General features: G+C 68.4%; 53 protein-coding genes and 1 riboswitch (1 of these 54 cut by a window edge). Of the genes, 23 read left to right on the top strand and 30 right to left on the bottom strand.

Annotation, left to right across the window (positions count from 1 at the left end; translation table 11 throughout):
- The 6 genes from ACIHA7_RS06850 to ACIHA7_RS06825 all read left to right on the top strand — a co-directional run.
- A protein-coding gene (locus ACIHA7_RS06850; protein ID WP_397286290.1) for an acetyl/propionyl/methylcrotonyl-CoA carboxylase subunit alpha crosses the window boundary here: on the top strand, positions 1-1967 show its 3' portion. 73 nt of this gene lie to the left of the window's left edge; the window shows 1967 of its 2040 coding nt (coding positions 74-2040); its start codon lies off the left edge, out of view; it ends in the stop codon at positions 1965-1967.
- The gene (locus ACIHA7_RS06845) at positions 1964-3124 is read left to right on the top strand and encodes an acyl-CoA dehydrogenase family protein (protein ID WP_387713316.1); all 1161 of its coding nucleotides are present in this window, start codon (positions 1964-1966) and stop codon (positions 3122-3124) included. The genes ACIHA7_RS06850 and ACIHA7_RS06845 overlap by 4 nt, the downstream gene beginning before the upstream one ends.
- A 14-nt stretch (positions 3125-3138) precedes the next feature.
- Positions 3139-3921, top strand: coding sequence for an enoyl-CoA hydratase family protein (locus ACIHA7_RS06840; protein WP_397286287.1), 783 nt, complete (start codon positions 3139-3141; stop codon positions 3919-3921).
- A 5-nt stretch (positions 3922-3926) separates the two neighbouring features.
- Positions 3927-4541, top strand: a complete 615-nt coding sequence (locus ACIHA7_RS06835; protein ID WP_397286285.1) for a TetR/AcrR family transcriptional regulator — start codon at positions 3927-3929, stop codon at positions 4539-4541.
- A gap of 54 nt (positions 4542-4595) precedes the next feature.
- Positions 4596-5468 (top strand): phosphotransferase family protein, encoded by an 873-nt coding sequence (locus tag ACIHA7_RS06830; RefSeq protein WP_397286283.1) that lies wholly within the window; start codon positions 4596-4598, stop codon positions 5466-5468.
- Between the two features lie 102 nt (positions 5469-5570).
- Positions 5571-6344 (top strand): SDR family oxidoreductase, encoded by a 774-nt coding sequence (locus tag ACIHA7_RS06825; protein ID WP_397286281.1) that lies wholly within the window; start codon positions 5571-5573, stop codon positions 6342-6344.
- Between the two features lie 109 nt (positions 6345-6453).
- Here ACIHA7_RS06825 and ACIHA7_RS06820 read toward each other — a convergent pair whose 3' ends face one another.
- The 3 genes from ACIHA7_RS06820 to ACIHA7_RS06810 all read right to left on the bottom strand — a co-directional run bounded on the left by ACIHA7_RS06820 (position 6454) and on the right by ACIHA7_RS06810 (position 11387).
- Positions 6454-8469: a glycosyltransferase family 39 protein gene (locus ACIHA7_RS06820; RefSeq protein ID WP_397286279.1), complete on the bottom strand. Its 2016-nt coding sequence runs from the start codon at positions 8467-8469 to the stop codon at positions 6454-6456.
- Positions 8466-9776: a glycosyltransferase gene (locus tag ACIHA7_RS06815; protein WP_397286277.1), complete on the bottom strand. Its 1311-nt coding sequence runs from the start codon at positions 9774-9776 to the stop codon at positions 8466-8468. The genes ACIHA7_RS06820 and ACIHA7_RS06815 overlap by 4 nt, the downstream gene beginning before the upstream one ends.
- 90 nt (positions 9777-9866) lie before the next feature.
- Positions 9867-11387 carry an MFS transporter gene (locus ACIHA7_RS06810; RefSeq protein WP_397286275.1) on the bottom strand — a complete coding sequence of 507 codons (1521 nt, stop codon included), beginning with the start codon at positions 11385-11387 and terminating at the stop codon, positions 9867-9869.
- Between the two features lie 109 nt (positions 11388-11496).
- Between ACIHA7_RS06810 and ACIHA7_RS06805 the strand changes: the two genes are divergently transcribed.
- Positions 11497-12540, top strand: coding sequence for an Lrp/AsnC family transcriptional regulator (locus ACIHA7_RS06805; protein WP_397286273.1), 1044 nt, complete (start codon positions 11497-11499; stop codon positions 12538-12540).
- An 8-nt stretch (positions 12541-12548) separates the two neighbouring features.
- On the opposite strand, the gene ACIHA7_RS06800 is transcribed toward ACIHA7_RS06805, so the two are convergent.
- Both ACIHA7_RS06800 and ACIHA7_RS06795 read right to left on the bottom strand, forming a co-directional pair.
- Complete coding sequence (locus tag ACIHA7_RS06800; RefSeq protein WP_397286271.1) at positions 12549-13397, bottom strand: SDR family NAD(P)-dependent oxidoreductase; 849 nt, start codon at positions 13395-13397, stop codon at positions 12549-12551.
- 15 nt (positions 13398-13412) lie between these two features.
- Positions 13413-14987 (bottom strand): flavin-containing monooxygenase, encoded by a 1575-nt coding sequence (locus ACIHA7_RS06795; RefSeq protein ID WP_397286269.1) that lies wholly within the window; start codon positions 14985-14987, stop codon positions 13413-13415.
- 168 nt (positions 14988-15155) lie between these two features.
- Here ACIHA7_RS06795 and ACIHA7_RS06790 point away from each other — a divergent pair, with 168 nt between their 5' ends.
- The gene (locus ACIHA7_RS06790; protein ID WP_397286267.1) at positions 15156-15851 is read left to right on the top strand and encodes a TetR/AcrR family transcriptional regulator; all 696 of its coding nucleotides are present in this window, start codon (positions 15156-15158) and stop codon (positions 15849-15851) included.
- Positions 15852-16061: 210 nt separating this feature from the next.
- Here the strand turns inward: ACIHA7_RS06790 and thiD are convergent, their stop codons facing one another.
- A complete protein-coding gene (gene thiD, locus ACIHA7_RS06785; RefSeq protein WP_397286265.1) occupies positions 16062-16907 on the bottom strand; it encodes a bifunctional hydroxymethylpyrimidine kinase/phosphomethylpyrimidine kinase in 846 nt (281 codons plus the stop codon).
- A gap of 91 nt (positions 16908-16998) precedes the next feature.
- On the opposite strand from thiD, the gene ACIHA7_RS06780 reads away from it, so the two are divergent.
- Positions 16999-18147 (top strand): GTP-binding protein, encoded by a 1149-nt coding sequence (locus ACIHA7_RS06780; protein ID WP_397286263.1) that lies wholly within the window; start codon positions 16999-17001, stop codon positions 18145-18147.
- A 102-nt stretch (positions 18148-18249) separates the two neighbouring features.
- Here the strand turns inward: ACIHA7_RS06780 and ACIHA7_RS06775 are convergent, their stop codons facing one another.
- The 3 genes from ACIHA7_RS06775 to ACIHA7_RS06765 all read right to left on the bottom strand — a co-directional run bounded on the left by ACIHA7_RS06775 (position 18250) and on the right by ACIHA7_RS06765 (position 21446).
- On the bottom strand, positions 18250-18873 hold the full coding sequence (locus tag ACIHA7_RS06775; protein WP_397286261.1) for an NAD(P)-dependent oxidoreductase: 624 nt from the start codon (positions 18871-18873) through the stop codon (positions 18250-18252).
- Positions 18874-19050: 177 nt separating this feature from the next.
- The gene (locus ACIHA7_RS06770; protein WP_397286259.1) at positions 19051-20187 is read right to left on the bottom strand and encodes an epoxide hydrolase family protein; all 1137 of its coding nucleotides are present in this window, start codon (positions 20185-20187) and stop codon (positions 19051-19053) included.
- A gap of 167 nt (positions 20188-20354) precedes the next feature.
- Positions 20355-21446: an epoxide hydrolase family protein gene (locus ACIHA7_RS06765; RefSeq protein WP_397286257.1), complete on the bottom strand. Its 1092-nt coding sequence runs from the start codon at positions 21444-21446 to the stop codon at positions 20355-20357.
- 84 nt (positions 21447-21530) lie between these two features.
- Between ACIHA7_RS06765 and ACIHA7_RS06760 the strand changes: the two genes are divergently transcribed.
- Positions 21531-22178 (top strand): TetR/AcrR family transcriptional regulator, encoded by a 648-nt coding sequence (locus ACIHA7_RS06760; protein ID WP_397286255.1) that lies wholly within the window; start codon positions 21531-21533, stop codon positions 22176-22178.
- 45 nt (positions 22179-22223) lie between these two features.
- Here ACIHA7_RS06760 and ACIHA7_RS06755 read toward each other — a convergent pair whose 3' ends face one another.
- Positions 22224-23471, bottom strand: coding sequence for a KasA/KasB family beta-ketoacyl-ACP synthase (locus tag ACIHA7_RS06755; RefSeq protein WP_397286253.1), 1248 nt, complete (start codon positions 23469-23471; stop codon positions 22224-22226).
- A 36-nt stretch (positions 23472-23507) separates the two neighbouring features.
- Here ACIHA7_RS06755 and ACIHA7_RS06750 point away from each other — a divergent pair, with 36 nt between their 5' ends.
- A complete protein-coding gene (locus ACIHA7_RS06750; RefSeq protein WP_397286251.1) occupies positions 23508-24065 on the top strand; it encodes a TetR/AcrR family transcriptional regulator in 558 nt (185 codons plus the stop codon).
- A 28-nt stretch (positions 24066-24093) separates the two neighbouring features.
- Here ACIHA7_RS06750 and ACIHA7_RS06745 read toward each other — a convergent pair whose 3' ends face one another.
- Positions 24094-24912, bottom strand: coding sequence for a MerR family transcriptional regulator (locus ACIHA7_RS06745; protein ID WP_397286249.1), 819 nt, complete (start codon positions 24910-24912; stop codon positions 24094-24096).
- A gap of 29 nt (positions 24913-24941) precedes the next feature.
- On the bottom strand, positions 24942-25448 hold the full coding sequence (locus ACIHA7_RS06740) for a VOC family protein (RefSeq protein WP_397286247.1): 507 nt from the start codon (positions 25446-25448) through the stop codon (positions 24942-24944).
- A 151-nt stretch (positions 25449-25599) separates the two neighbouring features.
- Here ACIHA7_RS06740 and ACIHA7_RS06735 point away from each other — a divergent pair, with 151 nt between their 5' ends.
- From ACIHA7_RS06735 to ACIHA7_RS06720, 4 genes are all read left to right on the top strand, one after another.
- Entirely contained in the window at positions 25600-25986 is a 387-nt protein-coding gene (locus tag ACIHA7_RS06735; RefSeq protein ID WP_397286245.1) for a hypothetical protein, read from the top strand.
- Positions 25983-26348, top strand: a complete 366-nt coding sequence (locus ACIHA7_RS06730) for a DUF4345 family protein (protein ID WP_397286243.1) — start codon at positions 25983-25985, stop codon at positions 26346-26348. The genes ACIHA7_RS06735 and ACIHA7_RS06730 overlap by 4 nt, the downstream gene beginning before the upstream one ends.
- 31 nt (positions 26349-26379) lie before the next feature.
- Positions 26380-27153: a helix-turn-helix domain-containing protein gene (locus ACIHA7_RS06725; RefSeq protein ID WP_397286241.1), complete on the top strand. Its 774-nt coding sequence runs from the start codon at positions 26380-26382 to the stop codon at positions 27151-27153.
- A 102-nt stretch (positions 27154-27255) separates the two neighbouring features.
- Positions 27256-28146 carry a hypothetical protein gene (locus ACIHA7_RS06720; protein WP_397286239.1) on the top strand — a complete coding sequence of 297 codons (891 nt, stop codon included), beginning with the start codon at positions 27256-27258 and terminating at the stop codon, positions 28144-28146.
- A gap of 53 nt (positions 28147-28199) precedes the next feature.
- On the opposite strand, the gene thiC is transcribed toward ACIHA7_RS06720, so the two are convergent.
- The 3 genes from thiC to ACIHA7_RS06705 all read right to left on the bottom strand — a co-directional run bounded on the left by thiC (position 28200) and on the right by ACIHA7_RS06705 (position 32169).
- The gene (gene thiC, locus ACIHA7_RS06715; RefSeq protein WP_397286237.1) at positions 28200-29849 is read right to left on the bottom strand and encodes a phosphomethylpyrimidine synthase ThiC; all 1650 of its coding nucleotides are present in this window, start codon (positions 29847-29849) and stop codon (positions 28200-28202) included.
- Positions 29843-29950: riboswitch (TPP riboswitch) on the bottom strand. Its footprint overlaps the gene before it by 7 nt.
- Before the next feature lie 108 nt (positions 29951-30058).
- Entirely contained in the window at positions 30059-30541 is a 483-nt protein-coding gene (locus tag ACIHA7_RS06710; protein ID WP_397286235.1) for a VOC family protein, read from the bottom strand.
- Between the two features lie 182 nt (positions 30542-30723).
- Complete coding sequence (locus ACIHA7_RS06705; protein WP_397286233.1) at positions 30724-32169, bottom strand: lipase family protein; 1446 nt, start codon at positions 32167-32169, stop codon at positions 30724-30726.
- A gap of 96 nt (positions 32170-32265) precedes the next feature.
- Here ACIHA7_RS06705 and ACIHA7_RS06700 point away from each other — a divergent pair, with 96 nt between their 5' ends.
- Positions 32266-32955, top strand: coding sequence for a TetR/AcrR family transcriptional regulator (locus ACIHA7_RS06700; RefSeq protein ID WP_397286231.1), 690 nt, complete (start codon positions 32266-32268; stop codon positions 32953-32955).
- A gap of 73 nt (positions 32956-33028) precedes the next feature.
- On the opposite strand, the gene fahA is transcribed toward ACIHA7_RS06700, so the two are convergent.
- The 3 genes from fahA to ACIHA7_RS06685 all read right to left on the bottom strand — a co-directional run bounded on the left by fahA (position 33029) and on the right by ACIHA7_RS06685 (position 36197).
- Positions 33029-34210, bottom strand: a complete 1182-nt coding sequence (gene fahA / locus ACIHA7_RS06695) for a fumarylacetoacetase (protein ID WP_397286229.1) — start codon at positions 34208-34210, stop codon at positions 33029-33031.
- A complete protein-coding gene (locus tag ACIHA7_RS06690; RefSeq protein WP_397286227.1) occupies positions 34207-35403 on the bottom strand; it encodes a homogentisate 1,2-dioxygenase in 1197 nt (398 codons plus the stop codon). Before ACIHA7_RS06690 ends, fahA begins: the two co-directional genes overlap by 4 nt.
- 167 nt (positions 35404-35570) lie before the next feature.
- Positions 35571-36197, bottom strand: a complete 627-nt coding sequence (locus ACIHA7_RS06685) for a TetR/AcrR family transcriptional regulator (RefSeq protein ID WP_397286225.1) — start codon at positions 36195-36197, stop codon at positions 35571-35573.
- A gap of 183 nt (positions 36198-36380) precedes the next feature.
- On the opposite strand from ACIHA7_RS06685, the gene ACIHA7_RS06680 reads away from it, so the two are divergent.
- Together ACIHA7_RS06680 and ACIHA7_RS06675 are read left to right on the top strand one after the other, a co-directional pair.
- Positions 36381-38303, top strand: coding sequence for an acyl-CoA dehydrogenase family protein (locus ACIHA7_RS06680; RefSeq protein ID WP_397286223.1), 1923 nt, complete (start codon positions 36381-36383; stop codon positions 38301-38303).
- Positions 38304-38401: 98 nt separating this feature from the next.
- Positions 38402-39001 (top strand): Uma2 family endonuclease, encoded by a 600-nt coding sequence (locus tag ACIHA7_RS06675; protein ID WP_397286221.1) that lies wholly within the window; start codon positions 38402-38404, stop codon positions 38999-39001.
- Positions 39002-39011: 10 nt separating this feature from the next.
- Here the strand turns inward: ACIHA7_RS06675 and ACIHA7_RS06670 are convergent, their stop codons facing one another.
- The 3 genes from ACIHA7_RS06670 to ACIHA7_RS06660 are packed head-to-tail and all read right to left on the bottom strand — an operon-like array spanning position 39012 to position 41448.
- The gene (locus ACIHA7_RS06670; RefSeq protein WP_397286218.1) at positions 39012-39827 is read right to left on the bottom strand and encodes an exodeoxyribonuclease III; all 816 of its coding nucleotides are present in this window, start codon (positions 39825-39827) and stop codon (positions 39012-39014) included.
- Between the two features lie 33 nt (positions 39828-39860).
- The gene (locus tag ACIHA7_RS06665; RefSeq protein ID WP_397286216.1) at positions 39861-40868 is read right to left on the bottom strand and encodes a GNAT family N-acetyltransferase; all 1008 of its coding nucleotides are present in this window, start codon (positions 40866-40868) and stop codon (positions 39861-39863) included.
- Complete coding sequence (locus tag ACIHA7_RS06660; RefSeq protein WP_397286214.1) at positions 40858-41448, bottom strand: peptide deformylase; 591 nt, start codon at positions 41446-41448, stop codon at positions 40858-40860. The genes ACIHA7_RS06665 and ACIHA7_RS06660 overlap by 11 nt, the downstream gene beginning before the upstream one ends.
- A gap of 188 nt (positions 41449-41636) precedes the next feature.
- Between ACIHA7_RS06660 and ACIHA7_RS06655 the strand changes: the two genes are divergently transcribed.
- From ACIHA7_RS06655 to ACIHA7_RS06635, 5 genes are all read left to right on the top strand, one after another.
- Positions 41637-41981, top strand: a complete 345-nt coding sequence (locus tag ACIHA7_RS06655) for a DUF3263 domain-containing protein (RefSeq protein ID WP_107659719.1) — start codon at positions 41637-41639, stop codon at positions 41979-41981.
- A gap of 19 nt (positions 41982-42000) precedes the next feature.
- Entirely contained in the window at positions 42001-42594 is a 594-nt protein-coding gene (locus ACIHA7_RS06650) for a LytR C-terminal domain-containing protein (RefSeq protein ID WP_397286212.1), read from the top strand.
- Positions 42595-42743: 149 nt separating this feature from the next.
- Positions 42744-43430, top strand: coding sequence for a superoxide dismutase[Cu-Zn] (gene sodC / locus ACIHA7_RS06645; RefSeq protein WP_397286209.1), 687 nt, complete (start codon positions 42744-42746; stop codon positions 43428-43430).
- Positions 43431-43443: 13 nt separating this feature from the next.
- Positions 43444-44589, top strand: coding sequence for a glutamate--cysteine ligase (locus ACIHA7_RS06640; protein WP_107659716.1), 1146 nt, complete (start codon positions 43444-43446; stop codon positions 44587-44589).
- A 145-nt stretch (positions 44590-44734) separates the two neighbouring features.
- Positions 44735-46024 carry a DUF5933 domain-containing protein gene (locus tag ACIHA7_RS06635; protein WP_397286563.1) on the top strand — a complete coding sequence of 430 codons (1290 nt, stop codon included), beginning with the start codon at positions 44735-44737 and terminating at the stop codon, positions 46022-46024.
- Between the two features lie 47 nt (positions 46025-46071).
- On the opposite strand, the gene mnhG is transcribed toward ACIHA7_RS06635, so the two are convergent.
- The 9 genes from mnhG to ACIHA7_RS06590 all read right to left on the bottom strand — a co-directional run bounded on the left by mnhG (position 46072) and on the right by ACIHA7_RS06590 (position 56492).
- Positions 46072-46413 carry a monovalent cation/H(+) antiporter subunit G gene (gene mnhG / locus ACIHA7_RS06630; RefSeq protein WP_107659714.1) on the bottom strand — a complete coding sequence of 114 codons (342 nt, stop codon included), beginning with the start codon at positions 46411-46413 and terminating at the stop codon, positions 46072-46074.
- Between the two features lie 57 nt (positions 46414-46470).
- Complete coding sequence (locus ACIHA7_RS06625) at positions 46471-46731, bottom strand: monovalent cation/H+ antiporter complex subunit F (protein ID WP_107659713.1); 261 nt, start codon at positions 46729-46731, stop codon at positions 46471-46473.
- Positions 46728-47267, bottom strand: a complete 540-nt coding sequence (locus ACIHA7_RS06620) for a Na+/H+ antiporter subunit E (RefSeq protein ID WP_397286561.1) — start codon at positions 47265-47267, stop codon at positions 46728-46730. Before ACIHA7_RS06620 ends, ACIHA7_RS06625 begins: the two co-directional genes overlap by 4 nt.
- Before the next feature lie 5 nt (positions 47268-47272).
- Positions 47273-48853 (bottom strand): Na+/H+ antiporter subunit D, encoded by a 1581-nt coding sequence (locus ACIHA7_RS06615; protein ID WP_397286559.1) that lies wholly within the window; start codon positions 48851-48853, stop codon positions 47273-47275.
- A 29-nt stretch (positions 48854-48882) separates the two neighbouring features.
- Positions 48883-49266, bottom strand: a complete 384-nt coding sequence (locus ACIHA7_RS06610) for a Na(+)/H(+) antiporter subunit C (RefSeq protein ID WP_397286206.1) — start codon at positions 49264-49266, stop codon at positions 48883-48885.
- The gene (locus ACIHA7_RS06605; protein ID WP_397286203.1) at positions 49263-52187 is read right to left on the bottom strand and encodes a Na+/H+ antiporter subunit A; all 2925 of its coding nucleotides are present in this window, start codon (positions 52185-52187) and stop codon (positions 49263-49265) included. The genes ACIHA7_RS06610 and ACIHA7_RS06605 overlap by 4 nt, the downstream gene beginning before the upstream one ends.
- A gap of 112 nt (positions 52188-52299) precedes the next feature.
- Positions 52300-53604, bottom strand: coding sequence for a hypothetical protein (locus tag ACIHA7_RS06600; RefSeq protein WP_397286201.1), 1305 nt, complete (start codon positions 53602-53604; stop codon positions 52300-52302).
- 112 nt (positions 53605-53716) lie between these two features.
- The gene (locus ACIHA7_RS06595) at positions 53717-56017 is read right to left on the bottom strand and encodes an AAA family ATPase (protein ID WP_397286199.1); all 2301 of its coding nucleotides are present in this window, start codon (positions 56015-56017) and stop codon (positions 53717-53719) included.
- A gap of 46 nt (positions 56018-56063) precedes the next feature.
- Positions 56064-56492, bottom strand: a complete 429-nt coding sequence (locus ACIHA7_RS06590; protein ID WP_397286197.1) for a hypothetical protein — start codon at positions 56490-56492, stop codon at positions 56064-56066.
- Positions 56493-56517 lie beyond the last annotated feature (25 nt).

The following is a 56517-nucleotide window of genomic DNA, read 5'->3' as shown; positions in this document are numbered from 1 at the left end:
TCGCCCGCCGGGTGTTCGCCACCTGTCGGCGGATGGGCCTCGGCACCGTTGCGGTCTACTCCGACGCGGATGCCGCCGCCCCGCACGTGACCGAAGCCGATGCGGCAGTGCTGCTTCCGGGCAACACGCCCGCGGAGACCTATCTGCGCGGCGAACTGATCATCGAGGCGGCGCTGGCCGCCGGTGCGGACGCGATCCATCCCGGTTACGGATTCCTCTCCGAGAACGCCGATTTCGCGAAATCGGTGCTGGCCGCCGGGCTGGTGTGGATCGGGCCGCCGGTCGAGGCCATCGAGCAGATGGGCTCCAAGGTCGCCTCGAAGAAGATGATGGACGCCGCGGGCGTTCCCGTGCTGGCCGAGCTCGACCCGGCCGAGGTCACCGAGGCGCACCTGCCCGTGCTGATCAAGGCGTCGGCCGGTGGTGGTGGCCGCGGCATGCGCGTGGTGCGTAGCCTCGGCGACCTGGAGGCGCAGATCGAAGCGGCGCGGCGCGAGGCGGCGTCCGCCTTCGGTGACCCAACGGTGTTCTGCGAGCGGTACCTGGAGACCGGCCGCCACATCGAGGTGCAGGTGATGGCCGACACGCACGGCACCATCTGGGCGGTCGGCGAGCGGGAGTGCTCCATCCAGCGCAGGCATCAGAAGGTGATCGAGGAGGCACCCTCGCCGCTCGTCGAGCGGGTCGACGGAATGCGCGCGCGGTTGTTCGAAGCGGCGCGGTTGGCCGCGGGCGCGATCGGCTACACCGGCGCGGGCACCGTGGAATTCTTGGCCGACGAGCGCGGCGACTTCTTCTTCCTGGAGATGAATACCCGCCTGCAGGTGGAGCATCCGGTCACCGAATGCACTACCGGCCTGGATCTGGTTCGGCTGCAACTCGAGGTTGCGTCCGGGGCGGCGCTGTCCGCCGAACCCCCGGCGATGTACGGGCATTCGATCGAGGTCCGGCTCTACGCCGAGGATCCGGCGCAGGATTGGCAGCCGCAGAGCGGCACCGTGCATCACCTCGACATCCCCTCCGTGGCAACGGAGTTCGGTCTGCTGGACCGTCCTGGCGTCCGGTTGGACAGCGGCGTGGTCGACGGGTCGGTGGTCGGCGTGCATTACGACCCGATGCTGGCCAAGGTGATCTCCTATGCCGAAACCCGCAGCGAGGCAGCGCGATTGCTGGCGAACGCCTTGCATCGGGCGAAGATTCACGGTTTGGTGACCAATCGCGACCTGCTGGTGCGGGTGCTGCGCCACCCCGCCTTCCTCGCGGGCGACACCGACACCGCGTTCTTCGGCACGCACGGACTCGACACCTTGGCGGCACCTTTGGTGTCCGAGTCCGACGAGGCGCTGTCCATCGTGGCCGCCGCGCTGGCCGATGCCGCGGCCAATCGCCGCACCGCGCGGGTCGGCGGCGGTCTGCCCAGTGGCTGGCGGAACCTGCCCTCCCAGTCGACGCACAAGCTGTTCGAGAGCCGCACCAGCGGGACGCACGACATCGGCTATCGCTATACCCGCGGTGTCGTTGCGGTGGACGGTTTCGACGGACTCGAACTCGTCGAGGCGGCACCCGATCGCGTCGTTCTCGCCGTTCCCGGTGAAAAGGGCTCGGTGCGAAGGCATTTCGCCGTCGCTCGCTACGGCGATCAGGTGTGCGTCGACTCCCCGCTCGGGCCGGTGAGTGTGCGCAGGCTGCCGCGCTTCAGCGATCCCGCCGATCAGGTGGCCACCGGCTCACTGCTCGCGCCCATGCCGGGCAGCGTGATCCGGCTCGGCGCCGAGGTCGGCAGCCGCGTCGAACAGGGCCAACCCATTCTGTGGTTGGAGGCGATGAAGATGGAGCACACCATCGCCGCACCCGCCGCCGGTGTGCTCAGCGCCGTCAATGTCACCGTCGGCCAGCAGGTCGAAGTCGGTGCCGTACTCGCCGTCGTCGACCCTGCCGAGGGCACGGAAACCCAGGAGACACAATGAGTTTTATCGAGACCGAAGAACAGACGGCGCTGCGGGCTGCGGTCGCCGCGCTCGCCGCGAAGTACAACTATCGCGACTACGTGCTGCCGAAGGCGCGCGCCAACGAGCCGCTGACCGAACTGTGGGACGAGGCGGGCAAACTCGGCTTCCTCGGCGTGAACCTCCCCGAGGAGTACGGCGGCGGCGGGGCAGGCCTGTACGAGCTGGCGCTGGTCATGGAGGAACTCTCCGCCCAGGGCGCAGGCCTGCTGCTCATGGTCGTCTCCCCAGCCATCTGCGGCACCATCATTACCAAGTACGGCACCGACGAGCAGAAGCGGCAGTGGCTGCCCAAGCTCGGCGACGGCTCGGCCAAGATGGTCTTCGGCATCACCGAGCCGGACGCGGGCTCCAACTCGCACCAGATCACCACGACCGCGCGACGCGACGGGGACGACTGGATCCTCAACGGGCGCAAGATCTTCATCTCCGGCGTCGATCAGGCCGAGGCCGTGCTCATCGTGTCGCGCACCGAGGACCACAAGACCGGCAAGCTCAAGCCCGCCTTGTTCATCGTGCCGACCGACGCCGAAGGCTTCCACAAGACGCCGCAGGAAATGGACATCATCGAGCCGGACCACCAGTTCACGCTGTTCCTCGACGATGTCCGGCTGCCCGGCAGCGCGCTGGTCGGCAAGGAGGACGCCGCACTGATGCAGCTGTTCGCCGGCCTGAACCCCGAGCGAGTGATGGGCGCCGCGATGGCCATCGGCCTGGGCCGCTACGCCATCGACCGCGCCGTGGAATACGCCAAGGAACGCACCGTGTGGAAGACGCCGATCGGTGCGCACCAAGGCATTTCGCATCCGCTGGCCCAGGTGAAGATCGAGCTGGAGCTGGCGAAGCTGATGATGCGCAAGGCGGCGACGCTCTACGACACGGGCGACGAGATGGGTGCCGCCGAGGCCGCCAACATGGCGAAATACGCTGCGGCCGAGGCGAGTATCAAAGCGCTCGACCAGGCGATCCAGACCCACGGTGGCGCCGGGCTCACCAAGGAGTACGGCCTGGCCGCCATGCTGGCCGCGGCGCGGATCGGCCGGATCGCCCCGGTCAGCCGCGAGATGGTGCTGAACTTCGTCGCCCAGTACTCGCTGGGCCTGCCGAAGTCCTACTGAGAGGCCGTTCCCCTATGACCGAGACCGTGACTGGTCCGTTCGTCCGCTACGACGTCGCGGACGGCTTCGCGACGCTCACGCTCGATTCGCCGCACAACCGGAACGCGTTGTCGTCCAAGCTCGTTGCCGAGCTCCTCCAGGGGCTCGACGACGCGGCCGCCGACGACGCGGTCCGGGGCATCGTGCTCGCGCACACCGGCAACACCTTCTGCGCGGGCGCCGACCTCACCGAGGCGAGCAACGCCGACCCCGCGGTGGCGGCCGACGACCGCACCCGCACCATGATCGGTGTGCTGCGGCGTCTCCTGGCCACCCCGAAGCCGGTGATCGCCCAGATCGACGGCAACGTGCGGGCAGGCGGCATGGGCATCGTCGCGGCCTGCGATATCGCGGTGGCGGGCCCGACGAGCAGTTTCGCGCTCACCGAGGTCCGAATCGGGTTGGCGCCGTTCATGATCTCGCTGACCTTGCTGCCGCGGCTCACCTCGCGTGCGGCCAGTAGGTACTTCCTGACCGGCGAGAAGTTCGGCGCCGACACCGCCGAACAGATCGGGCTGATCACCACCGCTGCCGCCGACCCGGTGGCCGAGGTGGCGCGGCTGCGCGCGGAGCTGCGCAAGGGCTCGCCACAGGGACTGGCCGCGAGCAAGCAGCTGGTGAACGCGGCCACGCTTGCCGAGTTCGACGCCTCGGCCGAGGAGCTGGCCGAGCGCTCGGCGAGTTTCTTCGGCACCGAGGAGGTGCACGAGGGCATGGCGGCCTTCCTGCAGCGCCGTCCGCCGAGCTGGGCAGAATAGCCCCCATGGCGACACCCCACGAACCCAAGCAGGACCGCAGCCGAGCCACCCGGCAGCGCCTGTTGGAGGCGACCATCGACTGCCTGGCCGAAACCGGCTGGGCGGCAGCGACGGTCGCCGTCGTCGCCGAACGGGCCGGGGTGTCCAGGGGCGCGGCGCAGCATCACTTCCCGACCAGGGAAGACCTGATCACCGCCGCGCTCGAGTACATGTTCGACAGCCGGACCCAGCAGGCCAGGGAGGAGGCGGTCGCGGTCGCCGCCCTGGCCGACGGGGTCGGCCGGACCGAGGCTGTGGTGGCGGGCCTGGTCGAGTCCTACACCAGCCCGCTGTTCAAGGCGGCGCTGCAGGTCTGGACGCACGCGGCCGCCGATCCGGCGCTTCGGGAGCGGATCGTCCCGTTGGAGGCCAAATTCGGCCGGGTCTCGCACCGGCGCGCGGTGGAGGCCCTCGGGGTCGACGACGCCGATCCGGTCACCCACCACCTGGTCCAGGCCACCCTCGACCTGGCGCGCGGTCTCGGCCTTGCCGATGTGCTCACCGACGACTCCGCGCGTCGCAAGCAGATCGTCCAGCAGTGGGCGGCCACCCTGCACACGGCGTTGAACGCGCCGCGCTGAATGCGCTGAGCCGATCGGCGCGCAACAGTCCGTGCGTGCCTTAGGGTCTGCCGTATGGACAGTGCGGAGTACGGCGGGCTCGAGCAGACCCTCGGCCAGCCGATTGCCGGTAGCGCGCCCGCCGAATGGGGTTTCCAGAACCGCACGGACCTGCTCACCCTCGCCGACGGTGATCGGATGGTGCTGCAGCGCTATCGCAATCCCGACGACGCCGAACGCCGCCTGCGGGTGATGCACACGCTGCTGGAGCCCGCCGCCAAACGCGGCATCACCATTCCGAAGATCCGCCGCTTCGACCTCGATGCCGACCCGGCCTGGATCGTCTTCGACGCCCTCCCTGGAGTTCCGGTCCCCGCCAGTGGCGACTTCGACGGTCCGCGATTCCGCGCCCTCGCCCGCGAGATGGGTACCCTGCTCGCGGCTTTCCGCCGCCTGCCCACCGCGGGCCTGCAACTCGACGACCTCTGGGCCAGCCCCACCCGCCTGGTCGAAAGCGCGACCGGCTGGGCCGCGCACCTGGAACTCGGTCCCGACCACCGCGCCACCCTCGACCGGACCCTGAAATCCCTGCCCACGCTCTTCGCCGACCGCCCCACCGTCCTCGCGCACGGCGACTTCACCCCCGTCAACATCCTCACCGACGGCGAAACCATCACCGGCCTCCTCGATTTCGAGTCCATCCGCCTCGCCGACCCCCTCTTCGACCCCGCCTGGTGGTCCTGGTCGGTCAGCCTCGCCGGCCCTCTCCCCGCCGCCTGGCCGGACTTTCTCGAGAGCGCGGGCTTCGACGCCACGGACCTCGAACTGCCCCTGCGCATCGAAGCCCTGCAGATCCTGCGCATGCTCGAACTCCTCGCCGAAAAGCCCGATCTCGCCCCCGCCGTCCGCGATGTAGTGCACGAGCGCCTCCTGACCATGCTCAGCTGAACGGCTGTTACCTGGCCTTTTGCGGGATGTCACACTCGCTGACGCTGCGTCGTCCTCTCTGTGAACGCGGAACAACGCACTGACACAGAGGGAGCGGGAAGCATGACGACGACCAAGAAGATCGCGGTGGCCGGGGCGACCGGACGGCTGGGCAAGCACGTGGTGGATGTGCTGACCGAGCGAGGGTACGAGGTGGTCGCGTTCTCGCGGAGCAACGGCGTGGACATCGAGAGCGGCGCGGGTCTGGTCGAGGCGCTCGACGGCGTGCAGGTCGTCATCGACGCCGCCAGCACGCCGTCCGCCGACAAGGACATCGCCACCGAGTTCTTCACCGCAGCCGCCCGTAACCTGCACGAGGCAGGCCGGCAGGCCGGCGTCGAGCGCCTGGTCGCCGTCTCCATCATCGGCATCGACACCGCCACCGCGGGTTACAACGCCGCCAAACTGGTGCACGAGCAGCAGCTGCTGGCAGGCCCGCTGCCCGTGCATATCCTGCGCGCCGCCCAGTTCCACGAACTGGTCGAGGTGATGACCCAGTGGGGCACCCAGGGTGACACGGCCTATGTCGCCGCCATGCGCACCCAGCTGGTGGCCGCTCGCACCGTCGCCGAAGCGCTCGTCGATCTCGCCGTCGAGCCCACCGCCCCCGCGACTCCGTTCCCCGAAATCGCGGGCCCCCGACCCGAAACCATGGCAGGCGCCGCCACCCTCTTCGCCGCGCGCCGCGGCGGCCCCGCCCACATCATCGAGTCCAGTGACCCGCAGAACCCGGACCGCGAAGCCTTCGAAGACGGCACGCTGCTCCCCAGCCCGCACGCCGTCCTCGCGGGCCCCACCTACGCCGAATGGCTTGAAGCCACCTACCCGGCCGCGTAACAGCCCGGTGCGCCACGGCCCGTAACGGCAGCGAAACTCGCTGCCGTTACGGGTCTTTCCTCGAGCTTGGCGGGTCGTGATCCGCAGGGCCGCTGCGGATCGCGGCGATTCAGTGGGTGGTGAGGTCGTAGAGCGTGATTCCGTCTACTTCGGTAGCGGTGAAGTTTTCCTGAACCCATTGGGCGATCTGGGAACTGGAACCGGAGGGGGCGGGGCCGAATACTTCGTTGTGTCCGCCGCGCTTGCTGCCGATGAAGTAGTGGATCTTTCCTTGGGCTACATACTCTTTGAACTGGTCGAGGGTGGGGGATGGGTCACTGCCGTTGAAGCCGCCGATGGGCATTACCGGGAGCTCGGTGGCAAGTTGGTAGCCTGCGGCGCTATTCGAACCGACGGCAGCGGCGACCCAGGTGTAGGCGCTGCCGTTGTGTTCGAGCAGCGACACTACTTTTTCGCTCGGTTTGCTCGCACCGAGTAGGCCACCCGCGGTGATGATCTCCCGGCCAGGGCCACCGGCCGGCATCGGACCCTGGCCCGGTCCGTTTCCGGGGCGTCCGCCGGGTGCGCGGCCGTTCGGTGCGCCGCCGGGCGGGGGTGTGCCGGGGCCATCGGGCATCCCCTCGGCCCACGGTGGCCTGCCGAACATGCCGAACCCGCCCACATTCGGGCCCGCCGACGGGATGGAACCCTCGTGCGGCGTGGCGATCGTGTCGATGGCGTAGGCGGTCGGCCCGGCCAATCCGGTGCAGGCGATGATCAGTGCGGAGACGACGGCGAGCTTGCGCCGGGCGGGCACGAGCGCGGCGATGGTGGCGAGTACACCGACCACAAGTACGGTCCACCGCAACCACGGCACCCAATGCACGCTGCGGGACAACAACATCCACGCGGTCGCGGTGGTGAGCCCGACGGCGAGCGCGAGCATCGCCCGCACCCACAGCCGGTGCCGCTCGCGCCACAGCAGCACAGCGCCCGCGCCGACGAGCGCGCCGACGGCCGGAGCCAGCGCCACCGTGTAGTACTGATGGAAGATCCCCGCCATGAAGCTGAAGGTCAAGCCGGTCACCAGCAGCCAACCGCCCCAGAGGATCAACGACGCACGCTGCGGATCGGTGCGGGCAGTCCTGCCGCGCAACAGGATTCCCGCGACCAGGGCCACCAGCGCCGCCGGGATCAGCCAGGCGATCTGACCACCCTGCGCGGCCTCGAACATGCGCGTGATGCCGGTGCTACCCCACATGCCGTTGCCGCCGGGCGGCAGCTCGCCACCGGGCCCGACGCTGCCGCTCTCGTTGCCGCTGAGCCGACCGAGTCCGTTGTAGCCGAGCGTGAGCTCGAGAATCGAATTGTGCTGCGACCCACCGATCCACGGCCGCGACGAGGCGGGCCACAGTTCCACGGCCAGCAACCACCAACCGGCCGCGACCACCATGGCGACGCCTGCGGCCACCAGCTGCGCGATGCGTTTGCCGAGCTTGGGCGGCCCGGCTACCAGATAGGTCAGGGCCAGCGGCGGAACAACCAGCAGCACCTGCAGCTGCTTGGTGAGAAAGCCGAACCCGACGAACACCCCGGTCAGCACCAGCCAGCGCCAGCGTCCGTCCTCGACCGCCCGGGTGATCGCCCACGCCGCCGCGACCATCAGGAACACCAGCAGCGCATCCGGATTGTTGAACCGAAACATGAGCACCGCAACGGGAGTCACCGCGAGCACCAGTCCGGCGAGCAGCCCGGCGGCGGGCCCGAACGGCCTGCGCACCGTCGCCCACAGCAGCGCCACGCTGGCGACACCGAGCAGCACCTCCGGCACCAGAATGCTCCAGCTGTTCAAGCCGAACGCCCGCACCGACAACTCCATCAGCCAGAGCGCGGCGGGCGGCTTGTCCACGGTGATCGAGTTCGCCGCATCCGAGGATCCGAAGAAGAAGGCCTTCCACGACACCGAACCCGCTTGCACCGCAGCGGAGTAGAAGGAGTTGGACCACCCGTTCGCGCTCAGGTTGCACAGGTACGCGACAGCCGTGCCGATCAGCAAGGCGGCCAATGCCGGGTATTCCCAGCGGGTTCCACGTTCGGGCGCGGGTTGTGCCGGAACCGCCGTGGGCGGCGCCAGTGTCGCGGTCATCGAACACCTTCCTCGTGGCCTTGGGCAGCGATCGCGGCCGGCTCAGTGTCGGAGTCGGCCGCCGCGCTCGTTGCGAGTGCCTTCCGCGCCGGGTTCGGCGTGTTCCGGAACACCCATCGCAACCCGACGAATCGCAGAATCGTGGCCACCAGATTGGCGAGCACCAGCACGAACAACTCCAGATGCACCGGCGCGTCCGGCGCCCAATGGTGCAGGGTGAACAGCGATCCGCTGGTCAGCGCCAACCCGATACCGAAGATCACCAACCCCTGGAACTGGTGTGACACCGCGCCCGTCGCGCCACGCACGCCGAAGGTGAACGCACGGTTGGCCGCCGTATTGGCGACTGCCGTGATCAACAGCGCCAGGAAATTGGCCACCTGCGCCTCGGTGAACGATTGCAACACCACGTAGAGCAACAGATAGGCCAGCGTGCTCAGCACGCCGACGATCGCGAAGCGAACCAGCTGGCCGACCATCCCGAGCGGCACGCCGGGCACCAGCGGTTCGCGCCCCACCGCACGGCGCAATTCCTCCAGCGGCAACGCCCCGGTGGCCAGCGCCCGCGTCAATCGCCCGATGCCGAGCAGGTCCTTGCGTGCGGTGTCGACGATGTCGACGCGACTGTCCGGATCATCGATCCAGTCCACCGGCACCTCGTGGATGCGTAACCCGGCCCGCTCGGCGAGCACGAGTAGCTCGGTGTCGAAGAACCACTCGCCGTCGCGCACCAGCGGCAGCAGCTGCCGCGCCACTTCGCTGCGCATCGCCTTGAAACCACACTGCGCGTCCGAGAAGTGCGCTTGCAGTGAGGCTTTCAGCAAGAGGTTGTAGCAGCGCGAGATGATCTCGCGCTTCGGCCCGCGCACCACCCGCGAGGACGAGCTGAGCCGGGTCCCGATCGCCAGGTCCGAGTGCCCGGTGATCAGCGGTGCCACCAGGGGCAGCAGCGCGTTCAGGTCGGTGGACAGGTCCACATCCATATAGGCGACCACCTGCGCGTCGGAATGCTCCCAGGCCGCGCGCAGCGCCCGTCCACGCCCCTTGGCATCCAGGTGCAGCACCCGCACGCCGTCGAGCTCCTCGGCGAGCAGCTCGGCGACCTGCAGGGTGGCGTCGGTGCTGGCATTGTCGGCCACCGTGATCCGCGCCGGGAAGGGGAACCCCGCGCGCAGATACGCATGCAGCCTGCGCACACAGATGCCGAGGTCGGTCTCTTCGTTGTAGACGGGTATCACCACGTCCAGCACGGGCGCACCCGGTGTCTCGGCTAATTCCGCCGCCGCGACGGTCACAGTCTCGGTCATAGGGACTACCTTCGGCCGCCACGTTGTCACGGAGCTGGGCCTCAGCTGTGAGGTTCCTGGGGGGGCGTGGCGCCCAGCGCGGAAAGCCGATCAAGCGGGCACGTGTGCCGCCTCTTCGGCCACCTCCGGCACCGGACCGCCGCGCCGCCGCATCAGCAGCAGCACGGCCGCGCCGCCGACCAAGCCGACGACGCCACTGACCGCGAGGGTGCCCTGAACACCCGCTGCCGCCGCGGCCCGCACCGCCGCCGCCAGCGCGGACTGTGCCTCTGCGGGCACCTGCTGTACCAACACCGCGGCTCGGCCACCGCCGACGGCCCGCGCCGCGTCCGCCGCGTCCGGCACCGCCCGCTCGGCGAGCACATCCGCCGCCCGCGCCGTGAAAACACTGCCCAGCGTGGCGATCCCGAGGGTGAAGCTCAGCTGCTGCGCGGTATTGACCGCGCCCGTCGCCATCCCGGCCCGCTGCCATGGCACCGCCGCCATCGCCGCCGAACTCAATGTCGCGGTGGCCAGGCCGACCCCGAGGCCGATCACCAGGAAGCCGGGAACCAATGCCGCCCAACCCGCTTCGCCGTGCACCAGCACCGCGCCCGCCACCCCGCCGAGGCCGATGGCGAAGAGACCACCCGCGATGATCCGGCCGCGCTGCTCGCCGTGCAGATACCGGCCGAAGACGCCGGACACCAGAAATGCCATGACGGACAACGGCAGTCCCACCGCGCCCGCCTGGATCGCGCTGAGTCCGAGCACCGACTGCAGCCAGATCTGGGTGTACATCAGCGCGCCGAAGGCGGCGAAGAACAGCGCACCGGCGGCGACGAGCACGCCGACGAACGAGCGGTCACCCAGCAGCGCCAGGTCGAGCATCGGGTGTGCCGAAGCCCGCTCGACGAGCAGGAACACCACCAGCGACCCCGCGGCGACCAGCAGCAACCACCAGGTGCGCGGATCGGACCAGCCGTGCTCGTTGGCCCGGATCAGTGCGTAGGTAGCGGTCGCCGCGCCGACGGTGAACGCCGCCATGCCCGCGACGTCGATCCGGCCGCGCCGCGCCCGCTCCCCGTCGCCGAGTACCCACAGGCACAGCGCCACCGCCACCGCGCTGACCGGCAGGTTGACGAAGAAGATCCAGCGCCAGGAGGCGAGATCGGTGAGCACGCCGCCGATGATCGGCCCGATGGCACTCGACGCGCCCGCGACAGCACCCCAGACTCCGTACGCGGTGCCCCGGTCCCGGTCGGTGTACGAGTTGTTCAGCAGGGCGAAGGTGGTACACGCCATGGTGGTCGCGCCGACCCCCTGCACCACCCTGGCGAGGATGAGCACGGTCGGGTTCGGTGCGAGACCGCAGACCAGTGAGGACACCGCGAACAGCAGCAATCCGGCCAGGTAGGCGCGGCGATGCCCGGCCAGGTCGGCGATCGAGCCCGCGCCGAGCATGAGCGCTGCCATGGCAAGGGCGTAGCCGTCGACGACCCATTGCAGTGCGCTGAACGACGCGTTCAAGTCGCTTCGCATGTCGGGTAGTGCGACGTTCACGATGGTGACGTCGACCAACAGCATGAAGGTGCCCAGACACACCGTCAGCAGTGGTAGCCATTTACGCAAAACCGTTGTCCTCTCTCGAAATCGGGGAGTGAGTGGCGACGGCGTCGAGTATTCGGAGAACCAGCTCGTTCCGGCGTCCCGATCAGGACTTGGCGTACATTTCCTCCTTATGAGCGCCGCGGGAATAGGCAAAAACTCCATCTTGGACGGCGTCGATACGCAGATCGTGCAGTCGCTGCAGCTCGACCCGCGCGTCTCGTTCAACCGGGTCGCCGCCGAACTCGGCGTCGCCGAACAGACCGTCGCCCGCCGCTATCGGCGGCTGCGCCGCGACGGCGTGGTCCGGGTGATCGGCGCGGTCGACTCCAGGGCCCTCGGCGAGAACGACTGGATCATCCGGGTGCACTGTCGTCCGGACGGCGCGCGGCAGGTGGGTGAGGCGCTGGCGCGCCGCGACGACGCCGCGTGGGTCGCCATCGCGGCGGCGGGGGCCGAGGTGAACTTCTCGCTGCACCCGCGCACCCAGCAGGATCGCGACGACCTGCTGGTGCGGCGACTGCAGCGCACGGCACCGGTGCACGACATCGCCGCGGCGATGATCCTGCACCGATTCGTCGGACCGGGCGCGCTCGACTGGCGCGGCCGACAGGCCAAGCGCGCCGATGACGAGCACAGCACGGCCGCAACGGATTACGCCGAGGCCGACCTACAGCTCCGGGACGAGGACGCCGCGCTGCTCGAACTACTGGCCCGCGACGGGCGCGCGAGCTACGCCGTCCTGGCGCGGGCCACCGGCATGAGCATCGGCCGGGTGGCCCGCCGCATCGCGGCCTTGCAGGCCGCGGGAATCCTGTACTTCGATCTCGACATCGCCCCTGCCGCACTGGGTTCCAGCCTCTCGGCCTTCCTCTGGCTGCGGGTGGCCCCGGCGCGGCTCGCGGCGATCGGCCGTGCCGTCGCCGAGCACGATGAAACCGCCTACGCCGCAGCGGTTACCGGACCGTTCAACATCTTCGCCGTGCTGACCGCGGACACCGCTGACGATCTGTACCACTACGTGACCACCAAGATGGCGACCCTCGACGGTGTGCACAGTTTCGAACTCACCCCGGTGCACGAACGACTCAAGCAGGCGGGCTCGCGCACCAGCGCGGGCCTGCTCACTCCGCCACCGCCGGTGCCGCCCCGCTCCGGCACGGCCCGGCGTCGCTAGTCCCCGCCCTACAAGGCGATACCGAATCGTGCCGCCGTCCGCCTGCCCGCCCGATACAGCGGGACGCCGAGGTCCGCGTAGGCGGGACCGAGCACCCGGGGGATCAGGTCGATGGCTCGGGCATCGGCCCCGATCAGCACGCGGGCCTTGTTCTTCGCGACGCCGTGCAGGATGGTCTTCGCCGCCGCCTCCGGGCTGGTGAGGGTGAGCGCGTCGAAGCCGCGGCGGATCGTCTCGACGTCCACGTCGTCGGGGATGCCGCGGGCGCTCACCGCGATATTCGTCTTCACCCCGCCGGGATGCACACAGGTGACACCGACCGGATGCCCGGCGATCCGCATCTCCTGGCGCAGCGCCTCGGTGAACCCGCGGACCGCGAATTTAGCTGCGTTGTAAGCACTTTGGGTGGGCACGCCGACCAGACCGAATACCGACGACACATTGACGATGTGCCCGTCGCCGGAGCCGATGAGGTCGGGCAGGAAGGCTTTGGTGCCGTGCGCGACACCCCAGAAGTTGATGTTCATCAACCAGTCGAAGTCGTCCCACGTCATGTCCTCGACATCGGCGCCGAGGGCAACGCCCGCGTTGTTGACGACCAGGTTCACCCGCCCGAATTCGCCGCGCACCGCCGCCGCGTGCGCGTACACCGCGGCCCGGTGCGCCACGTCGAGCTCGTACGGAACCGCCATCGCACCGAGCTTTTCGCAACGCCCTGCGGTGTCGGCCACCGATTCGGTGTTGATGTCCGACAGCGCCAGCCGAGCCCCGCGCCGGGCGAGTTCCAGGGCCAGCGCCCGGCCGATGCCGGAGCCCGCGCCCGTGATCACGGCGACTTTTTGGGTGAAGTTCTTCATTGAACGTCCTCGGGGTTACGGGGCTGGTGGGGTCGATCGGCCGTTGCGATGGGGCGCCGGAAAAGTCTGGGCCGGAAGGTCTTCCAGGACGACGGTGCGCCGCGTCGGGGCGCTCGGCACCGGACCGATGAACTCGTACTCCGCCGGATCGATCCGCCTGGTCTGCAGCCAGTACTGCCAGGTGAACCCGGACCACAGCGTCCGATTGTGCCCGTGCTCGTCCAGATACCAGCTCTGGCAGCCGCCGGTGTTCCACACCGAACGCGAGAGGCCCTGTTGCAGCCGGGCATTGAATCGGTCCTGGGCCGCCCGCCGCGGTACCAGCGCGACCGCGCCCTGCTCGCGTACTCGCCGAATCGCCTGCAGCACATAGTGGATCTGGGCCTCGATCATGAAGATCATCGAGTTGTGGCCGAGGCCGGTATTCGGCCCGACCAGGAAGAAGGCGTTCGGCATGTCGGCGACCGTGATCCCGCGATGCGCCTGCACGCCCTCCCGGTCCCAGCGCTCGGTCAGGTCCACCGCGCGCAGGCCGACCATCGGCAGATTCTTGTAGGAGTTGAGGACGTGGAAGCCGGTGCCGTAGATGATCACCTCGGCCGGGCGCTCGACGCCGTCGGCGGTGACGATGCCGCCCTCGGTGCAGTGGTCGATGCGCGCGGTGACCAGTTCGGTCTTGGGATCGGCGAGCGCCGGGTAGTAGGTGTCCGAGCCGAGCAGCCGCTTACAACCCGCCCGATAGTCCGGCGTCACCCGTGCCCGCAGCGCCGGATCGGCGATCTGGCGCTCGATGTGGCGCCTGCCGATCCGCTCCAGCACCTTTAGCAGTGCGGGCCGCCAGTTCATCGCGTACCCGCCGACCTCAGCGCCCCAGTAGATGCCATTGCGCAGCACCGATCGCAGGCCGGGCACCCGTGTCAGCGCACGCCGGAACCGCTCGGAGAACTCCACGTCCGCGCGTGGCATCACCCACGGCGCGGTGCGCTGGTAAACCGTCAACGCCGCCACCTCGCCGACGATCTCCGGCACGAATTGAACTGCGCTGGCGCCCGTTCCGATCACCGCGACCCGCTTGCCGGTGAGTTCGACGCTGTGGTCCCACCGCGCCGAGTGGAACGTGGCGCCGGTGAAGTCCGCGCGGCCGCGGAACTCCGGAATGCTCGGAATGTGCAGCGCGCCAACCGCGGACACGAGAAACTGCGCGACATATTCCTGACCGTCCGCGCTGAACGCATGCCAGTGGCGCTCGGCCTCGTCCCAATATCCGTGGGCCATGTGCTGCCGGAAGCGGATGTGTGGCCGCAACCGGTATTTCTCGGCGACGTCCTGCAGATAGTCGAAGATCTCCTGCTGCCCGGAGAACAGTCGCCGCCAAGTCGTGCGTGGCTCGAACGAATACGAATACAAATGGGTCGGCACATCGCAGGCACAGCCGGGATAGGTGTTGTCGCGCCAGGTGCCGCCGATCTCCTCGGCCTGCTCCACGATGAGGTAATCGTGGATACCCGCCTTGTCGAGGGCGATGCCCATGCCGAGGCCGGAAAAACCGCTGCCGACAATGAGGACTCGGGTGTGGATCGCGGACGTCATCGTCCCCACCGGCTCTCTGCGTTCGGTACCTAATACCACCGGTTCTGGGTAGTTTTCCGAGTGTGTCCCACGCCTCAGCCGATGTCAACGCCGCGACCCGGTCATCGGTACCGCTGGTAGCAGGTAGCATCCGGAATTGTGATGCGCAGCGGGCGAAAATTAGACGAGGTGCCACGCAAGCGCGTCGACGCACGCACGGAGCGCTGGCGCGAGCACCGGCTGAAGGTGCGCGAGGAGTTCGTCGACGCGGCGTTCCGCGCGCTGGACAAGTTCGGCCCGGAAGTCAGCATGGGCGATATCGCCAAGGAGGCCGGCGCGGCAAAACCCAAGCTGTACCGGCACTTCGAGGACAAGACCGACCTGTACAACGCCATCGTCGACCGGGTCCGCGACATGCTGTGGGAGCAGCTGATCGCGAGCGTGGATCTGACCAACGACTCGGCGCGCGAGCTGGTGCGCCGCGGCGCCGCGGAGTACGCACTGGTGGTGTCGCAGCACCCCAACGTTTTCCGGTTCATGCTGCACAGTCATTTCGCGCAGCAGTCCGACGATTCCGAACGCGCGCTGCAATCGGCGCGGCAGTCCGCCAAACGGGCCGCTGATCTGTTCGCCGAATTGGTCGCCGACACCTCGGTCGAGGTGGACAGCGTCGAACTCGTCATCTACTCGATTTTCGGCGCGGTCGGCTCGGCCACCGACTGGTGGCTCGGCGCGAATCGGTTGAAATCGCAGCCGATGCCGATCGAGAAGTTCGTCGCCTACCTCGCCGAGACCATTGCCGCGTTGACCGAGGCCAATGCCCGGCTCAACGGCATCGTCATCGACACTGATCTGCCACTGCACCTTGCCTTTTCCGGCGAGTAGCACCTTGCCTCGCCGACCGCGGCATTGCCGGGGCCGGCGCTGGAACCTTGGTCGCATCCACTCGAACGACGTTGTTCTGGTTCGACCGCTTCGTCGAGGCCTACCGCGTTTGCGACACCTTTATTGTCGCAGCACCCACCGACAAGAATCGGCCCCTTAAGGGGCTGTTGGAGTGGGGAATCGCCCCCCAATTCTCGGGGGTCGCCGATGTCAGTCGTGGTGCAGCCGCCACAGCGGCGACACCGGACCGTGGCCGGCGCCGAGGTCGTACGACGCGGCAAGACACCGATAGGTCCACTCCTTGGCGAACTCCACCGCCTCGGGCACCGGATACCCGTTGGCCAGCGCGCACGCGATCGCCGCGGCCAGGGTGTCCCCGCCGCCGTGATCGTTGCCGGTGCCGATCCGCGGCGCGGTGAACTCCAGGAACTGCGCGCCGTCGAAGAGCAGGTCGGTGCTGTACTCCGAGGCGCGCAGGTGCCCGCCCTTCACGATCGCCCACTGCGCACCCAGTTTGTGCAGTGCCTCGGCGGCCGAGCGGGCGGACACGTCGTCGGTGACCTCGATGCCGGTGATCAGCCTGACCTCGTCGAGGTTCGGCGTCACCACCGTCGCCAGCGGGATCAGCGTGTGCCGCACCGCGTCCAGCGCCTCGTCGTGCAGCAGCGGGTCGCCGTGCATGGAGGCCGCGACCGGATCGACCACCAGCGGAATGTGCCCGTCCCGGCCGATCCCCACCTCCCGGCAGACCGCCGCGACGGCCTCGATGATGGCGGTCGAGGCCAACATGCCGGTCTTGGCCGCACCCACCCCGATATCGGTGGCCACGGTGCGGACCTGGCCGGCCACGATGTGCGGCGGGATCTCGTGGAAGTCGCTGACCCCCACCGAGTTCTGCACCGTCACGGCCGCGACCGCCACGCAGGCGTGCACGCCGCACAGGGCCATGGTGCGCGAATCGGCCTGGATTCCGGCGCCGCCACCGGAGTCGGTCCCGGCGATGGTGAGCACCCGGACGGGGGTCTGTCCGTCGGGGGTCAATGGCAACAGCTTCACCAGACAAACCCTACGACCGTCGGGCCGAGTTGCCACGCGCAACCGGTGACCCGGCCTGCCGACAGTAAATGAAAACCATTATCATTAAGGTATGACCATCTCACCGCCTGCCGACCTGCTCCCCGTCACCGTGCTGTCCGGCTTCCTCGGCGCGGGCAAGACGACGCTGCTCAATCACATCCTCGCCAACCGCGAGGGCCGCCGGGTGGCGGTCATCGTCAACGACATGAGCGAGGTCAACATCGACGCCGCGCTGGTGGCCGGGCAGGGGCACCTCGATCGCACCGAGGAGAAGCTCGTCGAGCTGACCAACGGCTGCATCTGCTGCACGCTGCGCGAGGACCTGATCGAGGCGGTGGGCAGGCTCGCGCGGGAGGGGCGGTTCGACCAGCTGGTGATCGAGTCGACCGGCATCTCCGAGCCGATGCCGGTGGCCGCCACCTTCGACTGGGAGTTCGAGGACGGATTCAAGCTCGGCGATATCGCGCGGCTGGACACCATGGTGACGGTGGTCGACGCGTCCACCTTCCTCGCCGAGGTGGCCCGCGGGCAGGCACTGGCCGAGCGGAATCTGCAAGCGGGCGAGGGTGATGCCCGCACCATCGCCGACTTGCTGGTCGATCAGGTGGAGTTCGCCGATGTGCTGCTGGTGAACAAGGCCGATCTGGTCGGTGCCGCGGCGGCGGGTGCGGTGGAAGCGACTGTGCGCAAACTCAATCCGCGCGCCCACGTGCTGCGCACCACCAACGGCGTCGTCGAGTTGAGCGACGTACTCGGCACCGGACGGTACAACCCGGTCGTCGCGGCGGAGGCCGAAGGCTGGGACGAGGAGCTGGCGGGCGGGCACACGCCGGAGACCGAGGAGTACGGCATCCGCAGCCTCACCTACACCGCCGACCGGCCGTTCCATCCACTGCGGCTGTCCGAGGCGCTCGGTGAATTGCGTGGACTGTTGCGCAGCAAGGGTTTCTGCTGGATCGCCAGCCGCGCCACCCTGGCGGCCATCTGGTCCCAGGCCGGGCCGAATCTCGTCTTCGAGCCCGCCGCATGGTGGTCGGCGCTGGAAGTGCCTGCCGGACAGGAGATTGTCTTCATCGGTATCAAGCTCGATCGGGACAAGGTGCGTGCCCTGCTGGACAACGCGTTGCTCACCGACGCGGAGTTCGCCGCGGGGCCGGCCGAGTGGGCAGGCTACCCGGATCCGTTCCCTGCCTGGGGTGAACTGCACGAGCACGCCTAGATCGAGAGTCGTCGGCTCAGTGCGCCTTCGGGCGGTTTCGACCCACGCACCGGGGTTCGGAGCGTGGGTCGCGGGGCGGGATGCCGTGGCATGGCCGGTCACTCAGTTCGAGATACCCGGGGTCTGCCGCAGATAGGTGGTGTCGGTCAGCTGCTCGAGCATGAAGTCGGCGATGTCGGCGCGGGAGATCTTCAGCGAGAGCCCCCGCTCGTCCGCGGGGAAGCCGCGCCGGAAGCCACGGGTGCGCGGCCCGTCGGTGAAGGCGCTGGGCCGCACGATCGTCCAGTCCAGCTCGCTGGCGCGGACATAGGCCTCCTGCTGCACGTGGTCGGCGTACGCCTGGCGCAGCAGCACCCCGAACATCAGGTACTTCCAGACGAAGTTCAGGTTGGCCCGGCTCTCGTCCACGCCCAGGGTGGTCTGCACGATCAACCGCTTCACCCCGGTCCGATTCATGGCCGCCAACACCGCGCGGGTGCCCTCGGCCCGGATCACGCCCTTGCGGCCCGCGCCGAGCGAGACGAGCACCGCGTCCTGGCCGACGACCGCGCGCTCGACCGAATGCGTGTCCAGCACATCACCTTCCGCGATGTGCAGCCGCTCGTGCCGCTGCGCGAGGCCCGCCGCGCTGCGGGTGAAGGCGGTCACCTCGTGACCCTCCTCGATGGCTTGCGCGACGACCAGGCGACCGACCGTGCTGGTGGCTCCGAAGACCGCGATTTTCATGGGGTTCTCTCCTTGGTGAAAGCCGTTGTGCTGTTGGTGAATCAAGTACAACAGCGCGGAGTGAGACGAACCATGGCCGTGAGTCTCGATGGCATAAGAGACAGTCTTCGGCGGCCGACGCAGGCCGACGGCCCGCGCCCGACGAGCGGGGGCGGGCCGTGCGGCGCGTGGTCGCGCTCAGCTGAGCTGGGCGAAGAACTCCCGCACATCGCCGACCAGGATCTCCGGCGCCTCGTGCGCCGCATAGTGACCCGCCGCGTCGTTCGGCCCGCCCTGCGCGCTACCTGCGTCGTAGGAGTTCCAGCGGACGATGTTCTTGTGGTCGCGCTCGGCGAACCGGCGGATCGACTGGAAGTCGCCCTTGAACATGGCCAGCGCGGTCGGCACGGTGGTCGGCCCGTCCAGCTGTTCGGTGGCGTGCGCGTCTTCGTAGTAGAACCGGGTGGACGAGCTCGCGGTGCCGGTCAGCCAGTAGAGCGCCACATTGCCGATGACGAAATCGGGGTCGAGTGACTCGCCCATCAGCTGGGCGTTCCAGCCGAGCAGGCCCACCGGCGAGTCGGTCAGCGCGTAGGCCAGCGTCTGCGGCTGCTGGCTGAGGAAGGTGTTGAACGCCATCTTGTTGTCGTGGAACCACTGCAGGTGCCCCAGCGCCGCCATGTCCTCCTCGGACATGCCCTCGAACTCGGCCGGATCGCCGGACGGGAACGAGAACAGCTGCGTCACATGGACGCCGATCAGCTTGTTCGGCACCAGCTTGGCCATTTCCGGCGCGATCATCGAGCCCGCGTCGTTGCCGATCGCGCCGTAGCGCTGGTAGCCGAGCCGGTCCATCAGCTCCACCCACGCCTTCGCGGTGCGCACGCGGTTCCAGCCGGTGCTGCGGGTCGGGCCGGAGAAGCCGAAGCCGGGCAGCGACGGGATCACCAGGTGGAACGCGGGCGCATCGGCCGACTCCGGCTCGGTCAGCGGGGCGATGACGTCGAGGTATTCGAGGATCGAGCCGGGCCAGCCGTGCGTCAGGATCACCGGAACGGCGTCCGGCCGCGAGGAGGTGATGTGCAGGAAGTGGATGTCCTCGCCGTCGATCTCGCTGGTGAACTGCGGGTAGGAGTTCAGCCGCGCCTCCAGCGCCCGCCAGTCGAAGCGCTCCAGCCAGTACTGCGCGAGTGCGCGCACCCGATCGCCGGGCACGCCGTAGGAGTCGCCGACACCCGGCAGTTCGCTCGGCCACAGGGCGCGGCGCAGCCGGTCCGCCAGATCGTCGAGCTTCGCCTGCGGGACGTCGATCTGGAAGGGCTTGATGGTGCTCATGGCGTTCTCCTAGTGAAGCGGAATGCTTTGCTCTGTTCAAACTCTAACAGAACGGAGCATTCCGTTTCAATAGTTGGCGAGAAGTTTTTCGTTTCCCAGCTGAGCGCGGTCCTGGGGACGCAAAACAGCCCACACCCCGGCAGGAGTGTGGGCTGTGGACGAACCGCTCAGCGGTACTGCGCGAAGAACTCGGTGATCTCGTTGGACATCAGCTCGGGCGCGACGTGGTGCAGGTAATGCGTGTACACGTCGTGGGTCCGCCACGAGACGATGTTGCTGTGATCGCGCTCGGCGAAGCGGCGGATGCCGTGGAAGTCGCCGTTGGAACCCGAGAGCGCCAGCGGGACCGAGGTCGGTCCGGTCGGCTGATCGGCCTTGGCCTTCTCGAAGTAGTGCCGAATCGCGGAACCCGCTGTGCCGGTGAGCCAGTGGATCGCGATGTTGGTCAGCACGAAGTCGTCGTCGAGGTCGGGCCCGAGCAGTTGGCCGTTCCAGCCGACGAGACCGGCCGGGGAATCCATCAGTGCGTGCGCCAGGGTCTGCGGCTGCTGGGACTGCAGGATGTTGAACCCCATCTTGTTCTTGACGAACCAGTCCAGGGTGGCCAGGGACTGCGCCTCGTCCTCGGTGAGGTCGGCCAGCTCGGCCGGATCGCCCGTCGGGAACGAGTAGACCTGGGAAACCTGCACGGCGACAACGTGTTCCGGATCGACCCGGCCGAGCTCGGGGGAGATCTGCGCGCCGCCGTCATTGCCGACCGCGCCGTAGGTGTCGTATCCGAGCCGCCGCATCAGCTCGGCCCAGGCCTTCGCGATCCTGGTGTCGTTCCAACCGGCTTCCGTTGTCGGACCGGAGAATCCGTAGCCCGGCACCGAGGGGATCACCAGGTCGTGCCCGGCCGCGGTCAACGGCTCGATGACGTTGAGGAACTCGACGAACGTTCCCGGCCAGCCGTGGGTCAGGATCAGCGGCAGTGCTTTCGCGGCATTGTCCTGTGCACGTACATGCAGGAAGTGGATGTTCTGGCCGTCGATCTCGGTGGTGAACTGCGGGTAGGTGTTCAGCGTCTCCTCGACCTTGCGCCAATCGAACCCGTCGCGCCAGTAGTCCACCAGGTGGCGGACCCGGTCGACGCTCACCCCGTAGGTGTCGCCCGAGCCGGGGATCTGGTCGGCCCAGCGGGTGCGGGCCAGCCGGGCCTGCAGCTCGTCCAGCTCGGCCTGGTCGATGGCGATGCGGAAGGGGGTGATGGTGGTCATCTGAGCTCCTTTTGAAACGGAATGCTTTGTTCTGTTTGAATAGTAACAGAACGGATCATTCCGTTCAAGTGCTATGCTGAAGTTATGCCGAAATCAACAGATGCTCCAGCTCGGAAGGCTTTGCCCGGCCGGAAGGCGCAGGCGGCCCGCAACGACGGGCTCATCCTGGACGCCGCGCGGTCGGTGTTTCTGGCCGACGCCAACGCGCCGATCGCCGCAGTCGCCGAGCGGGCCGGGGTGGGGATCAGCGCGCTGTACCGGCGCTACCCGAGCAAAGAAGTCTTGTTGCGCACGCTCTGCCACGAGGGCCTGCGCCGCTACAACGTGGAAGCCGATGCGGCGCTTGCCGATTCGGACGGCTGGCGGGCGCTGGTCGAATTCCTGGAGCGGGTCGTCGACGCCGACGTGCACTCGCTGACGGTGCACCTCGCCGGTACCTTCACGCCGGACGAGTCGTTCCTGCCCGACGTGCTGCACTCCGCCGAGGCGAACAACGAGATCGTGCGGCGTGCGCAGGCCACCGGCAAACTGCGCCCGGGCGTCACCGCCGAGGATCTCGGACTCATCCTGGAATCGTGTGCCGCCATCGCGATGCCCGATCCGGCCCGCACCGCGCAGCTGCGCCGCCGGGTGCTCGCCATGCTGGTGGCCGGCCTGTCCGTGGACGGTGATCTGCCCGGCCCCCCGCCCAAGGCCGGCGAGTTCGCGTGGCGGTGGGAGCGGCGTCCCTGACCGCGGCTGCGATTCTCGGGCGCTGACAGCCCGGGTACCGCGGACTCACACCCGGCCGAACGCCAACGCCACGTTGTGCCCGCCGAAGCCGAACGAGTTGTTCAGGGCGTAGTCGATGCGCTGCTTGCGTGCTGCGCCACAGACGATGTCCAGGTCGATCGCCGGATCGCGGTGGTCGAGATTCAATGTGGGCGGGACGATCTGGTCGCGCAGCGTCAGCATGGTGACGAGGGATTCGAGCGCGCCCACCGCGCCGATCGAGTGTCCCAGTGCGGATTTGGGCGCGTAGACCGACGCGTCCGGTGCGACGGCGGCGATCGCGTTGGCCTCCGACGCATCGCCGATCGAGGTCGAGGTCGCGTGGGCATTGATGTGCTGAATATCCGAAACCTGCAGCCCCGCAGTCTGTATCGCCTTGCGCATGGCCCGCGCCGCGCCGATGCCCGCCGGCTCCGAGGCAACGATGTGATAGGCGTCGGAGGTGATGCCCGCGCCGAGCACCCTGCCGTGGATCTCGGCGCCGCGGGCCCGTGCGTGCCGCTCGGATTCGAGCACGAGCAGCGCGCCCGCCTCGCCGAAGACGAATCCGTCCCGGTCCCGGTCGAACGGCCGCGACGCCCGCGCTGGTTCGTCGTTGCGGGTGCTCATCGCCCGCATCATCGCGAAGCTCGCGATGGGTACCGCGTCGATGTGGCCCTCCACGCCGCCGGTCACCACCACATCGGCTTCGCCGGTACTGATCAACCGCCAGGCCTGCGCGATCGCCTCGGAGCCGGACGAGCACGCCGACACCGGCGTGAAAATGCCTGCCTTGGCGCCGATCTCGAGTCCGACGGTGGCCGCAGGGCCGTTCGGCATCACCATCGGCACCGACATCGGCGACACCTTCCGGTAGCCGCCTGCCCGCATCGCGTCGACCGCGTTGATCAGCGCGTCCCCGCCGCCGAGCCCGGTGCCGATGGCCACGGCGAGCCGTTCGCCGTCCACGTCGGGGGTGCCGGCCCGTTGCCAGACCGCGCGGCCGAGCACCAGTGCCAGCTGTTCGATATAGGACAGTCGCCGCTGTTCGATCCGGGTCAACCGCTCGCCCGGATGCGACTTCAGCTGTCCGCCGATGCGCACCGGCAGGTCGTACTCTGCGACGAAGTCCGCGCCGAGCACGCCGATGCCGCTGTGCCCGAGCAGCAGCTCCGACCAGGTCGTATCCATGTCCTCGGCCAGCGACGTGGTGGCGGCGTAGCCGGTGACGACGACGGATTCCCGAGTTTCTGAAGCGATTGTTACAGTCACCATGACATGGATACCTGTACCAATCGCTACAGTCAACCCATGGCCCGCCCCCTCGACCACGTCAAACGCGCCGAACTCCTGGACGCCGTCGTGCGCTACATCGCCGACCACGGCCTCGTGGACCTGTCGCTGCGCCCGCTCGCCGCGGCGCTCGGCACCAGCTCGCGCATGCTGATCTACTACTTCACCACCAAGGAGGAGCTGCTGGTCCAAGCGCTGGCCACCCAGCGCCCTGACCTGACGGCGCTCTTCTCGAAGGTCGCCGATACCGCCGAACTGCGCGCGCAGCTGTGGGAGTTCTGGCAGGCCAACACGTCCGGCGACGGCAGCACAAGCGTCCGGGTGATGCTGCAGGTCCTCGGTGCCGCGTGCGCGTCGCACAGCCCCTATGCCGAGTACGCCGAGACCGCCATCGCAACCTTCATAGACGCACTCGCCGCGGGACTACGCGGTCTGCCCTCCGTCGACGACCCGGAACTCGTAGCGACACTGCTTGTCTCGGGCTTGCGCGGCATCCTCCAAGATCGTGTGATCACCGGCGATGTGGACCGCACCGACCGCGCCGCTCGCCTGTTGATCGACCAGTCCCTCCGATAGCATCGCCGTCCGCGTTACTCCGGGACGGTCAGGCCCACGTCGCCGTTTCGGGGTCGATGCCGTTGGCGCGGGCGTTGGCGTCGATGATGTCGCGCAGCCAGGCGGTCAAACCGGGCTCGATCGCGTCGTAGAACGCGGTGAAGCCGGGATCGGCGGTGTGCCTGCGGCCCAGGCAGACCTGCATCGAGTGGGTGCAGTCGAAGTAGGCGCCGATCGAGGCTCGGTGCCGCTCGGCCAGCGCGTTGGCCAGGTCGCTGCCCGGCATCGTCCGCGCGCGATGCGCGGCGGCCAGGTCCGCGTTGAGCGCCTCGACACTCGCGGCGATCTGCTGCCACTGCTCCGCGGTCCGGTCCGCGGCGCGCTCGGCGAACTGCGCCCACTGTGCGGTGTCACCCCACTGCTCGCGCGCTTCACCGGCCCAAGCGGGCTGCCAGTGCTGACCGAAGATCGCCACCTGCTCCTCGGCGGGCAGCAGGATGCCGGACTCCCTGGCTTCGATCAGGCGATCCAGTGCGTCGCCCATCTGCTGGAGCCGGGCGACGCGTTCGCGAACCTGGTCGCGCTGCCTGCGCAGCGCTGCTGCCGCATCGGTGGCCGGTGCGTCCAGCAATGCCCCGACCTCGTTCAGCGGTACCCCGAGCTCGCGGTAGACCAGCACCCGATGGATGCGGGCGAGGTCGGCCGCGGTGTAGCGCCGGTAGCCCGCGTAGCTGCGCTCGGAGGGGCGGACGAGCCCGATCGCGTCCCAGTGGTGCAGCGTCCGGATCGTGACGCCCACCAGCGCGGCGACAGCGCCGACGGTGCGGCCGGCGTCTGTCGCCGCCTCGGTCGAGGGGCGATCCGTCACACCGTTCAGTGTGTCAGCTCCGCGGCCGGTCACTGTTCGGGTGCGGGGATGCCCATGTCCCGCAGGTACTCGGCGGCGGCGCCGTTCGGGTCGTATGGCCGCGCCGCCGTCATGATCACCCGGATATTCTCCGGCGTGCGAACCTCCAGCTCCACCGAGTTCCACGGCATCTCTCGCGGCCCCGTCGTACAGCCAGGTCGCAACTGCTCACACGCCGTCGCGATCTGGTCGAGTTGGCTCAGCACGCACGCGAAACTCACGCTTACCGCCGCAGCGTCGGCGGGCTGCTCGCCCGGGACGAGCAGCACATCCTGGAACGCCCAGCGGCGCAGGTGCGTGATCTGCCCCTGCGCCGTGAACAGATCGAAGAACCCGAGGCCACGCACCCAGAAGTCCACCGACTCGGCGAGATCCGCCGTCGGGGCCGTGAGGAACATCGGCATCGCGTAGATGCCGCGGTAAAGCTCCGCGGGCTCGGCGTCGAGTGCGGCGTCGGGAACAGGGCTGATATCGAAGGCGGAAAACGTGTCGGTCATGAGTGCATCGTGGAGCCTCACGCAACGTCAGGGTCAAGCGAAAGCAAGGCAGGGCAGCCGGTGGCCGGCGAAGTCATGGTCGTAGCAGGTTTTCGGAAGCGTGGGGGCAGGGCCGGGTGTGACGATCTCTCGACACGAATCGGAGGAGATCATGCGACAACATGTCGGGCGGGCCTTGCTGGCCGCCGTGGGAGTGCTCAACATCGCGCCGGCCCTCGGTGCGGTCGCACCGCAAAAAATGTTCGCCGCCTACGGCATCGCCGCGGCGGGGAACGATCTCGAGGTGGTGCTGCGGCACCGGGCAGTATTGTTCGCGGTCCTCGGCCTCGGTCTGTTGGGCTCGGTGTTGCGCCCCGCACTGCGGCCGATTGTCTTGCCCGCCAACGCGATCAGCCTCGGGAGCTTCCTCTTGCTCGTGTTGGCCGCGGGGCCGGTGGGGCCGGGACTGACGCGCGTCGCGGCCGTCGACGTCGCGGCGCTGGCGGCGCTCGGCGCGGGCGCGGCGTTGCTGCGGGAACAGTCTGCGGTCCAGCGATGAGGCCGCTCGTGCTCGCCGCGGTCGGCGTCCTGTTCGCCGGGATGGGGGCCTATGCCCTGGCCGCACCGGCGGCGCTGGCCCGGCCGTTCGGGTTGTCGGCCTCGACGGCGGTGAGCCGCACGGAGATTCGCGCCGTCTACGGCGGCTTCGGGATAGCCGTGGCAGGGGTGCTGTTGTGGTCGGCCTTGGACAGTGACGACGTGCGGACCGGCGCGGCGCTCACAGTCGGGTTCGCCTTGGCGGGAATGGCGGGCGGGCGGCTGGTGTCGTCGCTGCTCGATACGCGGATGCGGTTCTATCCGATCTGGTTCTACTGCCTGGTCGAACTGGCCGGCGCCGGACTGGTCCTCGGTGTTGCCTGACTCGGGCGGGTCCACTGCGATGATGGCGGTCATGACGACCGACCCCGAGCGCAAACTCTGGCTCTGGCACGGCGAGGCGGCGTACTTGGGCACGTCGTTTCAACTCGATACGCATTCGACGCCCGTGCAGTGTTTCGTGCTCGGCATCGACGACTCGGTCGTTGTCCGCACGCCGGATGGTCGGCGCTGGCAGGCGCGCAGCATCCTGATACCGGCGCGGACGATCCATAAACTGGAGACCAGCGGGCGCGTGCTGTTCTACTACCTCGATCCCCGCTCGGCCGGTGCCACCCGCCTGCGCGCCGCGATGACCGAGCCTGCGGCTCCGGTCGCGGCGCGGCACCGGGACGAGGCCGCGCTCATCGCGCACCTCACCCTATCCACCCCGGCGGACCCCACTGTCCTGCGGCGAATCATCGTCGGCGACCAGCCCCGGCCGGTGCTGGACGAACGCATCCGCCGCGTGCTGAACCGCATCGTCGACGACCCCGCCGCCGACACCAGCGCCGCCGACCTGGCGGCCGACCTCGGGCTCTCCACGTCCCGTTTCCTGCACCTGTTCTCGGCGAGCGCCGGAACCAGCTTCCGGCGCTACCGCCTGTGGGGCCGCCTGCTTGCGGTGGCAGGCGCCGTCGCCGACGGTGTCGACCTCACCCGCGCCTCGGTCGACGCGGGCTTCGCCTCGGCCAGCCATTTCAGCGATACCTTCCGAACTCTGTTCGGGCTCACCGCAACTCGGGTCCTGGCCCAGGGTATCGATATCGTCGTTGTCGCGTCCGGGCAGGAGATCCTCGAGCGCGGGTAGCTACCGGCGATCGATGGCGGCTCCGAGTCGAGTCAAGCCCACCCATTCGAACTGATGTTCGATATACTGAGAGTGGGTGGAATCGGCCGAGAGCGAGGGGTCATGCGGGAGTCGTCCTCGGGTCTGTTGAAACTGCTGGTCAGCGACGTCGCCCTGCGGCACGGGTTCGGGTGCGAGGAGTCCGACGGGGAGTTCGTGCTCAGCGGCGCGGCGGGGGTTCGGATCGTGCTGCCGAGTACCCGGCTGGACCGTCGGGTCGCCCGGGCGCCGCGGCAGCTGTGGGCGACGCTGGTCGGCGATCGGCTGGATATGCAGATCGCCGATCTGGTGGCAGGCCACCTCGAGCCGGCGCGGTTGGTGTCCGTGCGGCCGCTGCTGCGCACCCGGCTGTGCTCGGCGCGCACGAAGGGGTTGATCAATGATGTGCGGCGGTTGGTCGCGCCCGGCCTGTTGCAGCGGGTGCTGATCGACTTCGGTGACATCATGATCCCGGTGACCTACGCGGCCGCGCACCGTTGGGGCGCAAAGGAATCCGATCTGTTCGAGCTCGCCGAGCGCAATACTCGCGCCGCCGGCGGACTCGACCTGATGGCCGCCGAGATCGACGGCATGGACGACGTCGATATCCACATGCTCTACGGTGCCTCGGATTTCGTCACCGCACATGTGCGCTGGCTCGACGACTATCCGGTGGTCGGGCCGTGGGGCGCACTGCTGGTCATCCCGGGGCATACCCACCTGCTCGTCCATCCGATCACCGGCCCCACCGTCTTCGCGGGAACCAGCCTGCTCGCCCAGCTGCTCGTCGCGGGCGAAGCCGAGTCGCGACCGGTCAGCCGTTCGATCTATTGGTGGCGCAACCGGATCACCGTCGACATCGCCGCGACCATCCGCGGCAGCGGCGACCGGATGGAAGTCGTGCCCGCCGATCACCTCGAGTCACTGCTGGAGATCATGCGCCGGGACGGAAACGACCGGTTCCCGCACGTCTGAAGCGGTGTGCGGGAACCGGATATGTTGCCGGACAGGCGAACCCGTCGAACAACCTACGAAACGACGGGCAGGTAGACCGCCTTACCGTGGTCGACGAACTCCGCCGACTTCGCCGCCATCCCGGCCTCGATCGCCTCGACGTCGGTGAGCTGGTTGCGTGCCGCGTACTCGCGGACATCGGCGGAAATGCGCATCGAGCAGAACTTCGGACCGCACATGGAGCAGAAGTGCGCGGTCTTGGCGGGCTCGGCGGGCAGGGTCTCGTCGTGGTATTCCCGTGCTGTGTCCGGATCCAGTGACAGCGCGAACTGGTCGCGCCAGCGGAATTCGAAACGCGCCTTGGACAATTCGTCGTCGCGCTGCTGCGCGTGCGGGTGCCCCTTGGCCAGGTCGGCGGCGTGTGCGGCGATCTTGTAGGTGATCACGCCGACCTTGACGTCGTCGCGGTTGGGCAGCCCGAGGTGCTCCTTAGGGGTCACGTAGCAGAGCATCGCCGTGCCCGCCTGCGCGATGATCGCGGCGCCGATCGCCGAGGTGATGTGGTCGTAGGCGGGCGCGATGTCGGTGGCGAGCGGGCCGAGGGTGTAGAACGGCGCCTCCTCGCACAGCTCCTCCTCCAGCCGCACGTTCTCCACGATCTTGTGCATCGGCACGTGCCCCGGGCCCTCGATCATCACCTGCACGCCATGGGATTTCGCGATCTTCGTCAGCTCGCCGAGCGTGCGCAGCTCAGCGAACTGCGCCTCGTCGTTGGCGTCGGCGATGGAGCCGGGGCGCAGGCCGTCACCGAGGGAGAAGGTCACGTCGTACTTCGCCAGGATGTCGCACAGCTCGGCGAAGTTGGTGTACAGGAACGACTCCTGGTGATGCGCCAAACACCATGCGGCCATGATGGATCCGCCACGCGAGACGATGCCGGTGACCCGCTTGGCGGTCAGCGGTACGTAGCGCAGCAGCACGCCCGCGTGCACGGTCATGTAGTCCACGCCCTGCTCGCACTGCTCGATCACGGTGTCGCGGTAGATCTCCCAGGTGAGCTTGGTCGGATCGCCGTTCACCTTCTCCAGCGCCTGGTAGATCGGCACGGTGCCGACCGGGACGGGGGAGTTGCGCAGGATCCACTCGCGGGTCTCGTGGATGTTCTTGCCGGTGGACAGGTCCATGATGGTGTCGGCGCCCCAGCGGGTGGCCCACACCATCTTCTCGACCTCCTCGGCGATGGAGGAGGAGACGGCCGAGTTGCCGATGTTCGCATTGATCTTCACCAGGAACTTCTTGCCGATGATGGTCGGCTCCAGCTCCGGGTGCTTGTGGTTGGCCGGGATCACCGCGCGACCGAGGGCCACCTCGTCGCGCACCAGCTCGGGCGACACACCCTCGCGGGCGGCGATGAACCGCATCTCGGGGGTGATGATGCCCTGCCTGGCCCAGGCGAGCTGGGTCGGCGGCCCATCGACCTCGGGCTTGGCCCAGGTGTCGCGGAGCTTCGGCAGACCCGCCTCCAGGTCGATCTCGGCCGAGTCGTCGGTGTACGGACCCGAGGTGTCGTAGACGTCGAAATGCTCGCCGTTGGTCAGGTTCACCCGACGCACCGGGACGCGGAGCCCGTCTACCTCGTGATAGTGCTTGACGCTGCCTTCGATGGGTCCGGTGGTGACGGTGTCGACCGTCTCGGAGCCGTCTTTGGACGCAACAGATGCCATGATTTTTCCTCCCTACGCCGGCATTACCCGGTCAGGTTCATACGGTCGACGGCCCTAGCCGTCCTCTCAGCCCGCTGGTGCGAGCCCCCGTTGGCGTGTGAAATTTTTCCAGGCCGACACTACCTGCTGACCCTGAAAGTGCGTCAGGTGATCGGTGGAAGATGCAGGTCGGCGCCGGTGGCATCGGTCCCGGCGCCAGCCGTACGAGCTCAGTCCGTCTTGCTGTGGTAGGCGTCGCGCATCTGCTGCAGTACGATCTTTTTCATCCCCAACATGGCCTGCATGGCGCGGTTCACCGCTTCCCGATCGTCGCCGGTGACCAGCTCGGTGGCCTCGGCGGGCCAGATCTGCCACGGCACCCCGTATTTGTCGTTGAGCCAGCCGCATTCGATCTCCTTGCCGCCGTCGGCGAGCAGCGCCTCCCACAGCCGGTCGACCTCGTCCTGGCTTTCGCAGTTGACCAGCAGCGACATGGCATGGGTGTACTGGTAGTCGCCGCCACCGTTGATGGCGGTGAACCTCTGTCCGTTGAGTTCGAAGTCGACGGTGATCGCCAGATTTGTCGGACGGTTGGTCGCCTCGGTGTGGTACTGGACGTCGGTGATCTTCGAGTCGGCGAACAACGAACAGTAGAACTCTGCGGCTTCTTCTGCCTGGGTGTCGTACCAGAGGTTGGTGACGATCTTTTGCATGGCGGTCCTCCCGGCCGGAGTTGATAGATATCTGTGAAGACGGGAGGAGCGACCGGAATTCATCGCGTGCACGTACACCATGTACTCCCGAAATCAGTGACCACTGATTTCGGGAGTACATGGGTAACTCACCGGGTACGGGCCAACTCAACCGATCACACGACAGCCGGTCGCCAACGTCGCTATCGCGGCACCTCAGTCTGGCCTGAAGACGCGGAGGGGCGGGGGAGCTCGCGCGGACCTATTGGGAAGCCGAGCGCGCCGAAGGTGGCGTTCAGATTGATCTCGATCTGCGTCAGCAGCGCGTTGAAGTCGGCCAGCATGGACACGACGTTCTCGGTCCGGCAGCCGAACTGGTCGGGCGCGTTCGGCGCGAGCCGCGCCTTCAACCAGTTGAGCGTGTCGGCCATGCCGAGCGACGGCAGGCTCAAATGCTCGCTGAGATGGTCGCGCTTGTAGAGCACCGACGCGCCACCGGCGCACCACTGCTGGGACAGCCGGTCATTGGTCCACACCGGCACCGCCTCGTCGAAGACGCCTTGGTACAGGAAGATCGGTGCGGTAGGAATGTTGCGGCCGAGCACCGTCGACTCGAAGACCTCCTTGATCTCGGGCACCGCGAGGAAGTCCGGGATCGGAATGGTCAGCAACCGGCCGTAGTCGACGAACATCTGGGTGAGCGCGTTGCGCGGCAGGCATTGCCGCTCGGTCTGGTCCATCAGCGCCCGGCCCTCCGGCTTCAGGTACCGATCCGAGGCTTCCCGGAACTTCGGGTAGGCCTTGCGTAGCGAGGAGATGCCGATGCCGATCAGCGAGGAGAACATCGAGCCGTTCACATGCAGCAGCGACACCACATCCGAGGTCGGCGCCCCGAGCGCAATGCCTTTCACGTTCAGTTCGGGCGCGTAGGTCGGCTGCATTTCGGCCGCCCAGCCCGAGCCCATACCGCCGCCCGAGTAACCCCACAGCGCGACGGGGGTATTCGCCCCGTCCAGCCCGAGCGGCTCGAAACGCTCGGCGGCGCGGATGCCGTCGAGGGTCATGTAGCCCGGCTCCTTGGGCACGGTGAGGTGGCCGTTGACGCCCTCGTAGTCCGGGATGGAGACCGCCCAGCCTTGGCTGATCAACGCGGCAAGCCCGAGCAGTTCGCTCTGTGAGTGGATGCCTTCGAGTCCGGCGAGGCCGGAGCCCTGCTGCAGGACGAACGACGGCGAGCAGTCCAGGTTGGCGCTGTCGTAGTAGAACTGCAGTGAAACGAGCGGCCTCGATCGATTCGGATCGGCCAGCGCGGGAAGCACGACCGTGGTCACGGCCGCGGTGGGTTGTTCGTTCAGATCGGTAGTGCGATAAAGCAATTGCCATGCCCGCACATTCACCGGAAGCACGGTCAGCGCGGCAAGGCGCACTTCGCGGGACCGGAGAATGGCGCCGGGCTCCTGGGCTTCGAAGCCTTCGGGCGGTTGGTAGAACGAATCCTCGTGCGGGAGTGGGATTGCGGTGGCCTGCGTGGGAGTGACTGCGCCGGCGAGCAGCACGGCGGCCATGGCGAACGCCATGGTCACCAGCGTGGCAACCGCGCGCCCCGACCGGCGGGTGCGGCCGGTCGGATCCCCTGTGATCACTGACACGTGTGCGTCCTTCCTCATCATGTGACAGCGATTACAACATGAGAGCCTGTTATCAACAAGAACTCTTTCTAAAGCGCATCGAGCTATGGTCGAGGTATGACCCGCAGCAAATCCGCCGCGCGGCCTGCCGAGGGGCCGGCTCGCCGCCGGATCCGTGGCCTCGACGCCGAACAGCGCAGCGCACAGCGGCGCAATCAACTGCTCGACGCGGCCACCGAACTGTTTGCCGAGCACAGCTATTCGGGAACGTCGATCGAGCAGATCTGCCAGCGCGCGTATGTCGGAACCAAGGGGTTCTACGACCATTTCGACAGCAAGGAAGCCTGCTACATCGCCCTACTGGAAAAACTCACCGCGCAGATCCAGCAACGCGTGATCGCCGGTGCCGCCGCGGCCGCGGACCTGGCGTGGCCGGAGCGCGCCGCGCCGGTGATCGAGGCGTTCGTGCACGCCATCGCCGACGACCCGCGCCTGGCCAAGGTGACTTTCGGCGAGGCGGGTGGCATCTCGCCCGCGGTGGAGCGGATGCGGCGCAGCAACCGGCGTTGGTCGGGTGCCTTCCTGGACCGGGTGTGGAGCGGTGAACCGGCGAGCGATGCCGGCGTACAGCGGGCTCGGCTGGCCTTGGCGCTGGCCACCATCGGCGGCATGTTCGAACTCGTCGCGGACTGGCTGCACCACCACGACGACGGCGGCGCCCCGGATGGCGTCGAAACCCTTACCGAGGACCTGATCCGGTTCGTCACCGTGGTCAATGCTGGCCGCGGAGCTGTTGCGGGGCAATAGTTTTACGACAAACGACGCGGGACGGGCCGACTGCATCGGCCCGTCCCGCGTCGTCGTTGTTCGACTATCGGCGTCAGGCGCGCCGTCGTGCGGGCTGAATCCGCCCCCTGACCTCGCCGAGGCCGATGCGCCCCGCGGCGGGGCCCGGTGCGGACGCGGTGATGACCACTTCGTCGCCGTCCTCGAGGAAGGTGCGCTTCTCGCCGTTCACCAGCACGGGTTCCTTACCGCCCCAGGACAGTTCGATGAAGGACCCGCGCTGGTCGGGCTCCGGACCGGAGATGGTGCCGGAGGCGTACAGGTCGCCGGTGCGGGTGGCGGCGCCGTTCGCGGTGAGGTGGGCCAGCATCTGCGCGGGCGACCAATACATCCGGGAGAACGGCGGGTGCGCGACCACCTCCCCGTTCCAGGACACCGCCAAGTCGATGTCGAGACCCCACGGTTCCTTTTCCCGCAGGTAGGGCAGGGGTTCGGGGGATTGTTCCGGTGTCGGCACCCGCGCGGCTTCCAGCGCGGCCAGCGGCGTGACCCAGGGCGCGATCGAGGTCGCGAAGGACTTGCCGAGGAAGGGGCCGAGCGGCTGGTACTCCCACGCCTGGATATCGCGGGCGGACCAGTCGTTGACCAGTGCGACGCCGAACACCCGCTCGGCGAACTCACCGGTCTCGATCGGATTGCCGAGTTCGGAGCCGACACCGACCAGGAAGCCGAGCTCGGCCTCGATGTCCAGGCGCCGGGACGGGCCGAAATCCGGTGTGCCCGAATCGGTCCTGCGCTGTCCGGAGGGTCGGATCACCTCGGTGCCGGACACCACGACGGTGCCCGCTCGCCCGTGGTAGCCGACCGGCAGATGCCGCCAGTTCGGCAGCAGCGGTTCGCTGTCCGGCCGGAACAGGCGGCCGAGGTTCGTCGCGTGGTCGATGCTGGCGTAGAAGTCGACATAGTCACCGATCGCGACCGGCAGTCCGAGCGTCACCTCGGACAGCGCATACACTGCGGCGCTGTCGATTTCGCTGTCGGCCAGGTCGCGGACGCGTTCGCGCACCGCACGCCAGTGGCTCGGACCCCGCGCCATGAGGGCGGCCAGGGTCGGTTCGGCGAACTCCGGATCGCCGAGTGCCGCGGCGAGATCGATGACCGAATCACCCAATCGGGTTCCGACACGGTAGTTCCGGCCGTCCGTGGCGAAAACGCCGTAGGGCAGGTTGTCCGCACCGAACAGGGAATCGTCGGGTACTTCGACGCGAGTCTTCACGCGGGCCCCCGTCCGGACCAGGTCCACGCGTAGGCCGGGTCTTCGCAGGCGAGAGCGCCTTCGCCGAGCTCGAGCGGCCGGAAGGTGTCGACCATGACCGCGAGTTCGTCGAAGTAGTCCAGCCCGATGCTGCGCTCGTAGGCGCCGGGCTGCGGGCCGTGCGCGTAGCCGCCGGGATGCACCGACACCGAACCCTGCGCGATGCCGGATCCCTTGCGCGCCTCGTAGTTTCCGCCGCAGTAGAACATGATCTCGTCGGAGTCGACGTTGGAGTGGTAGTACGGCACCGGGATGGACAGCGGGTGATAGTCCACCTTGCGCGGCACGAAATTGCAGACCACGAAGTTGGTCCCCTCGAAGACTTGATGAGCAGGCGGCGGCTGGTGGATCCGGCCGGTGATCGGCTCGAAATCGCTGATGTTGAAAGTGATCGGGTACAGGCAACCGTCCCAGCCGACCACGTCGAACGGGTGGGTGGCGTACACCAGCCGGGTGCCGACGACCTTGCCGCCGGGGCGGTGCTTGACCAGCACCTCGACGTCGGTGCCGGTGGCGGTCAGGATCTCCGCCGGGCCGTGCAGGTCGCGTTCGCAGTAGGGCGCGTGCTCGAGCAGCTGCCCGAACTTCGACAGGTACCGCTTCGGCGGGGTGATGTGGCTGGACGCCTCGATCACATACGCGCGCAAGGGTTCCGGGCCGGTCGGCAACCAACGGTGGGTGGTCGCGCGCGGGATGAGTACCTGGTCGCCTTGGCGTGCGGGCAGCGGGCCGAAGACCGTTTCGACCACCGCGGCACCGGACTCCACATAGACCAGCTCGTCGCCGATCGCATTGCGGTACAGCGGTGACGCGCCCTTCGCCACGACATAGGAGATGCGCACATCGGCGTTGCCGAGCAGTAGCCGCCGTCCGGTCACCGCGTCGGTCCTGGCCGGCGTGTCGTCCGGGAACAGCTCCGGCAACCGCAGATGTCGATGCCGCAGTGGATGATTCGGGGTGGTGGACTGATCGGGCAGCTCCCACACCGTCGAGTCGACGATGGCGGGTGGCAGCCCGCGGTGGTACAGCAGTGAGGAATCGCCGGAGAAACCCTCCTCGCCCATCAGCTCCTCGTAATAGAGCTGCCCCTGCTCGTCCCGATGTTGCGTATGCCGTTTCGGCGGCACCGCTCCTACTTGTCGATAGAACGCCATGACCGCACCTCCTGCCTGGCTTGTGGCCTGGTTCAACTGGTCCCCATCGTAGTGACGGGGGCGCGGGCGCAGTGGCGGAATCCGCCCCCGACAGCGCGGATTCTGCCGGAACATCGGGGGATGGGGAGGCATTTCGCCTAGCTGTTCAGAAAGTTGCCGACAATTTGTCAGGCGTGGCGCAAGGCGCGGTAGACCGCTGCGCCGACGAAGGCGCCGAGATCCTGCGCCGTCCACCCGCCTTCGCCCGCGAGCAGCGTGCGCACCGCGCCTTCGCCGGCCGACACCCACAGCTCCACCAGCACCGGCAGCTTGCGTTCGGCGTCCTCGGTGCCCCAGGCGCGCAGGGTCGGGCGCAGCAGGGTGCCGCAGCGTTCGATGGCGAGGGCACGGCCGCGGCCGAACGAATCCGCAACGGCCGGATCGGGATTGCCGTAGAGCAGGCGCCAGGCGTCGGGCCGGGCGGCCGCCTTCTCCAGCAGCGCGCGGAAGCCCTCGATGAATACGGTCTCGCCCGCGTCCACGTCGCGGCGGCGCATCACGCCGAGCAGGTCGTCGACCAGGTAGCTCTCTTCGCGCTGGATCAGCGCTTCGATCAATTCGACGCGGTCGGCGAAGCAGGCGTAGACCACCGGGCGGGTCACGTTCATCCGTTCGGCTATGGCGGCCATGGTGATCGCCGCGATGCCGTGTTCAACGGCGATGGCCAGCGCGGTGTCGAGCACCTGCGGGCGGCGGCGTTCCGGGCCGAGGTGCGGCGCTCGCTGCCGCGGTTGCACGGCCGAATCGCTACCCATGGGCACCAACATAGCAGTGCATGTTGCGGAGTTCTCGCTGGTCCCGCGCTTATAGATCAGCTTCCTACGTCGGTGAAGGTTAATGCTACAGTCGTGCATGAAGTCGGCTGGATAGTGCCGACTGTCTTTGCCGAGCGACCTGCACACGGGTGCGAGCGCTATGCCACAGCCGAGGAGTCAGCGATGACCGAAACCCTGTTCAACCCGAAGACCTGCGAGTTCGCCGAGTTCGACGCCGAGACCCGCCGGTTGCTGCGCGCGACCGTCGATTGGTTCGAGACCCGTGGCAAAGCGGTGCTCAAGCAGGAGGATCGGGATCGGGTCTGGTATGCCGAGTTCCTCGATTTCGTGAAGCGCGAGGCGGTCTTCGCGACTTTCCTCACACCGGCGGCCGAGGCGGACGGTGATCCGAACAAGCGCTGGGACACCGCGCGGATCGCGATGATGAGCAAGATCCTCGGCTTCTACTCCATGCAGTACTGGTATGTCTGGCAGGTCAGCATCCTCGGCCTCGGCCCGATCTGGCAGAGCGACAATGCGGCGGCCAAGCGGCGGGCGGCCGCCCTGCTCGCCTCGGGCGAGATCTTCGCTTTCGGCCTGTCCGAGAAGGCGCACGGAGCCGACGTCTACTCGACCGACATGATGGTCGCGCCGCAGCCCGGCGGCGGCTACCTGGCCACCGGCGCCAAGCACTACATCGGCAACGGCAATCAGGCCGCGCTGGTCTCGGTGTTCGGACGGCGCTCGGACAAGCCGATCATCGACAGCTCGAAGGCGCTGGAAAGTAAACCGACACAGCAGGATTACGAGGGCTACCTCTTCTTCCTCGCGGACAGCAAGCACGAGAACTACCACCTGCGCGGCAATGTCGTGGACAGTCAGATGTACGTGGCGGCCTTCGATCTGGAGAACTATCCCGTTGCCGAGGAAGACATCCTGCACCGCGGCGAGGCGGCCTTCCACGCGGCGATGAACACCGTCAACGTCGGCAAGTTCAATCTCGGCTTCGGTGCCGTCGGCGCGTGCGAACACGCCTACTACGAGGCCGTGACGCATGCCGAGAACCGAATCCTGTTCGGCCACAAGGTGACCGAGTTCCCGCAGGTGCAGTCTCTGCTGACCGACTCGTACGCGCGGCTGATGGCGATGAAGCTCTACAGCGAGCGGGCCATCGATTACCTGCGGTCCGCCTCCCCGGAAGACCGGCGCTACCTGCTGTTCAACGCGATCGAGAAGATGACCGTCACCCGGCAGGGGCAGCGGATCATCGAGGATCTCGCCGATGTGATCGCCGCGCGCGGTTTCGAGAAGGACATGTACTTCCCGATCGCGATGCTCGGCCTGTTCGGACTGCCTCGGCTGGAAGGCACCGTGCACGTGAACATGGCGCTGTCACTGAAGTTCATGGCCAACTACATGTTCCACCCCGCTGACGCTGGCCTTGCCGCCCTGCGCGTGTTGCCCGGCGCGGGCGCCGCACCCAAGAGCGCGGTCCGCGCCGTCTCGGGCGCGCTGAGCTGGTCGAGCCGCACGCTCGCCGCGCGCGCGGGCACCGCGATCCCGAAGCTGCGCACCGAGCTGGCCGGCGCCGCCTACGCTCCGGTCCCGACCCGCCGCGACCCCGCCGACGACGAATTCCTCTTCCGTCAGGGACCCAGCAGCGGCCTCGGCCGCATCCGCTTCAGCGACTGGCGCCAGGTCTTCGAAAAGTTCACCCACATACCGAATGTCGCGGTCTTCCTGGACCAGGCCCTGGCCTTCCAAACCCTGCTCGCCGCCGCCTCTCCGACCGCCGCTCAGCAACGCGACGTCGACTTCCTCTTCGCACTGGGCGAACTCTTCACCGCCCTGCCCTACGCCCAACTCGTCCTCGAACAGGCCGAGATCGAAGGCACCGACCCGGCCGTGCTCGACCAGATCTTCGACAATTTCGTCCGCGAATTCGCCGAGAACGCGCTGACGCTGCACACCAAACCCACCGCAACCAAAGCCCAGCAAACCCGAGCCCTCGACCTCATCCGCCGCCCCGTCCCCGACCGCCCCCGCTTCGAGAAGGTGTTGACCCAGGCCAGGTCCCTCGCCGGAACCTACGAAATGAACCCCTGAACGTAGGCTGTACTTCATGGTCGATCACCTCGGCGTTGCCGCACCGTGGCTCCGGATGAGCCGTTGGAGTTGTCGGTCACTGTCGGTACGATTTCGCTATGACCGCTGTCGAGGAGCCTCTTATGGCCGCTGAGTCTCTGATGACCACCGAGGAGTTCGAAGAACTGGCTCGGATAGCTGGTCGTGTGTCAGAGGGTTTGCGATTGGAGTTCATCGACGGAAAGCTGGGGGCGAAGGCAGTGCCGGACGGGGATCATGGCTGCATAATCGAATGGTTGATTCGCGCGTTCTTGCTGTTGCGTCCGGAACTATGGCTGTTTCAGGAGCAGGGACTGAAGGTCGAGGGCTATCGATCCGGTCGTGCCAGGCCCGACGGAGTTCTTGCGCCGAGCGGTGTATTCGCAGGACAACCCGAATGGGCTGATCCCGAGCCAGTGCTGCTTGTCGTCGAAGTGACGTCGCACGACCAGGACACCGAACGCCGGGATCGGGAGGAGAAGCCTCGTGCCTACGCGCAGGCATGTATCCCGGTTTACCTGCTGGTCGACCGTGATTCCTGTGAGTTCGTCGTCTACAGCACACCTGTGGATGGGAAGTATCAGCTCGCTCTGACGCTGCCCTTCGGCACCGTGCTAACTCTTCCGGACCCTGTCGGCGTCACGATCGACACTGAACCGATCAAAAACTGGGTGCGTTGAGTTCGTCCGCTTAGACGGTGAATTCGGCGATTACCGGGGCATGGTCGCTGGCGCCCTTGCCTTTTCGTTCCTCGCGGTCGACGAAGGCGTCTTTGGTGGTGGCGGCGAGGGTGGGGGAGGCGAGGATGAAGTCGATGCGCATGCCCTCTTTGCGGGGGAAGCGGAGTTGGGTGTAGTCCCAGTAGGTGTAGACGCCGGGGCCGGGGGCGAAGGGGCGCATGACGTCGGCGAAGCCGGTGTCAAGGAAGGCTTGGAAGGCGTCGCGTTCGGGTTGGGAGGTGTGCGTCTTGTGGACGAAGAGTTCGGGGGCCCAGACGTCGTCGTCGGTCGGGGCGATGTTCCAGTCACCGACCAGGGCGATCTTCGCCTTCGGGTCTTCGGCGAGCCAGCGGGCGCCGCTTTCCCGCAGCGCGGCAAGCCATTCCAGCTTGTAGGCGTAGTGCGGGTCGGCGAGGGCGCGGCCGTTGGGCACGTACAGGCTCCACACCCGGACGCCGCCGCAGGTGGCGCCGAGCGCGCGTGACTCGACGACGGGTGCGCTGATCAGCGATTCCCCCGCTTCCTTGTCGAAGCCGGGCTGGTTCGGGAAGGCGAGCTCGACGTCGGTCAGCCCGACCCGGGAGACGATCGCAACCCCGTTCCACTGGTTGATGCCGAGATGGGCGACCTCGTAGCCGAGTTCGTCGAACCGCTCGAACGGGAACTGGTCGTCGCGGCACTTGGTCTCTTGGATGGCCAGCACATCGATGTTCTGGCGGTCCAGGAATTCCGCAACCCGATCGAGCCGGGAGCGGATCGAGTTGACGTTCCAGGTGGCGAGACGCACAGCTGCCTTCCTCGATGCGGGTCTGATTCCGTTCTACCGCAGGTCGGCAGCACGGGCGAGCGCGGCGGGTGCCGCATAGCGGTACATGTGGTGTTCGACGAAACCGAGCTCGCGATACAGCGCGATGGCGGCACCGTTGCCTGCCTCCACTTGAAGGTACGCGTGCGTCGCGCCCCGCCCGTGACCCCACCGGATCAGCTCGGCACACACCAGCGAGCCGAGCCCTTTCCTGCGGTGCTCCGCGCCCACCGCGACGCAGGTGAGCCCGATCCAGCGGCGCCCGTCCGGCGCGGTGGTGAGCGCGCCGCGCCCGATCGCAATCGGCGTCGGCACACCCAGCGAGGCGAACCCGAGCTCGCCGTCGCGCACCGCGGTCAGCACCTCGATATTGGGTTCCGGCGTCGAAAGTCGCTGCGGCGTCACCACTTCGCCCTCGAAGCGGTGCAACTCCAGCCAGGCGTCGTCCGGCGCACCGGCGATCCGCACCATCGACGGCCCCTGCGGGAGCACGAAATTCTCGATGTCGATGGCCATCACGACGGTCTCGCGCCAGCTGTCCCACCCAGGTGGAATGGGTGCGAGGCGGTCGGGCAGTGCGAGCAGCAGCGGCAGGCCGTGCGCGGTATACCACTCGCCGACCCGATGGATGGCATCCGGCGTCAGCGCCGCGGGACCGTCGGAACCACCCAGCGGCAGTGCGGAATTGGCGCGGCCGGTGTACCCGTGCCCGGCCCGCACGAACCACCCGTCGATCCAGGAGTGCTCGACGCCGGGCCAGGCGTCGGCCGCCGCGGCCTCCAGCGACCTGATCTCCTTGGTCCGAATCGGCCTCGGCCCCACCGCTTTCAGCGCGACCACCCGGTCCGGGGTCACCGAGACGGTGCGCCCGTCGGCGGCGCGCACGGTCGGCGGGTCCAGCGAGACCAGTTCGCCGATCACATCGGTGAGTGGTTGTGGATAACCCGCGGGCAACCGGTAGCGCAGCACGACTCGACGACCGAGCGGGATCTGCGGAAATGGGCCGTCCGCGTCAGTCGTCATGGCCGAACGGATCCGCGACGGTCCCGGGGATCCAGCTGAGTCCCGGTGTGCCCCAACCGTTGCGCTTGATCGCCTTCTTCGCCGCACGGGCATTGCGCCCGATCAGCACGTCGACGTAGAGGAAACCGTCCAGGTGGCCGACCTCGTGCTGCAGCATGCGGGCGAAGAAACCCTTGCCCTCGATCTCCACCGGCGCACCGTGCTCATCGGTGCCGGTGACCTTCGCCCACTCGGCCCGCCCGGTCGGGTACTGCTCGCCGGGCACCGAGAGGCAGCCCTCTTCGTCGTCGTCGGGGTCCGGCATGGTCTCCGGGATCGCCGAGGTCTCCAGCACCGGGTTGATCACCGCGCCGCGGCGCCTGCTCGCGGTGCCGTCGGGCGCGACGTCGGGGCAGTCGTAGACGAACAGGCGCAGCGGCACACCGACCTGATTGGCGGCAAGGCCGACGCCGTGTGCGGCGTCGAGCGTCTCGTACATGTCCGCGATGAGCTCGGCCAGTTCCTCCGGTGACTGGGTGACCTGCTCGGTCGGGTTGTGCAGAACCGGGTCGCCGACGATCACGATCGGGAGGATAGCCATGAACACAATTATTGCCGCGCCGCTGGGCCGCCGGCCGTGCGGGGGCGGCAACCTTTCCGCGACACGCTTACCGGCAGGTAGCGAACACGCCGCGCCGTAGCCCTGGCTATCCCACGGTCTCGTGGTTGAATGATCCGCGACGTACAAGCACCATTTTTCGTCTGGTGGTAACTCGGCGAGGGAGCAAGATGGACGGCGCAGCGGCACGGAATCTTTCCGCGATCCAGGGCGACCCTTCCGCGAGCGACGATGTCACGGCAGCGGAATCGACGGGCGACGGTGACAATCTCAGCCGTCGCGAACACGACATCCTGGCCTTCGAGCGCCAGTGGTGGAAGTACGCGGGGGCCAAGGAAGAAGCCATCCGGGAGCTGTTCGGCATGTCGCCCACCCGGTATTACCAGGTGCTGAATGCTGTTGTGGATCGGCAGGAGGCGCTCGCCGCCGACCCGATGCTGGTCAAGCGGCTGCGCCGACTGCGAGCGAGCAGGCAAAAAGCCAGGGCCGCACGACGGCTCGGATTCCAGGTATGACCGGGCTAGGCTCGAGTAGGTGAGCTACCCGAATCCCACCTCCGGTGGGCCGCCATTGCGAGCGTTGGCGATGGTGTTGATCGCACTGGCCATTGTGTTCGGCGGACTGGGTGCGATGTCGCTATCGAAGTCCGATGCGGACAACGCGGGATCCGAGCAGTCGGAGTCGGCGACGACCGTCCCGCAGGCCTCCGCCCCCACCGCGGTCATCAAGCCGACCACCGCCGCGCCGCCCTCGGCCGACGCACCCGCCTCGTCCACCACGGCGCCGCCGTCGTCCACGACCCCACCGCCGACCACCACCCCGGCGCCGACCACCCCCACCGGTGCCGCGGCCAAGTCCGTTCCGGTGCGCGTGCTCAACAACAGCATGATCGCCGGGCTGGCAGGCAAGACCGCTAATCAGCTCACCGCCGAAGGCTGGAATGTCGTCGAGACGGGCAACTACCCCGGCGTCAATATCCCGAAAACGACCGTGTACTACGGCAATTCGGCGGGCGACAAAGAAGCCGGACTGGCCATCGCGCAGGAGCTCGGCATCACCGCGGAACCGAAGTCGAGTGGCTTGGGCGAGTCCTCGCCCGGTGTAACCGTCATCGTGACGGGTAACTGACAACTGGCGACCGGTCGTCGCAACTGGCGACCTGCCGCTGAACGGGCCTGTCACTGCGCAACACGGCGGGCGTGGCATCATCTTGTCCGGTAACGAACGTGTCCACCCAGCTTTACTCGTAAACTCGGTACTCGTAAAGGAGTTCCCCGATGGCCCCGTCCACAACTCGACGCCCGTCCTGGCGGACTGTGACCCCGGTGCTCGCGGTCGCGGTACTCGGCCTCGCAGGCTGCACCAACAGCCAGGAGTCGAGTGACGTCAAGGGAACGACCCCGCCGGTGTGGAGCGGTGCGGCCGCCCCGCCGGCGAGCGAATCCGGCAAGGAAACCGGCACCGCCGACGCGAACACGGGTGTGAAGGTCGACCTGAAGGACGCCTCGGGCTCCTCGGTCGGCACAGCGAACTTCGTCAAGGACGGCAACCACCTGCAGGTCACCGTCGAGGCGCACGGCCTGCGCCCCGGATTCCACGGCCTGCACGTGCACTCGATCGGCAAGTGCGAGCCCAACTCGGTCGCACCGACCGGCGGACCGTCCGGCGATTTCCTCTCCGCCGGTGGCCATCTGCAGGTCGGTAGCGCGAACACGCACCCGGCCAGCGGCGACCTCACCTCGCTGCAGGTGCGCTCGGACGGCTCGGCCAAGCTGGTCACCACCACCGACGCGGTGACCATGGACGAGCTGAAGAGCAAGGCGCTGATGATCCACGCCGACGCCGACAACTTCGGCAACATTCCGAACCGATACCTCCGTGCCGACGGCGTTGCCGGCCCGGATGACACGACGCTAGCAACGGGCGACGCGGGTGGCCGCGTCGCCTGCGGTGTGATCCAGTAGCGCAGGAGCCGACATGGCCGGGGCAGGTAGAGAACACGTTTCCTTCCCGGGTTCGCCCCGGCCCACCATCGGCATCGAGTGGGAGATCGCCCTCGTCGACAAGGTGAGTCGCGATCTGTCGAATACCGCTGCGGCGGTGTTCGATTCGCTCGGCGACCTGAAAGCGCACGACGGCACCCCGCAGGTGACCAAGGAGCTGTTGCGCAACACCGTCGAGCTCGTCACCGGGGTGCACGACACCGTCGGCGAGGCGGTGGACGATCTGCGCGGCACCATGGACGCGGTCCGCCGCGCCGCCGACCCGCTCGGCGTCGACCTGTTCTGTGCGGGTACGCACCCGTTCGCACAGTGGTCGGCCCAGCAGCTGACCCGCTCGGAGCACTACGACGAGCTGATCGAGCGCACCCAGTGGTGGGGCCGCCAGATGATGATCTGGGGGGTGCACGTGCACGTCGGGGTCTCGCACCGGGACAAGGTCTTTCCGATCCTGAACGCGCTGCTGATGCAGTACCCGCATTTGCTCGCGCTGTCCGCGTCGTCGCCGATGTGGGCGGGCGCCGACACCGGCTACGCCAGCAACCGCACGCTGATGTTCCAGCAACTACCCACCGCGGGTCTGCCGTTCCAGTTCGAAAACTGGCACCAGTTCGAGCATTTCGTGCACGACCAGTTCAAAACCGGTGTGTTCGAACAGCTCGGCGGCATGCACTGGGACATCAGGCCCGCGCCGAAGTGGGGCACCATCGAGGTACGGGTGTGCGACGGGACCTCCACCCGCGCCGAGCTGGCGGCGCTGGCCGCGCTGATCCACTGCCTGATCGTCGATCTGGACCGCCGCATCGACGAGGGCGAGACGTTGCCGTCGCTGCCGCCGTGGCACGTGCAGGAGAACAAGTGGCGGGCCGCCCGCTACGGGCTGGACGCGATCGTCATCGTCGACGACAAGAGCAATGAGCGGCTGGTCACCGACGACGTGACCGACCTGCTGAACCGGCTGGAGCCGACCGCCAAACGGCTCGGCTGCTCGGACGAATTGGCCTTCGTCGCCGAGATCCCGGAGCGAGGTGCGTCATACCAGCGGCAGCGCAAAGTCGCCGCCGCGGCGCAGGGTGACCTGGTCGCGGTGGTAGACGCGCTGGTCAAGGAGCTCGAGCAGTAGCACTGCCCGGCGATCGGTCGCTCACTGTTCAGTCGGCCGGTGGGATGGCGTTCACCCCCCGTTTACTATGGTCGACGTGCTTGTCGAAGACCCGGGACCCAGAGTAGGAAGCGCCGCTCCTCGGTTGCGTGTGCCGCCGACCCGGGTGTGGGTCGCGGCGGGCGTCGCCGCGGTGCCGGTGCTGTTGATCGCGCTGCAGATCGTGGCGGTCCGCGAAGGGTTCCAGGGTCCGCTCGGCAGTCTGTGGCAGGACTACGTCGGCACCCCCAAGTCGATGTCGGTGCCGTGGGCGGGCTTGATCCTTGCCCTGGTCGGCATTTCGACGCGGCACCGGATCATCGCGCTGAGCGCGGCCGTGGCCATCGACGCGGTGTGGGCGGGCATCCGGTTGCTGAGCGGCGCGTCGTTCGCGGTCGGCAACGGACCGGTCATCGTGCTCACCGGGCTTGCGGTGTTCGCGTGGCTGCGCTGGGACGGGACCCAGCGGCGCAGTGCGCTGCATGCCGCCGCGCTCGGCGCGCTGCTCATCCTCGCCACCAAGGTCGGTGACGTGTGGCTGCACGTCACGATCATGAGCAGGCCCGCGGTGCTCGACGAATACGTGCTGCTCGCCGACCACGCGCTCGGCGATCCGTCCTGGGTGATGGGGCGGGTGCTCGACGTGCTCGGGCCGGTCGTCTACGGCGTGCTGCACTGGGTGTACATCGAGCTGCCGGTCGCGGCGATCGCGGTCGCGGTGTGGCAGCTGCGCCGGGTGGTGTCCAGCGGTCGCTGGCCGAGTCACTATCTGGTGCGCACGTTTCTGGTGCTCGGGCTGGTCGGCCCGGTCGTCTATGTGATCTTCCCGGTGGTCGGGCCGATGTTCGCGTTCGGCGCGGACGGCAACGGGCTACAGCTGGGCAACTATTGGCCGGGCGTGGTGCCGCCGCTGGATCGCAACCCGATGCCGATGCCGTTCGACTCGGTGACGCCACGCAACTGCATGCCGTCCATGCATACGGCCTGGGCGCTGTCGGTCTTCCTGCACACCCGCCGCGATACCGACGGCGGCCCCGCGCCGAGCCTGGTGCGCTGGGGCGGCGCGTTCTGGCTGCTGGCCACGGTGATCGCCACCCTCGGCTTCGGTTATCACTACGGCGTCGACCTGGTCGCGGGCGCGGTGCTGTGCCTGACCGTCGAGTCGGCGCTGCGCGATCCGGAACGCGGCTGGGGCTGGTTCCGCATCCGGCTCGTCGCGGGCGGCACCGTGGTGCTCGCCGTGCTGCTGCTGTCCTACCGCTACCTGTCGGTGCCGATGGCCGAATACCCGGTGCTGGCAGGCACGGTCGTGCTCGCGCTGCTCGCGGGCGTGGCCGCGGGCTTCCACGCCACCTGGTTCGCCGGGCAGCGACAGACCGTCGCCTCGCAACGGGAAATCGAGACCGCCGCGCGCTGAGCCGAACTCAGTCGGCCAGGCCGTATTCAGTGCCGACCAGGCCGTTTTCAGTCGACCGAGTCGATGGTGTCGCCGAGTTCGTTCACGGTGAGCAGGCCGTCGCGGTGGCGCTGTTCCCGGTAAGCGGTGCGTCCGATGAGGTGGGCGACCACCGGGGCGGTGATCAGCGTGAAAAGCCCGACCAGCACCAGCGCCCAGACATTGCCGTGGCCGACCAGCTCGATGGCCGCGCCCTCCAGCACCAGGATCAGGCCGACCACCTGAGGTTTGGTGGCGGCGTGCATGCGGGTGAGGGTGTCGGGGAAGCGCACGATCGCGATCGACGCGGTCAGCGCCAAGGTGGCGCCGAACAGGATCAGCACGGCGGAGATCCACTGCCACACGGTCATCGGTGGCCGCCGGCCCGAGATATCGGTTGTCTCAGCATCATTGGTCTCCGTCGGGTGTCACTGTTCGTCCTTCACCCGGAAGCGGGTGACGGCGGCCGAGCCGAGGAAGCCGACCAGCGCCAGCGCGATGATCGCCGGGATGATGGTGGTGTCCTGGCTGTAGGCCGCCCAGACGGCCAGGCCGGACGCGGCGATCGCCATCAGCGAGTCGATGCCGACGATCCGGTCCAGGGTGCTCGGCCCGGCCAGAATGCGATAGCTGGTGATCACGGCGGCGGCGGTCAGCAGCACGCCGGCGATGATGGCGACAACGGTCACAGTTCCGCCTCCGGCACCTTGCTGGAACGCCATTCGGAGTGGCGCTCGAACGAGTCGATCAGCAGCTTCTCCAGGCGCCGGGTGGTCCGATAGAACTTGTCCACCGCCGCGTCGCTGCTCACATCCAGCACGTGCACGTAGACCACGCAGCGGCGCCGATCGATCTCCAGCACCATGGTGCCCGGGATCAGGTTCAGTAGGTCCGTGCACAGCACGAGCACCAGGTCGGACTTGGTGCTCAAGTACACGCGCAGCACCCCGGAGACCGGCGGCGGCGCGGGCCGGATCGCGAACCACGCCACCTGCAGGCTGGACTCGATCGCGTAATACGTTGCCACCACGACCAATTCGACCAGCGACAGTGGATGCAGCCGCCCGTTCACCGGCACCCTCGGCAGCGGCAGCGCCACCATGATCAGCGCGCTCACCGCGAGCCCGGCCAGCAGGTTGGCGATGCTGAGATCGCCCCACAGCGCGATCCAGACGACGGTGAGCCAGCTCAGCACGCTGATCCGCACGACGATCTCGCGGCTCAGCCCGTTCATCGGCTCGCCCCCGAGCCGTCCGGCGCGGTGCCGAGCACCGCGGTGATGTACACGCCGGGATCGCGCAGGTCCGCGGCCGCCCGGTCGGCGATGCCGAGGATCGGGCCCGCGAGCACCGTCAGGCTCAGCCCGGCCAGCACCAGCGCCGCCGTCGATCCGACCATCAGCACCGGCATCCGGCCGGGCCGCGGGCGATCGTCGTAGTGCACGTCGGTCGAATCCTCGATCAGCGACGGGGTTTTCGCGGCGGTGAGGTGCCCCTCCGGCGCCTCCGCGCGCGGCCGCCAGAACGCCTTGCTCCACACCCGCGCGACGGCGTACAGCGTGAGCAGACTGGTGAGCACCGATCCCGCCACCAGCGTCCAGGCCAGCACGCTGCCGTCCTGCACGCCCGCCTGCAGCAGCGTGGCCTTGCCGATGAAGCCTGAGAACGGCGGTATGCCACCGAGATTCAGCGCGGGGATCAGGAACAGCACGGCGAGCAGCGGACTCGCCGCGGCCAGCCCGCCCAGCCTGCGCAGCGAGGTCGAACCCGCCTGCCGCTCGATCAACCCGACCACCAGGAACAGCGCGGTCTGCACCAGAATGTGGTGGGCCACATAGAAAACCGCGCCGGCCAGGCCCGCGGTGCTGGCCAGCCCGACGCCGAAGATCATGTACCCGATGTGGCTGACCAGCGTGAACGAGAGCAGTCGCCGGATGTCGCTCTGCGCGATCGCGCCGAAGATGCCGACCAGCATGGTGAGCAAGCCGCACACCAGCAGGATCGAGTCGAACTCACCGCCGGGAAACAGCAGCGAGTGCGTCCGGATGATGGCGTACACACCGACTTTCGTGAGCAGGCCGGCGAACACCGCGGTCACCGGCGCTGGCGCGGTGGGGTAGGAGTCGGGCAGCCAGTTCGACAGCGGGAACACCGCGGCCTTGATGCCGAACGCCACCAGCAGCACGGCGTAGATGGCGGTGCGGGTGCCCTCGGGCACCGCGCCGATCCGCTGCGCCAGCTGGGCCAGGTTCAGCGTGCCGGTGGCCGCGTAGGTCATGCCGATGCCGGTCAGGAAGATCAGCGACGCCAGCATCGAGACCATCACATAGGACACACCCGCGCGGATCCGCTCCTCGGTGCCGCCGACGGTGAGCAGCACGAACGACGCGGCGAGCAGGATCTCGAAGCCGACGAACAGGTTGAACAGGTCACCGGCCAGGAACGCGGCCGAAACACCGCCGGTCAGCACCAGATAGGTGGGCCGGTAGATCGAGGTGGGCTGGCGCTCGTCGCCGTCGCGAATGTTCTGCCCCGAACCGTAGATCGCGACGGCGAGCAGCACGATGGACGAGACGAGCAGCATCGCCGCGGACAGCCGGTCCACCACCAGGGAGATGCCGATCGGCGTCTCCCAGCCGCCGACCTGCAGCGCGGTGGTGCCGTCGCGGTCGGCCAGGTACAGCAGCAGCCCGCAGATGACGACCACGGCACTCAGCGCGCCGAGCATGATCGTGCGCTGGGTCCGTGGCCTGCGCCCGAAGACCAGGGTGCCCGCCGCGGCGAGCAGCGGCACCAGCACGGGGAGCGGCATGAGGATCGGCAGCAGTCCGGGGGAGAGGCTCAATCTTCCGGGTCCTCTCGCTCGCGCCTGCGGGCGACGTCGACGTCTTCCTGGTCGTTCTCGACATCGTCGGTGGTGGTGATCGTGAAGGAGCGGTAGGCGAGCGCGAGCACGAAAGCGGCCAGGCCCATGGTGATCACGATGGCGGTGAGCACCATCGCCTGAGCGAGCGGATCGGCGGTGTCGCGCTGCGTGGTGTCGGTCTGGCCCTGGATCGGCGCCCGGCCGTCCGGGCCGCCGAGGGTGATGATCAGCAGGTTCACCGCGTTGCCGAACAGGATCATGCCGAGCAGCATTTTCGAGACCGCACGCTCGAGGATCAGATAGACCCCGCAGGCGACCAGGATCCCGATCACGATCAACAACGTCAGATTGGCGGTCACCGCGCGGAACCTCCTGACCCGGAGGTGGTTTCGTTCGAGGCGAGCTCGCTGTCCAGGCGGGCGCCGAGGCTGCGCAGCACGTCGAGCACCAGGCCGACGACGATCAGGTACACACCGAGGTCGAACAGCAGCGCGGTCACCAGTTTGAGGTGCCCGAGCACCGGCAGCGTCACCTCGAAGATCGCCGAGGACAGCGGTGGAGCGCCGAAAAACAGTGAGGTGACGGCGGTTCCGGCGGCCAGGGTCAGCCCGGCGCCGAGCAGGTGGCCCGCGTCGACCGGCAGCGCCTCGCCGAGTTCGTACCGGCCGCCGGCGAGGTAGCGCAGGGTGAGCGCGAGTCCCGCGGTGAGTCCGCCCGCGAAACCACCGCCGGGGGCGTTGTGGCCGGAGAAGAAGAAGTACACCGACAGCACCATGATGGTCGGGAACACCAGGCGGGTGGTGATCTGCATGACCATCGAGCGGTCCGCCCGATCGACCAGTCGTCCGGCGGGCAGCCAGCTCACCAGATCCGGGTCGTAGTACGGGGAGTCGGCGGCGCGCGGCGCGCTACCGAAGCGGCGGCTGCGGAACACCAGCGAGGCGACGCCGGTCGCGGCGACCACGAGCACCGAGATCTCGCCGAGAGTGTCCCAGGCGCGGATGTCGACGAGGAGAACGTTGACGGCGTTCTTGCCCCCACCGAATTGGTATGCGGCGTCCGGGATTCGGTGCCAGATCGGCTCGGCGGTGCGGGCGGCGACGGCGAAGGCGCCGAGCACCGTGACGCTCGCGCCGACCAGCGCGGCCAGCACCGCCCTGCGCGCCTTGAACGGGGTGGCCCGGCCCGCCTCGATCTCCGCCGGGAACGCCCGCAGCACCAGCACGAAGATCACCAAGGTCAGTGTCTCGACCAGGAATTGGGTCAGCGCCAGATCGGGCGCGCCGTGCAGCGCGAAGATCACGCCGCAGCCGTAGCCGGTGACCCCGACCACCAGCACGCTGGCCAGCCTGTTGCGCAGCACCGTCGCGCCGAGCGCCATCGCGACCATGATGCCGCCGAGCACCGCTTGCAACGGTGAATCCCACAGGCGCAGTTCGACTCCGGTGCGGGTGCCGAGGGCGAGCAGCACCGACGGCAGGATGATCAGCGTGCCCAGGATGGTCGCCTGACTCAGCGGCAGCGACCCGCGCTGCACCGCGCCGGTCATCCGCAGCGACAGCTGGTCCATCCCGCGCAGGGCCGCGTCGTAGGCGCGGTCGGCGTTGCCGAGCCGTGGCCGGGTGGGATCGCGCAGGCGGTCACGCAGCTGGAACAGGGCGATGCCGCCCGCGATCACCAGGACGGTGAGCACCAGTGGGACGTTGACACCGTGCCACAGTGCGAGATAGGACAGCAGTTCCTCGGAAAACGTTCCCGCATAGGGGCTGAGCAGCCGATCGGTCCACGGCGCACCGAGCCCCGCGATCAGGCTCGCCACCGCGAGAATCGCGGGAGCGGCCAGGAACAGTGCCCCCGGTGCGTGCCAGCCGCCGTCATCGCGCACGTGTCCATCGGAGCCCGCAGCCGGACCGGCACTTTCGGTGGCGTAGTCGGCGACGCGGCGAACCCGGTGCGCTCCGTGCGCGGCCGGCCGCGCGACCTGGGGCTTGTCCGCGAAGGCGCCCCAGACGAAGCGAATGCTGTAGCCGACGGTCAACATCGACCCGAGCACCACACCGGCCACCAATGCCACCCGTGCGGGCCCGGCGAGGCTGTCGGCCGCCAGGATCGCGCTGAGCGCACTCTCCTTACCGACGAATCCGACCAGCGGTGGAATCCCGGCCATGCTCAACGACGCGAGGATCGCGATACCGCAGAGCACCGGAGCACGGCGGCCGAGCCCGGACAGTCGGCGCAGATCCCGGGTGCCCGCCCCGTGATCGATGATCCCGACCACCATGAACAGGCACGCCTTGAACAGCGCGTGCGCGACGATCATCGCGACCCCGGCCAGCGCCGCGTCCGGGGTGCCGAGGCCGACCAGCACGATCAGGAAGCCGAGCTGGCTCACCGTGCCGAAGGCCAGCACCAGCTTCAGATCGACCACCTCGAGCGACCGCAACCCCGCGAGCAGCATCGACACCACGCCGAGGGTGAGCACCAGCGGATGCCAGACGGGGTTGTCCGCGAACACCGGCGCGAGCCGCGCCACCAGGTACACACCGGCCTTCACCATGGCCGCGGCGTGCAGATAGGCGCTGACCGGTGTCGGCGCCGCCATCGCACCGGGCAGCCAGAAGTGCAGCGGCACCACGGCGGACTTGCTCATCGCGCCGATCAAGATCAGCACCACCGCGACGTTCACCGCGAGGCCGTGCGGCGGCTGCGCCCGCGCCAGCAGATCGGAGAGCAGGTAGCTGTTGTTCGCCTCGCCGAGGATGATCAGGCCGACCAGCATCGCCAGCCCGCCCGCGGCGGTCACCAGCAGCGCCTGGATGGCGGCGCGCCTGCTGTTCGCCTGCTCGGCATTGTGGCCGACGAGCAGGAACGACAGCACCGTGGTGAGTTCCCAGAAAACGAAAAGCAACAGCATGTTGTCACTGGTCACCAGTCCGAACATGGCCCCGGCGAAGCCGACCATCTCGGCCGCGAACACTCCCAGGCGCGGCTCGTCGTCCTCGAAATACCTGGCGCAGTAGCACAGGATCAGCGCACCGATGCCGAGCACCAGCGCCGACATGATCGCGGCGAGCGAGTCGAATCGCAGATCGATGTTCATCTCGATGCTCGGCGCCCACTCGAGCCGAACCCGCTGTGTGCTACCCCAATTCGCGATCACCCAGATCAGGCCGCCGAACGGGACCAGCGCGAGCACATAGAAAGCGTTGCGCCCCAGTGCCCTTACCCACAGCGGCGCCACGAGCGCGGCTGCGGCGAGGGCGAGCAGGATTGCGAGCAAACTACACTCCGTCGGGTAGGGGCGGCGGGGTGGTGCGGGACAATCCTACGTGGAGCCTGCGGATTTCCGCGTACTCGCCGGGTATGGCGTCGGCTATACGACGACTCCGGGGCTATATATCCGCTAACGCCGTGTCCGCCGCGGGGTCGCTCGCCTGCGGGCGGCCGCGGGGCCGGAAGCGGTGCAGCACGGCGAGGCCGACGGCGCTGCCGAGCACGATGGCCAGCGCGGCCCGCCCCGGTGTCGAGTCGTGCGCCGCGCCGTCGGGTTGCTGCCAGCTCTTGCTGTCGTCGGGCAGCACGGAGATCACCGTCGGCAGGTACAGGGCGGCGATCGCCAGCACGCCGCTCGGGGCGTGCCGCGGCCGGGCGGTGGCGCAGCAATAGCCCGCGGTGAGCGCGAGCACCACGCTGCCCGCCGAGAAGAGGATCCAGTTCGATTCCGGCGGCACGAGCATGGCGAACACCGCGAGCCCGGCGAGCAGGGTGACGGCCAAGGGCGCCGAGGGCAGGCGGGTGCCCGCGAGCATGCCGACGGTGGCCAGCGCGAGCAGGATCCAGACGCTCCAGCCGGGCCGGGTGGCGTATCCGAAGGCGTCGGCGGTCGCGGTCAGACTGACCGCGAGATAGACGCCGTACCCGTCGCGTCCCGGCAACAGCATGGCCGCCGCGGTCGCGGCGCACACGGTGGCGGCGGCGGTGAACCCGATATCGACCGCGTGGTTGATGGCGGGCGCGGTGATGTACTGGCGTTGCAGCCATTCGGTGACCGCGAGGATCACCAGGGCAAGCACCATGGCCGCGAGGATCGGCGCCACCGGCAGGTCGATCGACAGCCGTAGCGGCTCGGACTCGCCGACTCCGGCCCGATTGCGCAGGGCACTGATGAGCAACAGCGTCAGCGTCAGCCCGATCAGCCAGCCGGGCGGGGTCTCCAGCACGTCGAACGGATCATCATCGATGTCGAGGAAGTCCGCCAGGTCGCTGAACACGAAGAACCCGACACCGCCGAGCGCGAAAGCCGCGGCGGGCACCGGCTTGCGCAGCGCAACGACACCGAGCCCGCCGAGCACGATTCCGGCGCACACCGAGTCGATGTAGTTCTGTGTGGTCAGCATGTCGGCCGAGGCGGCATGGCGCCCGGCGATGTGATTGATCAGCTGCGCGGCGCTGCCGACCAGGGCGACCACCCACGCGGTCGCCGGGCGGGCGGTGACGCCGACGACCACCGCGACGGCGACGGCGACGATCACCCCGATGGCCGCGCCACGCGGCACGCTGTTCCACAGGTTGGCCAGCTGATAGGGCGTGCTGTCCCGGATCGAGGCGAAGGTGACCGGCAGGAACAGCGTCACACCCGCGACCGCGGCGCCGAAGAACACCGTGACCGCGTCGAACGCATTGCCCATCCGCCGCACAGGCCGAACATACCTGCGCGCGACCGGCGAATCTGTGATTGCCCGCACTTAGCCGAGGCATGTCGAAATGGGCGATATGCCAGGAAAGTGCGATTACGGCGTGGTTGCCGACTTACAGGTACCGGCCTTCGCTGCCCGTCGGCTGCCCGCGCGTCTCCGCGTAGCGGCGCAGCGACTCCACCTGGAGTGCGTCGAGCGAGGGCCGCACGACAGTGCGCGCCGCCGTCACGTCCGCCGCGGTGACATCCGCGGCGTCCAGATCGCGGCGCATCGCGGTCAGCGCGGCCTCGCGTAGCAGCGCGACGCAGTCCGCCGCGGAGTAGCCGTCGAGCTTGCGGGCCAGGGCGGCGAGGTCGACATCGGCGGCCAGCGGCACCGAGCGCCCCGCGGTCCGCAGGATCTCCAGCCGCGCCGCGCTGTCCGGCGGCGGCACGAACACCAGGCGCTCGAGCCGCCCTGGCCGCAGCAGCGCCGGATCGATCAGCTCCGGCCGATTGGTCGCGCCGAGCACCACCACATCGCGCAGCGGCTCCACCCCGTCGAGTTCGGTGAGCAGGGCGGCGACCACCCGGTCGCCCACGCCGGAGTCGCCGCTCTGGCCGCGCCGCGGCGCCAGCGCGTCGACCTCGTCCAGGAAGATCAGCGACGGCGCGGAATCGCGTGCGCGCTGGAACAATTCGCGTACCGCGCGCTCGGAGGAGCCGACCCACTTGTCCATCAGCTCCGCCCCCTTCACCGTGTGCACGCTGAGCTGGCCGGTGCTCGCCAGCGCGCGCACCAGGAAGGTCTTGCCGCACCCCGGCGGGCCGTAGAGCAGCACGCCGCGCGGCGGATCGATGCCGAGGCGGGCGAACGAATCCGGATGGCGCAGCGGCCATAACACCGTCTCGGTCAGCGCCTGCTTGGTCTCCACCATGTCGCCGACCTCGTCCAGGCCGAGGCTGCCGATGGCGGGCTCGTCCATGCCCGAACGCGACAGTGGCCGAATGACTTTCAGCGCGCCGAGCAGATCCTCCTGGGTCAGTTGCGGATCGGTGTGATCCTTGCTGGCCCGGGAGGCTGCTCGCAGTGCCGCCTCCCGGCACACCGCGGCCAGGTCGGAGACCACGAATCCCGGTGTGCGGGCGGCGATCTCGTCGAGTTTCAATGCCGTGGTCGGCACCCGGCGCAGCAGCTGTTCCAGCAGCGACTTGCGTACCGCGGCGGTGGGTAACGCGAGCGCCAATTCCCGGTCGCACAGGTCGGGCGCGCGCAGTCGGGGGTCGATCCCGGCGGGGTGTGCCGTGGTGGCAAGAAGGGCGACGGACGGCTCGGCGACCGCGCCACGCAACTGATCCAGGATGAGCGTGGCGACCGGCTCCGCCTGCGCGGGCAGCAGCGCATCGATATCGGTGATCAGCAAGATGCCGCCCTGCCCGGAACAGACCTCGGCCACCGCCTCGGCCACTTCGCGCAGCCGGGCGCCGCTCTCGGCGGCCCCGATGGTCGGCCCGTCCAGTTCGACGATGCGGCGCGGTGCGGTGACCGCGCGGGCCAGCGTGGCCTTGCCGACACCGGCCGGGCCGGTGATCAAGACGCCGAGATGTGGTGTGGCGCCGAGGGTTTTGAGCAGCTCGGGTTCGTCGAGGGCGAGACTGAGCCACTCGGCGAGCTTCGTCGCCTGGCTGTGCGCGCCCGCCAGATCCTTGACGGTGATCAGCGGATCGGTGTGCCGGGTGGCCGCGCTGCGGCCGTTCGACGCACCGCGCACGGCCGCAGCGCCGTCGAAGGCCGCCGCCTCGGTCGCGCCGCGCGAGGCCTCGCCAGGCGGGATCGGTGCACCGGCCAGCGCCCGGTCGGCCGCGTCCCTGGCCGCCACCACACCGGCTCCCCAGACGACCGCGGTGTTCGGCTGCACGCTGACCGGCCCGCGCGGATCGGTGGCGGTGACGGTGAGCAACTCGGTGGTCCACGCGATGCCGAAGGTGCGCGAGAGCGCCTGCGAGGCGGCCGCGGAGCTGATCTCCGGGCCCAGATCGCGCGGCAGCAGCGAGACCGTGTCACCGATCGTCACCACCTTGCCGAGCAGCGCCTGGCGCAGCGTCGCCGCCGGGATGGTGCGGGTGGCGTGCACCGAGCCGCTCACCGAGATCTGCTTGGCGCCGTACACGGTGACCGGAGCGACCACCACCGTCGCGTCTTCGCGCAAGCCGGCGTTGGACAGCGTCACATCGTCGAGCAGCGCCACCCCGGCGGGGGTGCCCGCGGGTGCGACGCCGACCACCGCGGCGGTGCGGCGCGCGCCGACCAGCGCGATGCCGTCCCACTCCCGCAACCCGAGCGCGGTGAGCGCCTCCGGATGCAGCCGCACCACGCCGCGGCGGGCGTCGGCAGCGGAGGGATTCAATCGAGCGGTGAGCGCCAGTTCTGCCACTGTGCCATTCTGCCGCGCCGCGCCGCGGTGGGGGACGCCGCCGGTGTTACTTGTTCTTGGGGACGATCCCGGCGGCCACCGCGACCGGCGTCTCGGCCACGCTGCCGGACAGGCAGACCAGCTTCGCCGTGCCGAGCGCGACGTTCGGGCTGCCCGCGAACGTGCTGTCCGGGTGCTCGGCGACGATCTGCTCGATCAGCGCCTTCTGCGCGTCGTTGTCCAGCTTCTTGAACTCGGCGCAGCTGGTCTGCGACGGATCGGTGGACGCGGGGGTACCCGGCTGCACGGCGGTCGGCGCGCTGCCGGGGGTGCTCGGCGCGGCGGCCGGGGACGATGGCCGCGCGGCCGAGGCCGTGCTCGTGGCCGAGCCCTTGCGCAGACCGTTCGCATCGCTGGAATCGTCCGCGGACTGGCCGCAGCCTGCCAGCAGAGCCACCGTCCCGATGGCGGCGACGATGACGGAAGTTCGCTTCATACCGTGCTTTCCCCGGTGGATCGTG

The sequence above is a fragment of the Nocardia sp. NPDC052316 genome, assembly GCF_044547795.1.
GTDB lineage: Bacteria > Actinomycetota > Actinomycetes > Mycobacteriales > Mycobacteriaceae > Nocardia.
This window is presented reverse-complemented; position numbering and strand designations above follow the sequence as displayed.

Coding starts and splice junctions, on each gene's coding strand:
- ACIHA7_RS06845 (WP_387713316.1), top strand. CDS start 1,964: ATGAGTTTTATCGAGACCGAAGAACAGACGGCGCTGCGGGCTGCGGTC.
- ACIHA7_RS06840 (WP_397286287.1), top strand. CDS start 3,139: ATGACCGAGACCGTGACTGGTCCGTTCGTCCGCTACGACGTCGCGGAC.
- ACIHA7_RS06835 (WP_397286285.1), top strand. CDS start 3,927: ATGGCGACACCCCACGAACCCAAGCAGGACCGCAGCCGAGCCACCCGG.
- ACIHA7_RS06830 (WP_397286283.1), top strand. CDS start 4,596: ATGGACAGTGCGGAGTACGGCGGGCTCGAGCAGACCCTCGGCCAGCCG.
- ACIHA7_RS06825 (WP_397286281.1), top strand. CDS start 5,571: ATGACGACGACCAAGAAGATCGCGGTGGCCGGGGCGACCGGACGGCTG.
- ACIHA7_RS06820 (WP_397286279.1), bottom strand. CDS start 8,469: ATGACCGCGACACTGGCGCCGCCCACGGCGGTTCCGGCACAACCCGCG.
- ACIHA7_RS06815 (WP_397286277.1), bottom strand. CDS start 9,776: ATGACCGAGACTGTGACCGTCGCGGCGGCGGAATTAGCCGAGACACCG.
- ACIHA7_RS06805 (WP_397286273.1), top strand. CDS start 11,497: ATGAGCGCCGCGGGAATAGGCAAAAACTCCATCTTGGACGGCGTCGAT.
- ACIHA7_RS06800 (WP_397286271.1), bottom strand. CDS start 13,397: ATGAAGAACTTCACCCAAAAAGTCGCCGTGATCACGGGCGCGGGCTCC.
- ACIHA7_RS06795 (WP_397286269.1), bottom strand. CDS start 14,987: ATGACGTCCGCGATCCACACCCGAGTCCTCATTGTCGGCAGCGGTTTT.
- ACIHA7_RS06780 (WP_397286263.1), top strand. CDS start 16,999: ATGACCATCTCACCGCCTGCCGACCTGCTCCCCGTCACCGTGCTGTCC.
- ACIHA7_RS06775 (WP_397286261.1), bottom strand. CDS start 18,873: ATGAAAATCGCGGTCTTCGGAGCCACCAGCACGGTCGGTCGCCTGGTC.
- ACIHA7_RS06770 (WP_397286259.1), bottom strand. CDS start 20,187: ATGAGCACCATCAAGCCCTTCCAGATCGACGTCCCGCAGGCGAAGCTC.
- ACIHA7_RS06765 (WP_397286257.1), bottom strand. CDS start 21,446: ATGACCACCATCACCCCCTTCCGCATCGCCATCGACCAGGCCGAGCTG.
- ACIHA7_RS06760 (WP_397286255.1), top strand. CDS start 21,531: ATGCCGAAATCAACAGATGCTCCAGCTCGGAAGGCTTTGCCCGGCCGG.
- ACIHA7_RS06755 (WP_397286253.1), bottom strand. CDS start 23,471: ATGGTGACTGTAACAATCGCTTCAGAAACTCGGGAATCCGTCGTCGTC.
- ACIHA7_RS06750 (WP_397286251.1), top strand. CDS start 23,508: ATGGCCCGCCCCCTCGACCACGTCAAACGCGCCGAACTCCTGGACGCC.
- ACIHA7_RS06740 (WP_397286247.1), bottom strand. CDS start 25,448: ATGACCGACACGTTTTCCGCCTTCGATATCAGCCCTGTTCCCGACGCC.
- ACIHA7_RS06735 (WP_397286245.1), top strand. CDS start 25,600: ATGCGACAACATGTCGGGCGGGCCTTGCTGGCCGCCGTGGGAGTGCTC.
- ACIHA7_RS06730 (WP_397286243.1), top strand. CDS start 25,983: ATGAGGCCGCTCGTGCTCGCCGCGGTCGGCGTCCTGTTCGCCGGGATG.
- ACIHA7_RS06725 (WP_397286241.1), top strand. CDS start 26,380: ATGACGACCGACCCCGAGCGCAAACTCTGGCTCTGGCACGGCGAGGCG.
- ACIHA7_RS06720 (WP_397286239.1), top strand. CDS start 27,256: ATGCGGGAGTCGTCCTCGGGTCTGTTGAAACTGCTGGTCAGCGACGTC.
- thiC (WP_397286237.1), bottom strand. CDS start 29,849: ATGGCATCTGTTGCGTCCAAAGACGGCTCCGAGACGGTCGACACCGTC.
- ACIHA7_RS06710 (WP_397286235.1), bottom strand. CDS start 30,541: ATGCAAAAGATCGTCACCAACCTCTGGTACGACACCCAGGCAGAAGAA.
- ACIHA7_RS06700 (WP_397286231.1), top strand. CDS start 32,266: ATGACCCGCAGCAAATCCGCCGCGCGGCCTGCCGAGGGGCCGGCTCGC.
- ACIHA7_RS06690 (WP_397286227.1), bottom strand. CDS start 35,403: ATGGCGTTCTATCGACAAGTAGGAGCGGTGCCGCCGAAACGGCATACG.
- ACIHA7_RS06685 (WP_397286225.1), bottom strand. CDS start 36,197: ATGGGTAGCGATTCGGCCGTGCAACCGCGGCAGCGAGCGCCGCACCTC.
- ACIHA7_RS06680 (WP_397286223.1), top strand. CDS start 36,381: ATGACCGAAACCCTGTTCAACCCGAAGACCTGCGAGTTCGCCGAGTTC.
- ACIHA7_RS06675 (WP_397286221.1), top strand. CDS start 38,402: ATGACCGCTGTCGAGGAGCCTCTTATGGCCGCTGAGTCTCTGATGACC.
- ACIHA7_RS06665 (WP_397286216.1), bottom strand. CDS start 40,868: ATGACGACTGACGCGGACGGCCCATTTCCGCAGATCCCGCTCGGTCGT.
- ACIHA7_RS06660 (WP_397286214.1), bottom strand. CDS start 41,448: ATGGCTATCCTCCCGATCGTGATCGTCGGCGACCCGGTTCTGCACAAC.
- ACIHA7_RS06655 (WP_107659719.1), top strand. CDS start 41,637: ATGGACGGCGCAGCGGCACGGAATCTTTCCGCGATCCAGGGCGACCCT.
- sodC (WP_397286209.1), top strand. CDS start 42,744: ATGGCCCCGTCCACAACTCGACGCCCGTCCTGGCGGACTGTGACCCCG.
- ACIHA7_RS06640 (WP_107659716.1), top strand. CDS start 43,444: ATGGCCGGGGCAGGTAGAGAACACGTTTCCTTCCCGGGTTCGCCCCGG.
- mnhG (WP_107659714.1), bottom strand. CDS start 46,413: ATGACCGTGTGGCAGTGGATCTCCGCCGTGCTGATCCTGTTCGGCGCC.
- ACIHA7_RS06615 (WP_397286559.1), bottom strand. CDS start 48,853: ATGCCGCTCCCCGTGCTGGTGCCGCTGCTCGCCGCGGCGGGCACCCTG.
- ACIHA7_RS06590 (WP_397286197.1), bottom strand. CDS start 56,492: ATGAAGCGAACTTCCGTCATCGTCGCCGCCATCGGGACGGTGGCTCTG.